Raw genomic sequence first — 57,671 nt, forward strand, 5'->3', positions numbered from 1 at the left:
TGCGCAGGAATGCGGATGTTTCGGCACCGGATCGGTTACATGTTCATCAAATAATGATGCGTGGAATCGAAATTTGTGTATTAGGTCAAGATCGGCGCCAAATTTCAAACCCGCTGACAACGCTGGTTCTGGCTCCTTTGGTCATTGCACCGCCGATCGTGGGGGTCCTGCTATGGAACCAAAACTGGAATTCATTTTTAGCGGTATTGGCTTTTGGATTGCTGTTGTTTTTAGGCTACGCAGCTGCGCCCAGTCTAATTCGCCGTTTCCGTCGCTAGTCCCGGTGGGAGACCCTGGTCTGCTGGAAGCAGAATTTGGGCAAGGTGTGGCTTTGTTGCACAAATTGGGTGATGGGTTCCCTGTGTGAATCCAGCGTGACAGCTGACGAGCATGAGCAGTTGGTCCCCTACGAAGTACAAGACCTGGAACTGGCCTTCGTACAACACGGCGCTGAAGCAGCGCGGATCGGGACCTCTCCACCTGCTGATCGATGCCACCGGGATCAAGGCCGAGGGTGAAGGAGAGTGGAACGCGCGCAAGCATGACGGGCCAAAGAAAGGGCCTGTGGCGCGAGCTTCATCTCGGCATGGACGAGGAAAAATTGGAGATCCGCGCGGTTTGCGTGACCACAAGCAATATCGGCGATGCGCTTATGCTGCCCGACCTGCTGGAACAAATCCCACCGGATCAAGCGATCGCCACGGTCACCGCTGATGGGGCTTATGACACGCGCAGATGCCACAACGTGATTGCCGCTCGGGGAGTCGCAGCTATCATCCCTCCGCGCAAGAATGCGCAGCTTTGGAAGCCAACGACGGCGGGCGCCATCGCGCGAAACAAAGCTGTGAGAGCGTGCAAATATCTTGGGCGGGCACTGTGGCGAAAACTGACCGGCTATCACGGCCGAAGCCGCGCAGAAAAGAAGCTGCACTGCGTCAAACTCCTCGGCCCAAGCCTCATGGCCCGAGACTTCAACCAGCAGGTTGCCGAGCTACAAGTCCCGATCGCGGTGCTCAACCGCTCTTGGCATACCAGTCACAGAGCCTGTAGGATAAGTCCGTCCGGGAAAAGGGAAAGTCCGCTCAAAACCCGTTTTGTGCAACAAAGCCATCATTAATAGAAAAAATGCAAATTATCCTCATACCTATACTTCAGTATATAATACTATACCAATAACTCATAACGTCATACTTTGGTCTAGGATATCTTATGATAAAGCAAATTTGTGGACGATCATAACGTATGAATTTTTCAGCTGCCAAAAACTTTGAAATCTTCTGCATAGTACAGAGCTCTTTGCCTCTTTACAAATCCAATTCTACTAGGCCAATAGGAGTTTTTTTCACATTTTTATATAAGTTAAAGTATGCAAATGAACGTTGAATTAAGGGGGTATAGAAATTTAATATTGGTAGCCCTATGCTTGCTGGCCATATTACTTGGGCTGATGATAAGTAAATTAGTTTCTGAATATCAGAATTCATTAATTATAGAAGATACGATCTTTACATCGCAGGATTACTTCCAGGTTAATGCTCAATTAGCAGACTTAGAGATAACTTTACTTAAAGAAACAAATAATAATAATTTATTAAAAGAAGAGATTTTATTGAAAATAGATACTCTCTTAAATAAACTTTTAGAGCTTGAAGGCAACCAATCGCAGATAATTTCAGGATATAATGAAAAAGTTCGGATTTTAATGAAGCCCATCGTTCAGTTCGTTGATGAAAAAATTTCGAATTTGGACAAGCTAGATGAAATATCAAGAAACGATCTTCTGTTTTTGCGTAACGTGGTAACGAAAATCAGGCCTAAAATTAGTAAAATTTCACTTCTAGTATGGCGTTTAGCATTTAGTCAATCGCAAGAGCAAAGATTAAATTTTTCAAGGCAACTTATTTGGACCGCCGGCGGTTTTGTTTTTTTATTAATGATGCTTGCTGGCTTATTGTTTTTATTAGATCGAATGCTGAGGTCTGCGATTAAGCGTACTTATGAACTTACTGCCTCCTCGAAACAATTAGCATTAACCGTGGCTGGCTCAATGGATGCTATTATCATAGCAGACGGTTTCAGTAGAATTATTGAATACAATACCTCGGCTCAGGGTGTCTTTGGGTGGTCTCGAGAGGAGATCATTGGGAGGACCATGGAAGAACTTTTCTTCCGTAAAGGTTTGAGGGATGCCTATAAAAATGCAGCGGATCAATCACTGGAGCAAAAAAAGGCAACTGATATTGAGGGTGTTCGAGTTGAGTTAACAGCTTGGAGAAAAAATGGTGAAGAGTTCCCCACTGAATTAAATATGACGTATGTTGAACGAAATAATGATGCGATCTTCATGGCGTATATTCGTGATATCAGTGATCGAAAGATTGCTGAAAAAAAATTAATTGAAGCGCGTGATCGTGCTGAACGCACAGACAAAGCAAAGTCACAATTTCTAGCAGTCATGAGTCATGAAATGCGTACACCTTTGGCTGGAATTGTTGGCGTAATGGACTTGCTTAAAGCTACCAAGCTCACAACAAAGCAGGATCATTATGTTCAGATTGCAACAAGTTCTAGTGAGATTTTGTTAGAACACATCAATGAAGCTCTAGATATTACGCGAATTGAAGACGGAGCTCTTAGATTATCCCCTCAAGAATTTGATTTGGATGATTTAGTTAGATCTTTGGTTGATGTACTCAAGCCACTAGCAAATGAAAAAGGGATAAAATTAGAGTTTCAAATTAATAAAAATATCAATACCTATTTTATGGGCGACAGACATCGGATTAGACAGGTTCTAACAAACCTAGTGGGTAATTCTATCAAATTTACGGAAACGGGAAGTATCAAAATTTTAATTAACTTTATTCAGGGATCAGGTTTTTCCGATTTAAAATTTAATATAATTGATACTGGCGTGGGAATTGCACCAATAAACCATGAAAGGATTTTTGATGATTTTGTCGCCATTTCCTCCGGTGATGCGCGTCAAACGCGGGGTGATGGATTGGGGCTCTCTATTTCTCGCAAAATTGCACGTAAAATGGGCGGTGATATTTTTGTGGAAAGTGACATTAATAAAGGTGCTAAATTTATATTGAGTTTACCTCTGATACCTGTTGCTAAGACTGATGTTGTCAAAACTAACGTAACAAATACTCTTATGGAAGTATCCAAAAACCTTTACGTTCTTGTTGTCGAGGATAGTATTACGAACATGGAAGTTCTTTGTGATATGCTTGAAGGAATGGGCCATACGGTGAGTAGAGCATGCGATGGTATGGAATCCTTAGATCAAGCTAAAAACCGAATATTTGATATCATTTTTATGGATATTAACATGCCAATTATGAATGGCATAGAAGCTGCAAAAATAATTCGTTTGGATGGAGGATTAAATTCAAAAACTTATATTGTTGGACTAACAGCGCACAGTAGTGATGAGTTTGGGGTAGACGCAGAACAAGCTGGAATGAATTGTTATTTTACAAAGCCAATCCGTTTAGCTGCTTTACGAGAGATTATTTCAAATTTTGCCTCAGTTTCTTCATTTGAACCTATTGGTGAGCTCTCACCAGTTCTCAAGGAATTATTCGAAACTCTTGGCATCGATAAAGCTTTGGGAGTTATTTGGATATTTTTCGAAGAGGTCGAAATGTTTATTAAACAATGTAATCAGGGTACATTTGAACAAGATTATAAAGCATTAGCAGCGGCTGCTCATAAGTTGAAAGGTGCCTCAGCTATGTTGGGGCAAGAATTGTTAGAAAAACAACTTACTTCATTAGAAATTGACGCTGACAATAATGCCATCAATAATTTAATTGATCGCATTCTAGTTCTTAAAAGTATCGCGAAACAATCAGAGGATATGTTGAGCAATTATGTTTCCTTGATAATAAAGTAGGTGCGCTGATGTAGTTGATATTTTTTATAGATTGCGACATTTTGTATGGAGTAATTCCTTCTGAAATCGTAATCATAGTAATTAATTATATATTTTTTGTGTACATTGTAAGGATAATGTTCTAAAATAATGTATTAGAAACTTTAATATTAATCGGGATAAGAGCGATGTCTCATTATTTGGAACTTTCTAAATTTTTCTGGCTGTCAATGAGTATCACCTATGCTTTTTATTTTTCTAAATTGTATACATATTTAACAATCCCTGAACTAAATGTTGAACTCAATAATGTTGATCAGATTATTATTACTATGAAACTTGCGACTGTTCGCCTTGGAATTGTGGCAATGGTTTTATCGGTATATCCTGTAATTTTATTTAGATTTTTTAAATATGCAAAGTACTTAACTGTTGCATTAACTGCATTGGCAGTCGCTATATATATTGATGATGTTTTTGTTTTGACAGATGTTATTCAATACCCAGATAGCGGTTTGATCCCTCTGATTGAATCATTTCGTCCAATTATGATTACTTGTCTACTTTGGATGAGCATCGAACTCACATTTCGTCCTGTGCCGGTGGGTTTATATTATGAAAAATAAAAATATAAATGATCTTGAATTATCTACCATACTGGGGACTGCTTCAGATGAATTTTCAAATGACAAGAATTATGTGGTTCAATCCTTTACTTTTCGACTAACATTAAGTTTTATAAATTTATACGCTCTTATACTTATTGCATTGTTCTTTATGGTAAAAGGTAACCTTGTACTGGGGATCAATAATAATTTTCTTGAAACAGGATTTTTATCAGTCTTAAACTCCAGGGCTTCGCTAATATTCCTGCTTTTGATATCTTTAAATATTTCAGCTTATTTTAATTTGGGGTTTAAGTATGTCTGTCTAACCATGATGGTCTACATGATTAACAGTGCAATTGACAATGCAGTACTATTTTCTTCGTTCATGCACTTAACTGACAGGCCATATATTTCAGTATTTAATGTCACTAGGCCTTTGTTCATTATTTCACTTTTCTGGGTTTTTATAATCCATAAAGATAAGAAAAAAATTACAAAAAATTTATATTATTAATTGATAACTTTTTATAAAATAGCTTATTCAAAATATGTGTTTGTCGAGAGTATGACGTTTTCAGTTGACGCTTGATCTATTTAGTAAGTCGCAACCTTAGGTGATTTAGAGTTTGCAACAACAGTTTCTGTTATGCCTGATCCAGATGACCCAAGTTGGATAAATTTCACATTCCCGTTGGAATTATAACCGTACCGTCCGATGGTGACGAAGGGTCTGGCCTTACCTTAACCGATATATCTCCCTGCGGGGGCGTAGTTGATTTTTATAGCAGCGTGGATATTGCGCCAATCACAGCAACAGTCGGTGCTACTTCCGATGATTCACTTGATTGAAGGATACTTGAGCCAGGTCAGCAAAGCGTTTAATGGGACTATGGAAACGATCGTTACAATGGCGATCTTACACCGGGTGATGCCCGTTTAATATGCTTCACCTCCGGTACTCTGATCAAGACCGATCAAGGCGAGCGCCCAATTGAAGGCCTCGTGGCTGGCGACATGGTGCTGACGGCAACCTCAACTACTATGGCCCCGCCGCCCGCATGAGCCTCAAGCACAATGAGGGCAAGCTCCTTGTGTCCTATATGGCTGGGAGCTGTTAGTCGGAAATTGATAAGACGTCTCGGGTCGTCTGGTGGGGTTTACAGTTGTTGGCCCACACCGAGAAGAACAACCGTTCCAACTAAGTGTTTCTCGCAGTCATACCATTGGCGGTACTGGCCAAGACTTACGTTCTCCTGGCGTCTTAAGGCTTAACCTATGAACACAAAGCTACATGCGCCTTTGGTTATCATGTGAGAGTCCGATGAGGGGTAGTAGATGCTGGATATGCCACTGATGGAAGGTATTTTTCGTTGACTGGCGTGGGTGGTTGTATGTTTTAACGCCGACACAAGTTTCTGAATTAAACAATAAAATCAAATCCAGACTAAGTGGCGGAGCGACAGTCCGTATATCTATAATTCCAGTAGCTTCAATTAGCGCAAATAACCATAAAATTATGCATATTTTATGGTTTCAATTTGCTTATGCCTTCCTCACAGTATTAATGTGTTCCAAGATTTTTGTGGGGGCGGGTGTGGAGGCTAATGGCAAAGAAGCTTACGATACAATATTTAAATTCACGACTTGAGGCAGGGCGTTATTATCACAGCTCGGGAACTGGCCTTCATATCTACGTTAGACCCAGTGGTTCGAAGAGCTGGTCTTAGAAGTTGCGCTTCGGCGGCAAACGGCAAACCTACAATGCTGCTGACCGCGCCATTAGGCACATTTTCAAATAAGGACATTACAATTTAATAGAACTCAATATTCAAGAGATTCACTTGCCCACAAACGATCTGAAACCCTGTCATGCGATCTCCGGCCATAGGTAACAAAACTGGCACAGTTAGGGGGACTACGAGAAATCTTTGTTGGCTAAGCGTAGATTAGATGGCGTGGGCCAAGCCACTGCATTGATAAAAATTAAATTAACCAAATTGCGCACAGGTAATTCAATCCCAGGTCTGGTGCGGATCGGGCAGAGGGATCGCAGACAGTAGCTCCCGCGTGTAGGGGGCTTGTGGTGCTTCAAACAACGACACTGTCGCACCTTCTTCTACGATTTCCCCAAGATGCAGCACCAATACCCGGTCACAGAGACGTCTTATCACTGATAGGTCGTGACTGATAAACGCCAATGTTAGCCCGAGATCGCGTACCAATTTTCCCAACAGATTGAGTACTTGCGCCTGCGACGACACATCCAGTCCCGACACAATCTCATCGGCCAGAATGAAATCAGGCCGCAGCGCAATGGCACGGGCAATCCCCACCCGTTGACGCTGCCCGCCAGACAATTCATGGGGGTATCGCTGTGCAAATTCACGCGGCAAACCAACCATATCCAGCGCTTCATCAATGCGGGTGGGTATGCCATCCAGCCTCTGAACCTGCAGTGGGGCCGCAATGATGCCCCCCACGCGCCGTCGCGGATTGAGCGATGACATCGGATCTTGAAAGATCATCTGAAACCGCTGACGCATCCCGCGCAGCTGGTCCTCGCTGAGGTGGGTAATGTCGGTGCCATCGAAACAGATGCTGCCGCCTGTGGGCGCTAACAACCGCAACATTGCGCGACCCAATGTGGATTTCCCTGATCCAGAGCCGCCGACGATGCCCAAAACAGCGCCTTTCGGCACGTCAAAGCTCAGACCTTTGAGGATCTCTATGCGGGGCGTTGCGCCGATTAATGGCTTATGGGCCATGTCCGGCAAAGATAATTTCAGATCACGCACCTTGTACATCATGATGCAGTCCTCAGGTCGTGTTCCATAACTTCACGCTCAACTTGATCAACCACAGTTTGTGGCACAGGGGTCAGGCTGCTTGTGGGATCGGTGTAGGTTGGCGTCGCGGCAAGTAGCGCGGCGGAATAGGGGTGGATGGGGCGCATAAAGAACCGCGGCATGTTCGCTTCTTCCACCACTTTCCCGGCATAAAGTACAGACAGAGTGTCACAGACCTTTGACATGACGCCAAGGTCATGGGTCACGAACAAAAGGGCGGTATCATGACGTGCCTGCATCTCGCTGATCAGGTGCAAGATCTGCTTTTGCACGGTCACATCCAACGCAGTTGTTGGTTCATCCGCGATGATCAATTTAGGTTCTGCTGCAAACGCCGATGCGATCAAAATACGTTGGCGCATGCCGCCTGACAGTTCGTGCGGATAGCTGCGCATGACGCGTGGGGCGTCGGGGATGTGCACTTCGTTTAGCAATTCCAGCGCGCGCTTTGCAGCGTCTTGGCGCTTCCATCCTAGGATGTCGACCAAACGTCGGGTGATCTGTGGTCCAATCCGCCGCGACGGGTTCAGCGCCGTCAGCGGGTCTTGCGGGATCAGGGCGGCCAATGCGCCAATACGGTTGCGGCGTTCAGCGGGCGGCAGGGTTTGCAGGTCAACCCCGTCCAGCCAGATCTGACCTGAGGTTATGTCCAACGCGCGGGGCAGGGTGCCCAACACGGCCTTGCCAATCATAGATTTACCCGCACCAGATTCGCCCATCAACCCGTGCACCTGGCCCGCTGCGACATTCAACGACACATCGCGCAAGATTGTCCCGCCTCCTTTCAGCCGTACCGTGAGGTTACGAATGGACAGATACCCGTTCATCTCAGTACCGGATCGAAGCGGTCTTTGAGCCCTTCGCCCAACTGGGAAAAACTGAGCACGGTGAGGAAAAGCGTGATCAACGGGAACACCAAAACCCACCATGCCTGATGCACCGATGTGCGCCCTTCAGAGATCATACCGCCCCATGTCGGGCTATCGGTTGAGATGGACAGGTTTACGAAGCTCAAGATCGCCTCAACAATGACGGCGATGCCCATTTCCAGCGTCAGCAGAACGACGATTGTTGGCAGGACGTTTGGCAGAATTTCGGTCAGCATGGTGCTGAACCGCGTCTGACCGGACACTTGCGCGCTGGCGACGTAGTCCATTGCACCCTGTGTCATCGCTTCAGCACGGATAACGCGGGCGAAACGGGTCCAGTCGATGATGACGATGGCGATGATGATCGACAACAGGCCTGTTCCCATGACGGCGATCAACAAAATGGCGAAAAGGACAGGGGGAAAGGCCATCCAAATGTCGACAAAACGGCTGATGATCCGGTCGGGCCAACCGCGGTAATAGCCCGCGATCAAGCCAAGTGTTGCGCCAACGAAGCAGGTTAACGTGCCCGCGACCAGAGCGACGATCAGGGCCAATCGCGCGCCATAGAGAATGCGGGAGAGCACGTCGCGGCCCAGAGAATCAGTGCCCAACAGGTATCCGGGTTCAGCACCGTCCATCCAAAAGGGCGGCATGCGGCCCAGGAATAAGTCTTGCATCAGCGGGTCTTTAGGCGCGAGCAGAGGCGCGCAGAGGGCGGCGAGGGCCAAAATTGTCAACCACCCACCGGAGAGCCACAGGCGCAGTCCTAAGGTGCGTTTTACGTCACCGCGCAGATCACGCATGGCGCAGCTTTGGGTTCAGCACGACATACAGCATGTCGACGACTAGATTAACGATAGTAAAGAGCAGCGCAAACAGGATCACGATGCCTTGGATCAGCGGCAAATCGCGATTGATCACGGCGTCGATGGCCATATTGCCGAGGCCTTCATAACTGAACAGCCGCTCGATGATCACCGTGCCGCCGATCAGAAAGGTAAATTGTACGCCGACCAATGTCAGCGTGGGCAGGATCGCGTTAGGCAGGGCCTCCCGCGCGATAACGTGGTTTTCACCGTAGCCTTTGGTGCGGGCGAGGGTGACATAATCAAGGTGCATCGTCTCCTTTAAAGACTGTTTTAAAAGCTGTGCGATGATCGCAGCAAGCGGGATTGCAAGTGCCAAGGCGGGCATGAACATATGACCGATCAGGTCGGCGATGACGTCGAAACGCAACCGCATTAATGCCTCAAATAGGAAGAAATTGGTTGTGAAATCAATGTTTATTGAGGGGGATACACGGCCAGAGATGTGAAAAATCGGCCAGAACACCCCAAAAAGTAAGATTAACACCAGCCCCCACAGGAAATCAGGGATCGACAGGGCCATGCCCGCGCTGACATCCACCGCTGCTTCGCCTTTGGTGTCGCGAAACCGGGTGCCAAGCAGGGCCATGGTGCCGCCTATGATCACCGCGATGGTGAGGGCGATGATTGACAGTTCTAAAGTGGCGGGCAGGCGGCCCAGCACCAAGTCAGATACTGGTTGGCGCAGGGAAATGGAGGTACCAAAATCGCCCTGCGTCACGTTGCCCAGCCAGATGACAAACTGCTGAAAGATCGATTTATCGAACCCGTATTGCGCTTGTAATCGGGCGATATCGGCGTCGGTGGCACCGGGGGGCAGCATCATCGCGATTGGGTTACCCGGCACCACACGGATCACCACAAACACAATTATCGCCACGCCAAAAAGCGTGATGGCCGTAGTCAGCAGACGGATCAGGATGATGCGCAGTAGGGTCATGGGAGGGCCAGTTAAAAAAAGATGGGGCCATGACAGCCCCGTCTAGTTACAGGAAGGTCGTGTTACGCCCGCGTCATCAGGTGTGGCAAAAGCGCGCCGGAGCGATGAGGCGTCACCTGCACACCAGAGGCGTGCAGGATCGGCTGGACGTATTGCAGAAGGGGAATTACTTCCGCGTTTTCAGCGATTTGGCGGTCAACTTCTTTCCAGCCTGCGATGCGTTTGTCCTCATCCGCTTCGCCCCAGAGGGGGAGGATCGAATTGAACCGTTCCTCGCCATCCCAGACGGAGTGAGGGGAGGGGCCGAACATCGCGAACCCGGTGGAGGTTGTCGGATCACCAACCGAATTGCCCCAGTTGTAGAAGGCGGCAGGTGCAAGTTGATCGGCAGCGCGCAGCTCAAAATGTTTGGCAATTTCGTAGACTTCGATTTCCGCCTCGATCCCGACACGGCGCCACAGGCCGACGATGGCCTGCACCATTTCAAAGTCCTTAGGTTTGAAGCCCTTGGTAGTTTGGATTTTGAATTTGACGGGATTATCAGGGCCATAGCCAGACGCGGCGAGCAGCTCTTTAGACTTCTCTGGGTTAAACTCAACGGTGATGCTGTCGTCGTAGGCGATGTAATCGGGCGTTTGCAGCGTATCGATGGGCACGCCGTAACCAGACAGCAAGCGGTCCACGATTAGTTGCTTGTCAATAGCATGGGCCGCAGCCATGCGCACGTTGGGATCGGTCATGACTTCGATGTCATTCAGGAAAATCATGCCGATATCTGAGATGGGCGATGCCGTGCCGTCCAGCCCGTCTTTGGCTTTCAGGCGGTCGAATTCCTCGTAAGGAATCTCAAGCGTAACGTGGGAATTGCCCGATTCCACCTCGGCCACACGGCTTGCCGCGTCAGTCACGAATTTGATTGTTACGGTTTTGAATTCTGGTGCGCCGCCCCAGTAGTTTTCGTTGGCTTTCAGGCGGACAAAGGCGTTGCGTTCGAATTTCTCGACCATGTAGGGGCCGGTACCGATGGGGGCAGCCTCAAAACCTTCCGCGCCCACTTTCTCGTAGTATTTCTTGGGCATGACATAGCCGGTGAGGAAGGACATCCATTTGAAGAATGTCGGCTCAAACTCAGGCATATCTGCGGTGACGCGGTTGCCGTTGGCTTTGATGTTGGTGATTTTGCCCCAGATGAATTGGATGGGGGAGCCTGTGTCCGGGTTGGCGACGCGGGCCAGCGACCATGCGACATCTTCTGCAGTCAGCGGATCGCCGTTGTGCCACGTTACACCTTCGCGGACGTCCATCCAAATGGCGGAATTGTCGTCGTTCCAGCCATAATTTGTAATAATGCCGGAGCCGAAGGACAGATCAGGGTTTTGTGGGATGTAGAGGTCAAACACCGACTGGTAGAACCCTTGGATTGTAGGGTTTACCGCTGACAAGCCAACGGTCGGATCCCAGCTGGGCAGGTTGACGTTATAGGCGATGACCAATTCGTCAATATTCGCGAATGCGGGCAGGCCAACGGTTGCAAATGCCGCTGCTGCCACGGAGGTTTTAAGAAGGCTTCTTCTGGATAGTTTCATGTGAGTTCTCCCTTACTCGTGTCTGTTTTTCTTATCAGTTAAGCGTTCAATTTCCGGCAAGCTTTTTGGCAAGCAGGGTGCCGGGCCCTGCCCCTGTGCCGCCACCGGGCCAGACAGCGGCGCCGGTGTGATACAGGTTTCTGATCGGTGTGGTCCCATCCGCGTATCCGCGCGCGGGACGGTTCATGAAATGCTGGTGTAGATGGTGGCTGCCGCAGACCTGATCGCCGCCGATGAGGTTGGGATTATCGGCCTCCAGCATTTCAGGCGTGACGGTGTGCTGGCCGAGGATTTTGGCACGCGTGCCGGGGGCGTAGCGCTCAATGATGTCAAGGGCGCGATTGGCGAAGGGTTCAGCGGCATCGCTCCAGTTGGTCGCGGTGATTTCGCCCTTGGCGTCGCCTTTGATCTGGCTGGGGGCCATGCGGACTTGCAGCCAGAGAATGTGCTTACCATCAGGCGCGCGGGAGGGGTCGACTACGGTCGGTTGCCCGCAGACAATCACCGGTTCATCAGGTAAAAGACCCGCTTTGGCTTGGGTATAGGTGCGCGCCATCTGGTCCATCGACGGGGCGAGGTGAACATAGGCGAAGCGTTTCAATTCAGGCGCGGACCAGTCGGGCAAGGCGTCCATGGCCAGGTGGATCATCATCGTGCCGGGGGCGTGCTGGAATTTCCGCATTGAAGTATCATGGCGTTGGTCGCCGGACCCGTTCGTCAGTTTCAACAGGGCAGAGGGGGAAACATTGGCGATGACGGCTTTGTTAGCATCCACCAGCATACCATCGTCGAGGATGATGCCAAACGCGCGACCAGCGGCGTGGTTAATGCCGATCACGTTGGAGTTGCAATGGACCGCACCGCCGCGCGATTCAATCATTTTAACCATGGCCGTGGTCATCGTATCCGCACCGCCCGCGCCCAGCACCAAGCCAAAAGCTTGGCCTGCCATAGCCTCTAGGTATGGGAACACCGCGCCGCCTGCGACGTCGGGGGCAAAATCAAGGTGCATGCCCCATGCGGCGAGGGTGGCTTTGACGTGGTCGCTTTCAAACGTCTGGTCGAGCCAAACACGCGGAGACGTCATCAAAAACCGTGCAAGGTCAAGGGTCCCGCCGCTGCCGCGCTTCCGCCATGTCTTCCAGCCTAAGGATGAAAATGCAAATAAATTCATGGGGGAGCCGAGGATAGAGAGGATCGCCTCGGCTTCTGATGGGAAATTGACGGTCAGGTCTTTCCACGCCTTTGCGTCGGCGTCAGAAAAGCTGCGTACACGTGCCGTTGTGAGTGCGGGATCGTTGGAAATGCCCAACCAGCGGCCATCCGGAAAAACCGATGCAAAGGGATTCGCCGATGGCGAAAAACTCAATCCGTGGCCCGCCAATTCAGCAGCGTGTTGTGTGTAAAAAGCTGAGCCGGCAAACAGCGACAAGTTCATCGCGGCCCAGTCGTGGCGGAAGCCGGGCAGAGTGTATTCCCCCGTTTTTACTCCCCCTCCGACAGTGGCGTTCTGTTCATAGACAATCACCTTCCATCCGCGCGCCGCAAGATGGCAGGCGCAGGCCAATGAGTTATGCCCCGCTCCGATGATGACGGCGTCTGGATTGGTGGTCATTCAACTATGTCCATTTCTAAGATAAGATAATTGCAAATGCATTTAGTCTTGTCTAGCATTGTTTCATTAACTTAACCGCGAACCATACCGCGGACTTCAGGGAGAGAACGACATGAGTGCAACAGATGTTGTAAGTGGCCTTGGCGCGATGCTGGCTTCTGGTGGGGTAGAAGTGGTGGATTGCACCGGGGTTTTGGGGCCGGAAACGCCGATCATCCAACTGCCGCCGGATTTTGCCAAGGCGACGCCCAAGGTCGAAATTCACAAGATCTCTGAGTACGACAATGACGGGCCGTTTTTTGCGTGGAACTGGATGGTGCTGGGCGAACATTCCGGCACGCACTTCGACGCGCCACACCATTGGATCACGGGCAAGGACCACGCCGACGGGTACACCGACAATCTGGATGTGCAGCGTTTGGTCGCCCCGGTGAATGTGATTGATTGTTCGGCTGAAACGGCGGCGAATGAGGATTTCTTGCTGACGGCTGATGGTGTGAAAGCGTGGGAAGCGGAGCATGGCGAGATTGGTGCTGGCGAATGGGTTGTCATGCGCACGGATTGGGACAGTCGGGTGGATGATGAGGCTAAGTTCCTGAATGCAGATGATACGGGGCCACATTCGCCGGGGCCGACGCCGGATTGCATTGAGTATCTGTTGCACAAGAAAATCGTTGGGTGGGGCACGCAGTGTATCGGCACCGATGCGGGTCAGGCTGGCGGGATGGAGCCGCCGTACCCTGCGCACAACCTGCTGCACCGGGACAATTGTTTTGGTTTGGCATCGCTGACTAACCTGTCGAAATTGCCACCCAAGGGCGCGATCCTGATTGCGGCACCTTTGAAGATCAAGAATGGCACCGGCTCTCCCATCCGCGCTTTGGCGCTTGTGCCGAAGGGCTAAGCTTTGGCGCAGGTGGATCACCTAATCATCGGGACGGGCATCAATGCGTTGGTCGCCGCCGCGATGCTGTCGCGCAAGGGCGATCGCGTGCTGATGATCGAACGAGAGGACCGGATCGGGGGGTGCATGTATACCTCCGATCAGGTGACGCTGCCGGGGTATCATCATGACGTGATGGCCGCGACTTTTGTGTTATTCATGACCGGGCCCGCGCAGGAGGCGTTGGGCGATGATCTGGGCAAGCACGGGTTTGAGTATTGCCATTCCCCTCATCCCACGGCGGTTTTGCGCCCCGATGGAACGGCATTGGTGTTGACCATGGACCGGGCGACGAATGTAGCAGCGTTTAATGCGCGGGGATCTGGCGATGGGGATCAGCATGGCCGCGATGTGAGTGCAGTTGAGGCGGATGCGCCGTTTTTGTTTGCGCTGTTGGGGCAGCCTTTGTGGTCTCGCGGGACGGTCGTCTTGTTGGCAAAACAGGCTTGGAAACGCGGGTTAGGGTCGCTTAAGGCGTGGTTTGGCGAGGCGTTGGAGCCTGCGCGCGGGTGGCTTGAAACGCGGTATTCCAGTGCGGATGTCCAGGCGATTTGGGCACCCTGGGTTTTGCATGTCGGGCTGACGCCGGAGGCTAGTTATTCTGGGCAGATGGCGCGGGTCATTGCATTTGCGTTGGAAGCTGCGGGCGCGCCTGTTGTCAAAGGCGGTGCAGGGCAGGCGGCGGCGGCGTTTCGGTCGTTGATTGAATCTCACGGGGGTGAGATCTGGACGGGGGTTGAAGCCACGCGTGTGATCCTTGAAGACGGTAAGGCTGTTGGGGTGAAGACGGCGGGTGGTGAGGAACTGCACGCGAGGAATGTCATCGCTAGCACCGCGCCGGGGCAGCTTTATGATGGGTTGTTGGCGGATGCTAATTTTCCCAAACCGGTCAAGAAATTTCGCCATGGGCGGGGGAATTTTCAGCTACATTTTGCGTTGGATGGTCCGATTGAATGGGCCGTTGAGGGTTTGGACGATGTGGCGCTGATCCATCTGGCGGATGGGGTCGATTCTGTCTCTAAATCAAGCAACGAAGCCGAACGGGGCATGTTGCCCGTGACTCCGACGATCTGCGTGGGGCAACCGCACCGGATGGATCCTTCGCGCTGTCCTGAGGGAAAGGCGTTGTTGTGGTTGCAGATCCCAGATGCGCCGACGTTGATCAAAGGCGATGCGGCGGGAGAGTTTGAAAGCGGGCCGGAGTGGACGGAAGCGACGCGGGAGGCTTTTGCGGATCGGATTGAAGCGATCTTGTCGAAACACATCCGCAACTGGGACAAGATCAAGCTGAAACGCCGCGCCTATTCGCCAGCTGATCTGGCGCAGATAAATGTGAACCTTGTGGGTGGCGATCCCTATGGTGGGGCTTGCACCTTGGATCAATTCTTTGTCTGGCGACCGCATGCTGGGCAGGCGAACAACGGCACGGCGATCCCGAATTTGCACCACATCGGCGCTTCGACCCATCCCGGACCAGGGCTGGGTGGCGGATCGGGGTTCAATCTGGCGAAGGGATTGGGCGCATGAACAAGCCGGACATAACGACACTGCCGCGACTGGGCGAAATCGGGCTAGAGAACTTTGCGCCCTATCTGATGAACCGGATCATAGGGCGGTATAATGCTGCGCTCTCCTCGGAGATGGCCGTGCTCGGGTTGACCACGCCGCAGATGCGGTCGCTTGCGGTTTTATCGGTGATTGATGGCATCTTAATCCGGGAATTGGCAGTTTATGCGGTGGTGCAGCAATCGACCCTAAGCCGGGCGCTAGACACGTTAGATCAAAGTGGAATGATCCGGCGGGAGTCGGATGGGAAGGACAGCCGCGCGACGCGGGTGTTCATCACCGACAGTGGGCGTGAGGCCGGTGACCGGATGTGGCCGCATATGGCGGGGGCGGCGGATGCGATGTTTACAGGGGTCGATATCGCGGAGAAACGCGCCTTTGTCGGGACGCTGCAGACCATCCTGCGCAACATCCGCAAACACGATTTTTAAAAACCGCTATGCGTTGAAAGGAACTGACATGACGCGTTTCATGATGACATTGACTGTGGGTATTCTGACGGTAAGCACAGCACTGGTGGCGGGATTGCCGGGGATGCGCGGTGTTGATCACATTGGCCTGACCGTGCCCGACATGACCGAAGCAGAGACGTTTTTTGTTGACGTGCAGCGGTGTGAAAAGACGATGTCGTTTGGCCCCTTTCACGATGATGAGGGCACATTTATGCAGGACTTGCTGGAAGTGGACCCCCGCGCAGTGAATGAGCAGATTACCCTGATGCGGTGGGGATTCAGTTCTAACACAGAGCTTTTTGAGTATAATACGCCTGATCAGAAGACCGTTGCGATGCATAACAGCAACATCGGTGGCCATCACATCGCGAACTATGTGGATGATATAAGCGCCGACGCTGCGTATCTCAAAGACAAGAGCTTGCGGTCACTAATGGGGCCGCTTACGATCAATGAAGGGCCCGCAGCAGGTCAATCGATCATGTACTTCTTTGCGCCTTGGGGTTTGCAAATGGAAGAGGTGTCCTACCCCGATGGCATAGCGTATGAAAAGGACGGTAGCACAGTGTTGTGGGCGTCACACGCTCCTTCAAAGTAGATTTCTTCGGGAGAGAAAAAACATGGCAGAACGCTCGTTCAAGGCTGAAGTAAAGCATCTTCGCAAGGGTGATGGGGATGTGTTCACCGGGGAAGGAATTCTCGCGTTGACCAAGGCGTTGTTGGAGAACGGCGTGGGGTATGTGGGCGGCTATCAGGGCGCGCCAATTTCGCATCTGATGGATGTGCTGGCCGATGCCGAAGAGTTGATGGATGAGCTAGGTGTGCGGTTTACGGCGAATGCGTCGGAGGCGGCGGCAGCGGCGATGTTGGCAGCAAGCGTGCATTATCCGATCCGGGGGGCGGTGACGTTTAAGGGCCCAGTTGGGGTCAATGTCGCCTCAGATGCGTTGGCGAACCTGTGTTCGTCGGGTGTGAACGGTGGGGCGTTGATTATCGTGGGGGAGGACTACGGCGAAGGGTCCTCCATCATGCAGGAACGCAGCCACGGGTTCGCGATGAAATCGCAGTTTTGGATGCTAGACCCGCGACCTAATTTGCCGTCGATCACCAAGGCGGTGAAGGATGGGTTTGAGTTGTCGGAGGCGAGCAATACACCCGTGATGTTGATGGTGCGCATTCGGTCGTGCCACGTGACGGGTAGTTTTGCGACCAAGGACAACGTCCCGCCGCCGCTGACGGTGAAGGAGGCCATTGCCAAGCCGCAGTCGGATTTCAAACGTGTGGTGTTGCCGCCCTGGAGCTATATTCACGAGCAGGATAAGATCGCGAAACGCTGGCCTGCAGCTGAGAAATTCATCATGGAAAAGGGACTGAATGAGGTGTTTGGACCGGACAAAGCCAAGCTGGGCATCGTGGTGCAGGGGGGGATGTACAACGGTTTGATCCGATCTTTGCAGCGTCTTGGGCTGGCGGATGTATTTGGGCATACGGAGGTGCCGATCTATTGTCTGAACGTGACATATCCGCTTGTTAGTGACGAATTTCACGCCTTCTGCGCGGGTAAAGAGCATGTGTTGGTGGTTGAAGAAGGCCAGCCGGAGCATATAGAACAGCACCTTGCGTCGTTCCTGTACCGGGGCGGTAAAACGCTGAAGCTGTATGGCAAGGACGTGTTGCCGATGGCGGGGGAATATACGGGCCAGGTGATGTTGGATGGGGTCACGGCGTTCTTGCGGCAAGCGGCACCTGACATATTGATGGGGCAGGTGCGTGCACCAAATCAGGAGCAGCCAGCGATCCTGGATTTGTCCAAGACGGTGCCCATTAGGCCTCCCGGTTTTTGTACGGGCTGTCCTGAAAGGCCGATCTTTGCGGGCATGAAATTGGTTGAGCAGGAGTTGGGGAAATCCCAGATCACCGCCGACATCGGCTGTCACTTGTTCGGGTCGCTGCCACCGTTTGAGATGGGCGGGGCGACGATGGGATACGGGTTAGGCCCGGCAGCGAATGCGGCGTTTGATGGGGGCGGTGAGCGGCGCGCGATTTCGATCCTTGGGGACGGTGGGTTTTGGCACAATGGGCTGACGTCTTCGATCGGGAACATGGTATTTAACAAATCGGACAACGTTGCGATTATTGTCGATAACTATTATTCCGCAGCCACCGGGGGGCAGGAGATACTATCGAGCCGCGCAAATAACAACACCAAGATGACGCAGAATCCCATCGGCGCGGCGCTTAAGGGTGTGGGGGTCGAATGGGTTCGCCAGATTGACCATACCTATGATGTGGCAAAGGTGCGTGACACTTTAAAAGAGGCTCTAACAACTGACTTTAAGGGGCCAAAGGTGATTGTCGCCTCGTCTGAATGTATGCTGAACAAGCAGCGGCGGGAGAAGCCGATCCGCAACAAAGCGATCAAGGATGGGCGGCGTGTGGACGTGCCGCGCTTTGGCGTGGATAGTGATGTTTGCACCGGGGATCACGCGTGCATCCGGCTGTCGGGATGTCCGTCGCTGTCGTTGAAACGGCTGGATGATCCGCTGCGCGATGATCCGATTGCGCATATTGATCAGACCTGTGTGGGGTGCGGGAACTGCGGGGAAGTGGCGGATGCTGCTGTGCTGTGCCCTTCGTTTTATCGCGCTGATGTGGTGCATAATCCGAGCGGGTTTGAACGGTTACGCGCGGGTGCGCGCGATAAGGTGATCACCTGGTTACAGAGACGGCGGGATGCCAAGCGGTTGCGGCTTGAGGGATCGCCCACATGAATTTTGTCATGCCCGAAAAGACTCCCGACGCGCGGGTGGGACAGATTATCAAGCTGGCGGTGATGGCTGTCGGTGGGCAGGGTGGCGGCGTGCTGACCGCGTGGATCGAGAGCCTTGCGCGAGCGCAGGGATACGAGTGTCAGGCGACCTCCGTGGCGGGTGTGGCGCAGCGGACCGGGTCGACGATTTATTATGTTGAGATGACGCCGGCCTCGGACCAGATGCCTATCTTTGCGCTGGCCCCGTCGGGCGGTGACGTGGATGTGTTGATCGCGTCTGAGATGATGGAAGTGGGCCGCGCGATCATGCGGGGGTTTGTGACGCCGGACCGGACGGTGTTGATCGGATCGACGCACCGAGCGTTGGCCGTGTCTGAAAAGATGACCCCTGGCGACGGGATTGCGGACGCAGATGAGGTGCGTGCGGCGGCTGCGATTGCGGCGCAAGAGTTGATCCTCGCGGATATGGAAACGCTGGCAGTGGGGCAGGGATCTGTGATCTCTGCCAGTTTGTTTGGGGCTTTGGCAGGGTCAGGTGCGTTGCCGTTTGAGCGTGCGGCATTTGAAGAAGCCATTCGCGCGGGCGGCAAGGGAGTTGACCCGTCGTTGCGTGCGTTTGCGGTGGGGTTTGATGCGGCGCGTGAGGGTATTACAGAGGCCGAAACGCCATTGCTAGAGCCGCAACCGACAATGCTTGGCCCCAAGGTGGAGATGGACAAATGGCAGGGTTTGCTGACTCGCGTTATCGCTTTGCCCGACCCGGTTCAGCAAATGGCACAGGCGGGTTTGACCAAGGCCGTTGATTTTCAGGATTGCGCGTATGGTGGAACCTATCTTGATCGTCTTGAGGGTGTGATTGCCCGCGATGATGCGGACCATGACTGGCTGTTTAGTACGACGGCGGCGAAGTACATCGCCAACGCGATGGCCTATGATGACATCATCCGGGTGGCAGATTTGAAAACGCGCGCGCCCCGTTTGGCGAGGATAAAAGATGAGATGGGCGCAAGGGACGCGAACCTTGTGGAGCTGACGGAGTTTTTCCATCCCCGCGCTGAAGAAGTGGCGAGCCTGATGCCAGCCAAAATGGGCGCGAAATGGGAATCGAATCCCAAGCGGATGGCGCTGCTGAACCGGTTGTTCAACAAGGGGCGCCGGTTGCGGACCCATACGCTGCGGTCGTTTTTGATGCTGCATTTCTTAGGTGGATTGAAGCGTTACCGACTGCGCACCCGCCGGCATAAGGTGGAAGTTGCACATCTGGAGCGATGGTTGGCGGATAGTCTTAAACAGCTTGAGAGAGACTATTTTCTGAGTGTTGAATTGCTGAAAAACCGGCGGCTGGTGAAAGGATATTCTGACACCCATGTGCGTGGTTTGACCAAATTCAGCACCGTGATGAACGCCGCCGCGCTGCTGGATGGGCGCGATGATGCGGCGGACTGGATGAACCGGCTGCGTGAGGCAGCTTTGCAAGACCCTGAAGGCAAGGCACTGGACGGGGCAATTGAAACTGTTAGGAGTTTTGTCTGAATCAACGTAGGTAATCCCATGTATGCGACCCGCGTAAATCCCAAAACAATGTATGATAGCCTAGCGTTTGGCTTTTCGCATGGCGCATTGTCAGAAGGCACCCGATTGCTGTATCTTGCGGGGCAAGTGGCCTGGGACCGCAAAGCCGCGTTGGTGGGCACCGGTGGTCTGGCCGCGCACTCTGGCGACAGGCGACCCGATACCACCACAGAAGCAGTGTCGAAACCAAGATGCATTGTGTGAAATTACTCGGTCAGCGCCTCTCAGTACGCGACTTAGATCGTTAGGTTGCGGAGATCCAAATCCGTGCTGCCATCCTAAACGGCTTCACAGCGCTTGGCATACCAAGTACAGTCTCTGTAGGCTAAATCCGTCTGGGATAACGGGGAGATACGCCTCAGACCGATTTGTGCAACAAAGCCCTATTCAGTCGTCAATGATCCGTTTGGCTTGGAAACCGTTGTAATCTCATGCAAATCGACGGCCTCTTGTTTTAGGGACCGCCAGAGCCGTTCGATAAAAATATTGTCCATATAACGACCACAGCCATCCATCGAGATTTTGGCCTAAGCTTTGGTTGGGGTCGTGATCCAATTTGCACCCGTATATTGACTGCCCTGATCCGTATTCATGATCTCGGGCTTGCCATATTTGTCGGCTGCCAAAGAACAGACTTTGACCAGCGCAATCCGCTTTGATCCGGAAACAGCAAAATTAAGAGGGGAAATAAAGGGGAAATCGATTTCAATATGTAACTTGGAAACAATTACTTAAATAGAAGAACTGGCGGAGCGACAGGGATTCGAACCCTGGGAACCCTTTAGAGGCTCAACGGTTTTCGAAACCGTCCCGTTCGACCACTCCGGCATCGCTCCGCAGGGGTAGTTAAAAACAGCGTTAATCCCAGAGCATCAAGGCCGCAACTGCTTTTTGCACAACCTTTGATTTATTCAAATGAAAGTGACGCAGGTTTAATATGGCAGCGCATTGGCAAGATCCACAATCAGCTTTAGGATTGTTGAGCAGTCGTTATCTGAAGGTATCTATGTCCCATATTAGTATTGCAATTGCGAGCCTTTGTCTCGTGCTTCTTCCGGTTGCATCCTTTGCCAGTGAACGTACCGACAAACTGCTCACGACCATGGGGATGGAACGCATGATCGCGTTGATGCAACTTGAAGGTCAAAGTTATGCGGTCGAACTTGGCGACGAGATGCTGCCTGGCGGCTATTCGAACAGCTGGGGTGCGACGGTCGCGCGGATCTATGACACCGATGCGATGCAAACTGCGGTGAGACGCGGTTTTGCTGACGCATTGGCCGGTGTCGATATCAGCCCGCTCGAAGCGTTTTTTGAGACACCGGAAGTCACAACGATCATTAATCTCGAAATCTCCGCGCGCGAAGCCATGATGGACACATCGATTGAGGATGAAGCAAAGCAACAGTCGCGCGCTTATGAACGTGCAGGCGATGATGCATTCATTCGCGTGGACGAGTTTGTGAAAGCTGGAGATCTGCTAGAGGCGAACGTGGTTGGTGCGCTAAACTCCAACATGCAGTTCTATCGCGGTCTGGTGGATGGTGGCGCATTTCAGCTCAGCGAAGACCAAATTCTCGCCAATGTCTGGGAACAAGCAGAGGAAACCCGCTCTGAAACCCGCGATTGGCTCTATGCTTTCTTGATCATGGCTTACACGCCTTTGGCCCCCGGTCAATTAGAGGCTTATACAGAGCTCAGTAAAAGTCCTGAGGGCGCAGCCATGAATGCCGCGCTTTTTGAGGGGTTTGACATTATGTATTCCGGTATCAGCTACGCGCTGGGTCTAGCCGCTGCACGTGCAATGCAAATCGAGGATATTTAGCCGGGGATTTTCGTGAGAATTGCTTTAGCGGCCCCTGCAGGCGCATCGGTACGCCAAATCTCATCGCCAATGGCAAAAAAATCGGTAACGGGCGCAAAGGCCTGTAGTGCAGCGTCATCGATTGCGCCTTCGGCGACAATTGGCACTTCGATCACTTCGGACCACCACTGAAACAAATCATGCTCCGCACGCGCGCCATCACCAAGCGTATTTTCTCCGATCGGGCCGAAACTCACGTAGTCCGCACCTGCCTCACCGGCATTCATCCCGTCATGGCGTGAAGTGCCACAAAACGCACCGATAATAGCATCTTCACCAAGCATTTTACGGGTCTTGGCCACACGCCGCGCGCCATCACCAAGATGAACGCCATCAAGTCCAAGCTTTTCGACCAACAAAATATGCTCGTCAATGACCAACGCGACATCCCGCGCTTGGGTCACTCCACTCAAAGTATCAGCCGCGCGACAAATATCATCCTCATCCTGGCTTGCCAAAGCAATTCTTACACAAGCCATGTCCACGCTGTCCAAAACTTCAGCTAAAAGCTTCGGAAACACATCCAAATCAAACGCGGGTGGGGTGATCAAATATAACTGTGGCTGCTCGATATCGGACATAGATTAAGCTCATTCGTTCGCTGATTTTGCACGCTATACAATGCTTCGTTGCCTTTGGCTACTTAACAGACAATTCACCCTAAAAAATTATTCACCAGCCACTTCTTCCTATTTCGATAAATCTCCTGGGAGAGCGCGAGAGGGCCGGCCCTCTCGTTCCCGAATCTCCAAAAACTTGAAACCTCTTAACTCTGGGCCTATTACATCAAAACTCGTTGACAGGAGCAAAAAAATGCCAACCGAACAGCCACAACCCTGCTTCGTTCTGGTGCGCCCGCAAATGGGTGAAAACATCGGTGCAGCATCGCGTGCTATGTGGAATTTTTCGTTGGATCGGATGCGTCTTGTGGCTCCGCGCGATGGGTGGCCGAACCCCAAAGCTGTAGCTATGGCCAGCGGTGCGGGGCGCTTGCTCGACGAAGCGCAGCTATTTCAAACAACGGCTGAGGCAGTTGAGGATTGCTCTTACGTGTTCGCCACAACTGCGCGGCAACGTGGGCTTACGAAACCGGCATTCTCACCCGAGGGTGCGATGAAGTTAGCGGCCGGAAAAATTGCGCAGGGCGAAAAAGTCGCGGTGCTGTTCGGACCAGAACGAGCAGGGATGGAGAACGATGATATTGCGCGCGCGAACGCGATGATCAATGTGCCTGTGAACCCTAAATTTGGCTCTCTCAATCTCGCGCAATGTGTGCTGTTGATCGGGTATGAATGGCAACGTCAGGTTGGCAATATCACCCATGAGCGCACGGAAATGGCCAAGACCGTTTGGGCCTCGCAGGGTGAAACCGAAACACTGGCCAAACACTACGAGGATCGCCTCGACGATGCGGGTTTCTTTTTCCCTCCCGAAAAAGTTGAAAGCATGCAAGTGAACCTGCGCAATATGTGGTCGCGCATGCCCCTGACGCGTGCCGATGTGCAGATGCTGCACGGCGTCCTGCGACAAATGGTGCGTTGGAAGAACAAAGGCTAAAACAAATCAAGGCGCGCCCTTGAAGGGTAGGGGTTTGGAGCCTACATCTTCGATCAACCAACCTCCCGCAAAAGAGGCAGAGAATGATCAAGAAACGCAGCATTTTCGAAGAGGTCGAAACGGTTGAAAAAGTCGCGCCTGTGACCGGCGTTATTGATGCAGGCAAGCGCGGAGCTCGCAAAGGCATACGACTTTGGCTGATAATTCTATTCGCGCTGGTCGCGCTGATGATCCATGTGGGTGGCCTTACCCGTCTCACAGACAGCGGCTTGTCGATCACCGAATGGAAACCCGTCACAGGTGCAATGCCCCCGATCTCGGAGGCCGCATGGCAAAGTGAATTCGACAAATACCGCGAGATTCCCGAGTACAAACTGCAAAACCAGGGCATGTCATTGGCAGAGTTCCAATTCATCTATTGGTGGGAATGGGGGCATCGTCAGTTGGGCCGTGTCGTTGGGCTTGTTTGGGCCATCGGGTTCTTTGGCTTCTTGCTAACTCGCAATGTTCCAACAGGCTGGACCGGACGCTTACTCGGCATTGGCGTTTTGGGAGGCATTCAAGGGGCCGTTGGCTGGTGGATGGTGTCGTCCGGGCTGACGGGAAAGATGCTTGACGTAGCATCCTACCGCCTTGCAACACATCTTGGTTTGGCGTTTATTATCCTCGGCTTCATCGCGTGGTTCGTGTTCGATCTAAAATGTGAAGAACGCCAATTGATTCAATGTCGCCGCCATCGTGAAATGCGGCTCTATACTCTTACAACTTGGCTGACAGCCCTAGCATTCGTGCAAATCCTGCTTGGAGCATTGGTCGCTGGCATTGACGCAGGGCGAACCTATACAGATTGGCCATTGATGTCGGGTAGCTTTATTCCACCGTTTCCGTTTGATCTAGACCCCATTTGGCGCAATTTCTTTGAAAACGCGGGGCTCGTGCAATTCATGCATCGAATGGCGGGCTACGCGCTGCTTATCTTTGGCCTGATCCTGTGGCGTACTTCGCGACGTTCCCCAAATTCAGGTACGCGGGGGGCGTTTACGGTGGTGCTTGCGATGATGACACTACAAATGCTGCTTGGCATATTTACCGTCCTTTACGGCGCTCCGCTTGAAATTGCGATCATTCACCAAGTTGGTGCCGTGGCGCTATGGGTCATAATCCTGCGCGCCCGTTTTTATGTTGGCTATCCCGCTCCAGACACGTTGCGAGGAGCAGCATCATGAGTGCATATGACGATCTAATGGCCTTCCAGAAAGAAACCGAATCTTTGGGTCAAATCATGGGCCGATTGGGATGGGACCAAGAAACCACAATGCCGCGTGGGGCCGCGCCGCAACGGGCCGAAGAAATGGCCGCGCTTGAGGGTGTTTTGCATGCGCGCCGCACAGATCCACGCATCAATGATTGGCTGTCCAAAGCCCACACGCCAAGCGAAGTAAGTAAGGCCCAGCTAAGATTGATCACTCGCTCGTATGAGCGCGCCTCCAAGGTGCCTGCAGATCTTGCACAACGCTTGGCTAAACTGACGTCGGCGAGCCAAGGAATCTGGGCACAGGCGCGCGCCGATGAGGATGTGAATACCTTCTTGCCTACCTTGAAAGAGGTTGTCGCGCTGAAACGCGAAGAGGGTGCTGCATTGGCGGCAGGTGGCGACGTATATGACGCAATGCTGCAAGACTATGAGCCGGGCGCAAGTGCAGAAAGCCTCAGCGCGATGTTCGCGGCCCTGCGTCCGCGTCTTAGCACACTACGTAACAAAGTAATGGCGTCAGAGCAGCCTGCCGATCTCGAATTTGACTTTGACGAGGGCAAGCAAATGAAGCTGACGCGCAAGCTTGCCACGACTTTCGGCTACGACATTAGCCATGGGCGAGTCGACAAGGCGGTGCATCCGTTCTCCTCCGGCTCTGGCCTTGATGTGCGTATAACCACGCGCACCAGACTGCGCGATCCGTTCAATTGCCTCTATTCCACGATCCACGAGGTCGGCCATGCGTGCTATGAGCAGGGGATCAGCAATGATTATCTGCTCACGCCGCTTGGTAAGGGTGTGTCCATGGGCGTGCATGAAAGCCAAAGCCGGATCTATGAAAACCAACTTGGTCGCTCCCGTGCATTCTGTGGTTGGCTATATGGTCAGATGCGCGACACGTTTGGCGATTTTGGCGTGGCGAATGAAGACACGTTCTACCGCACCGTCAATAAATTGCGCCAAGGCTACATCCGCACGGAAGCGGATGAGGTACAGTATAACCTGCACGTGCTGCTGCGCTTCGATCTAGAACGCGCTTTGATCTCTGGCGATCTCGCTGTGGGTGATCTGGAAGCCGCTTGGAACGATCGTTTCGCGTCAGATTTCGGCTTTGCAGTGGATAAGCCATCGAACGGAGTTTTGCAGGATGTGCATTGGTCCGTTGGCCTGTTTGGCTACTTTGCAACCTATAGCTTGGGCAATGTGTATGCGGGCTGCCTTAATGAATCGATGCGGGCGGATTTGCCAAATCTGGACGACGCATTAGAGCAGGGGGATCCGTCCCAAGCAACGGATTGGCTGAATGAAGCCTTGCAACGCCACGGTGGATTGCGTGAACCGCGCGCAACGATTGCACATGCCTGTTCAGGCGTTGTGCCAAGTGAAGGGCCATTGTTAAACTACTTAGAACGTAAGTTTTCTAATTTTTGAGGATCCATGCGTGCAGAACAACAAAAGTTTTGACAAAAAACCAGAGAGAAAGGCGGCATACAGGTTTTTGGTCAAAAAGAGAGTTGGATGTATTACTTTTTATCGCGCGCCGCTTTTTCGTCTTTGGTCAACGTCTGGTTCCACACGTTCTTGGAAATCCCAAGCTCGGGCTTCATTGGCTTAGTTACGCCTTTCTTGACCTCGCCACCCTTCTTCAGAAACGCCTGAATAAGCGCGTCATCGGTGTTGTTTTTAGGTACTTGTTTCATCTAAGTTCCTTTTACTCAACTCTCCGCTGCCTTCTCCTAGCTCATCATCGCCTTGATCTGCAATCCAGGCTACGGAGACGACGCTTTCGTTTTTGCCCGTGTTAAACACTTTCACACCGCCAGCTGAACGTGAACGGAAGGAAATTCCCTCAACAGGCACGCGGATTGATTGGCCCTTCGAGGTAGCGAGCATGATTTGATCGTCCAGCTCTACAGGGAAGGAAGCCACGACTTCACCGCCGCGCATCGCCTTGTCCATCGCCGTGACGCCCATGCCGCCGCGCCCGCGTAGAGGGTAATCATGAGAAGAGGACAATTTGCCCGCACCGCCACTGGTGATGGTCAGGATAAGGTTTTCAATCGCGGACATTTCTGCGTAGCGTTCTTGGGTTATCTGACTGTTTGCGTCACCCTCTTCCTCATCGGGCAGCTCCGCATCATCCGCGAGACCAGCCATAGCACGACGCATCTTGAGGTAGGCCGCGCGCTCGTCTGAGGTTGCTTCGAAGCGGCGAATGACCGACATCGACACAACCGTGTCTTTGCCTTGCAGCTTGATCCCGCGCACACCCGTTGAGGCGCGCGAGTTGAAAACACGCACGTCCGTTGCGCGGAATCGAATGGCACGGCCGGAGTTCGTAACCAGCATCACGTCGTCATCATTGCTGGCTATGCGTACATCAATCAGCGTAGTGCCTTCATGCTCGCCCTCGAACTTCATCGCGATCTTTCCGTTGCGCATGACGTTGGTGAAATCGGATAGCTTGTTGCGACGCACTGTGCCCGCAGATGTCGCAAAGACCACTTGCAGATCGTCCCAATCTTTTTCATCGCGATCCACTGGCATAATAGCCGCAATAGAGACACCTGTTGGGATCGGCAGGATATTCACAATCGCCTTGCCCTTGGCGGTACGTCCCCCAAGAGGGAGGCGCCATGTTTTGAGTTTGTAGCTCATCCCGTCTGTCGTGAAGAACAAGAGCTGCGTGTGTGTATTGGCGACGAACAACGTGGTAATCACGTCCTCATCTTTGGTCTGCATACCAGCAACACCCTTGCCACCACGACGCTGTGCGCGGAAATCGATGAGCGGTGTACGTTTGATGTAGCCGCCGGAAGTGATGGTGACGACCATATCTTCGCGCTCAATCAGGTCTTCGTCTTCCATGTCGCCGGACCAATCAACGATCTCTGTGCGTCGGGGCACTGCGAATTTTTCGCGCACTTCGGATAGCTCGTCGCGGATGATCGCCATAATACGATCCCGTGAGCCAAGAATCTCGAGGTATTCCCGGATCTTGCTCGCGAGCAGCTTCAGCTCATCCGTAACTTCCTTGACGCCAATCTGGGTCAAACGCTGTAGACGCAGTTCAAGTATGGCGCGGGCCTGTGTTTCAGACAGGTTATAGGTGCCGTCGTCGTTCATCTTATGGGTCGGATCATCGATTAGGTTGATGTATTCCGCGATCTCCATTGCAGGCCAACGGCGCGTCATCAGCTTTTCGCGTGCTTCACCGGCATCTGCAGAAGAGCGTATCGTTGCGACGACTTCGTCTACATTGGTAACGGCAACAGCGAGGCCACAGAGAATATGGCTCCGCTCACGTGCTTTACGTAGCTCATAGGCGGTACGCCTTGCAACAACATCTTCTCGGAAGTCTATGAAACTAGTGAGAAATCTACGAAGTGTCAAAGTTTCAGGACGACCACCGTTCAGCGCGAGCATGTTGCAGCCGAAATAGGTTTGCATCGAGGTGAAACGGAACAATTGGTTCAGCACGACCTCTGGGGTCGCATCGCGTTTCAGCTCCACCACGACACGCACACCATTGCGGTCGCTTTCGTCCTGAACATGAGTGACGCCTTCGATCTTTTTCTCGCGCACTTGCTCCGCGATTTTTTCGATCATCGTGGACTTGTTCACCTGATAAGGAATCTCGTCTATAACGATGGCGTAGCGGTCTTTGCGGATTTCTTCGACGCGGGTCTTTGAGCGGATCACAACAGAGCCACGACCCTCAAGATAGGCTTTACGCGCGCCAGAGCGGCCAAGCATCAAGCCGCCTGTGGGGAAGTCAGGACCAGGCACATACTCGATCAGTTCTTCCGTCGTGAGATCAGGATTTTCAATCAATGCAAGCGTCGCTGTAACCACTTCGCCAAGGTTGTGCGGCGGAATATTTGTGGCCATGCCGACGGCAATACCGCCAGCACCATTGACCAACATGTTCGGATAGCGAGCTGGAAGGACTGTCGGTTCTCGGTCTTTCCCGTCGTAGTTATCCTGAAAATCTACCGTTTCCTTGCCTATATCGGATAAAAGGAATGCAGCGGGTTTGTCCATGCGGACTTCAGTGTATCGCATGGCAGCGGCGTTATCACCGTCCATAGAACCGAAGTTACCCTGACCATCAAGCAAAGGCAGCGACATCGAGAAGTCTTGCGCCATACGCACCAGTGCATCGTAGATAGCACTATCACCGTGGGGGTGATATTTACCCATCACGTCTCCAACGGCACGGGCGGACTTGCGATAACTCTTCTCATGGGTGTTGCCCGCTTCATGCATTGCATAGAGGATGCGGCGGTGCACAGGTTTTAGGCCATCGCGTAGGTCGGGAATCGCTCTGCTGACGATCACAGACATAGCATAATCAAGATAGGAGGTTTTCATCTCCTGAGTGATCGAAATGGATGGGCCTGTGTATGCCGAAACAGAAGACGGCTTTTCGTCTGCGTTTTCAGGAATTTCTGGTGTGTCGTTCACGTGAACTTTCCCGCCTTATCACTGCTAACTCATTTTGGCTGAGCCGCTATATAATGTTAGTTCATGAGTATCAGAAACATGATGTGGGGTGCAATGGGGAGGGTGTCTAAAAGTGTTCAAGCGGGTTCATTTTGGAGTATTTCGTTCCCTTAATCGTAACACCCAGCTTCAGGCCGGCTTGGCCGAAAATAATGCTGATAACGGGGGCAGAATTCGTGGTGGTCGAGGTGTTGAAATTTTGACCGTCATCAAGGATCGCCGCTTCTACGTCTGCGCCAAGTTCCCAGCCGTCACTCGCGCGAAAATTGGTGAGCGCGTCCTCTGTCATAAAGAATAACACATGTGCGTATTGGTTGGCACCGAGCTGCACACCCCAGTTTGCCTTGATCGTGTTGTAATACTCAACAGATACGCCGCCAACGCGCAAAGCACCGCGTCCAAAGCCGCCACCAAATCCAAGACCCGCCTCTGTTATTAAAGGCATAACCAACATGCCCGCAGAGCGCGCGGCCAAGGATCGCGTTTTGCCGTAGGTCGCAAACATTTCTGCAAGGGTGGAATCCACTCGGGCGTCCAAGCGGACGGTAGCCGTGTTGCCGTTGATGCGGTCGCAGCCACTCAGCGCCACTACACTGCCAGCCAATCCAGAAAGCGCGAACGCGCGACGAGAAAATGACGTCATGGGGAATCCTGATTTTTGCCTCATCGTCCCAGCTCTTGCGGCTGGAGTTACCAGGACGCTAGCGAATGAGTGAGCAAAAGTCATGTCACAGTTAAGTGCGCAAGCAAAAATTAGTTTAGATTGTTACCCATTTGCCAGAATTTCAGCAACGCGCGGCGCGAAATAACTTAAAACACCATCGCAACCAGCACGTTTAAAGCACATCAGGCTTTCCATCATCACGCGTTCGCCATCGATCCAGCCGTTTTGCGCTGCCGCTTCGATCATCGCATATTCACCGCTGACTTGGTAGGCGTAGGTTGGCACACCAAAGCTGTCTTTCACGCGGCGGCAAATATCGAGGTAGGGCATGCCAGGCTTGACCATCACCATATCCGCGCCTTCTTGAAGGTCACGCTGGATCAGGCGGATCGCTTCGTCAGAGTTGGCAGGGTTCATTTGGTAGGTTTTCTTGTCACCCTGCAAAGCTCCAGACGCACCAATCGCATCACGGAATGGGCCATAGTAAGCGGAGAGATATTTTGCTGCATAGCTCAAGATCATCACGTCTTGATGCCCTTCGACCTCCAAGGCACTACGCATCGCGCCGATGCGACCATCCATCATATCGGACGGGCCAATGATATCGGCACCAGCCTCGGCCTGCGCGAGGGTCATTTTTACAAGCGCCTCGATCGTGCGATCGTTGACGATGATGCCATCTTCGACAAATCCATCGTGGCCGTTGATGTTATAAGGATCGAGCGCCACATCGGTCATCACCGCAATATCAGGGGCGGCGTCCTTGATGGCACGGGTTGCTTGATTGCTGAGGTTGTTAGGGTTCCAGGCCTCTGCGCAGTCTTCTGTTTTGAGGCTGTTATCGGTGTATGGAAACAGGCAAATCGCGGGAATACCAAGGCTTTGCGCGTATTTAGCCGCCACTGCAATCTTGTCCACTGAACGACGCATTACACCTGGCATAGAGCCAATCGGCTCTTCGATTCCTTTGCCATCGCGCACAAAGATGGGCCAGATCAAATCAGTAGGACTCAGGAGGTTTTCTTGCGTGAGCCCGCGCAAGGCCGATGTGCGGCGTGCCCTACGAAAACGGGCTGCGGGAAAGGCGGCGACGGTCGGGGTCATCAGGCTTGGCATGGGCGTCCTATTTGAAACTATTGCTCGCACAAGACTTGCCACGCACATCGCCTCAGAACAAGGCTGGGAATTACATAAAAGGCGAGCTATAGGGCACTAACACATGCTTAGCCCCGCGAGAGTTGTTTTGGAACTGACAGACGCCCTTTTTGAACTCATTGATATGCGTTCGTTTTCAAACCTTTGGTTCTGGATTGCGTTTGCTGTGATGTGGTCAACTGCCTCGCATTGGGTGCTGGGCGTACCGTATAATTTGGTGATGCGCGCGCGGCGTGACGGGGGCAGGGCTGTTGCGGATGTGAAAGATATGGTGCGCATCAATGTGGAACGCTTGCTCTATATCGGGCGCAGGTCTGGTCTCTGGCTTGCGGGGTGGACCTGTTTCTTGCTGACGGGGCTTGGATTGCTCGGGTTTGTCTATTGGATAGAGCTTGCGCAAGCCTTGTTCTTGCTGCTGTTGCCAATGACCTTCGTCGGTTTAATGAGCCTGAACACTGCGCGTGTTATCCGCGATACTAAGGCTTCGGGTGAAATGCTTTATAAACGTTTGTGCCGACATAGAGTGCTCGTTCAGATCATTGGAATGGTGTCTATCTTCGTGACTGCTATGTGGGGCATGTACACCAATCTTGCGCTTGGTCCTTTTGGGTTTTGACGTGGACGGCTCAAGGACAAAATTTCCTTTATGAAACCTGCTTCCCATACGACCGTTTCGGGCGCGCCCGAAGGTTTTGACGCGCAGCTGATCTTGCGCGAGATAGAGGCCAGCGATGGCCCTGTGTGCCATATTGCGCGCGACGACAAACGCTTGGTGGCAATGCAGGCCGCGTTGCGTTTCTTTGCGCCAGACATGCCCGTGGTCGTTTTTCCTGGTTGGGATTGCTTGCCTTATGATCGGGTCTCGCCCAACGCGGATATTTCTTCGGTGCGCATGGCAACACTGGCAGCGCTCGTGCATGGAATGCCAAAACGTTTTGTCTTACTCACAACTTTGGGGGCCGCCACACAGCGGATTCCAGCGCGTAAGATCCTGCGCGAAGCCGCGTTTTCTGCACAGGTGGGTGGCCGCGTTGATGAAAAAGCATTGCGTAATTTTTTAGTACGTATGGGATTTGTGCAAAGTCCAACAGTGATGGAACCGGGTGATTATGCAGTGCGTGGCGGGATCATTGATATCTTTCCTCCGGGCGAACAGGGCCCGATCCGGCTTGATCTGTTTGGCGACATCTTGGATGGCGCACGTCGGTTTGATCCTGCGACCCAGCGCACCACAGAAAAGTTGGAGTTGATCGAACTCGCTCCTGTCTCCGAGGTGATTTTGGATGATGAGGCGATCACGCGGTTTCGCCAGAATTATCGCATCGAGTTTGGCGCTGCCGGCACGGATGATCCGCTCTATGAGGCGGTCAGTGCTGGGCGAAAACATCAAGGTGTTGAGCACTGGATGCCTTTCTTTCACGAAGAACTTGAAACGCTCTTCGACTATCTGCCTAAGGCAAGCATTACCTGTGACGATGCCCTGACGCCTGCGCGCATTGCACGTTGGGAAAGCGTGGCAGATCAATATGAAACCCGCAAAATCGCGATGTCTGCGAAAAAACGTATGGATTCAGTCTATAAGCCTGCACCTGCTGAGTTGCTTTATCTCGATGAAGAAGCGTGGGACGCTGTGATGGCGGATCGCCGTGTGATCCAATTTAGCGCCTTGCCGCAAGCTGTGGGGCTTGGGATGACTGATGTATCTGGGCGGATCGGGCGGAACTTTGCGCCAGAGCGTCAACAAGAAAGCATCAGCCTTTTCTCGGCTTTGGCCGCGCATATTAAATTAAAGATGACCCAAGGACCGGTCGTCATCGCATCTTACTCAGAAGGTGCACGTGAACGCCTTATAGGTTTGATCGAAGACGAAGGCCTAGCGGAGACTATCGCCGTGCGCGATGCGAAGGGCGTTGGGAAACGCGGATTGCATTTGGCTGTGTGGGCGCTTGAGCATGGGTTTGAAACACCGGATATGACGGTGATTTCAGAGCAGGATGTTCTTGGGGATCGCCTTATCCGGGGTGCGAAAAAGCGCAAGAAGGCGGCGAATTTCCTGACGGAAACCCAGAGCCTCAACCCCGGTGATTTGGTCGTGCATGTAGATCACGGAATTGGGCGCTATCAGGGGCTTGAGGTGATCACTGCCGCAGGGGCTGCGCATGAGTGTATCCTGCTTGACTATGCGGAAAATGCGCGATTGTATCTGCCTGTCGAAAATATTGAATTGCTTAGCAAATATGGTCATGAAGAAGGTCTTTTAGACCGTCTTGGTAGCGGGGCGTGGCAGAGCAAAAAGGCCAAGCTGAAGGAACGCATTCGCGAGATGGCCGACAAGCTTATTCGCGTTGCGGCCGAACGTGCGCTGCGCCGTGCACCGATCATGGAGCCACCCCCCGGCATGTGGGACGCTTTCTCTGCGCGCTTCCCCTATCAAGAGACCGACGATCAGTTGGGTGCGATTGGCGATGTGCTGGCTGATATGGGCTCTGGTCAACCCATGGACCGCCTTGTGTGCGGTGATGTTGGCTTTGGTAAAACCGAGATCGCGATGCGTGCCGCGTTTATTGCTGCGATGTCCGGCGTTCAGGTGGCTATCATTGCGCCGACCACCTTGCTGGCGCGCCAACACTACAAGAGCTTTGCCGAGCGATTTCGTGGTTTTCCCATTGAAGTTAGACCCTTATCACGTTTCGTGACGACTAAGGACGCCGAAAAAACCCGCAACTGCATGGCCGATGGCACTGTTGATATTGTCGTCGGCACCCATGCGTTACTCGCTAAAAATACCAAGTTTAACAATCTTGGTTTGCTGATCATTGATGAAGAGCAGCATTTTGGCGTTGGTCATAAAGAGCGTCTCAAAGAGCTGCGCACTGATATTCATGTTCTTACGTTGACCGCGACGCCGATCCCCCGAACGCTGCAATTGAGCCTGTCTGGCGTGCGCGATCTTTCGATCATCGGCACGCCGCCCGTCGATCGCTTGGCCATCCGCACTTATGTCAGCGAATTTGATGCGGTCACGCTGCGCGAGGCGCTTTTGCGCGAGCATTATCGCGGGGGGCAGTCCTTTTATGTCGTGCCAAGGATTTCAGATCTACCCGAGATTGAGGCGTTCCTGAGAGAGCAACTGCCCGAATTGTCCTATATGGTCGCGCATGGTCAGATGGCGGCAGGTGAACTTGATGATCGCATGAACGCATTTTATGACGGCAAATATGATGTGCTGCTGGCGACCACGATTGTGGAAAGCGGGCTTGATATCCCGACGGCTAACACGATGATCGTGCACCGCGCAGAAATGTTTGGTTTGGCGCAACTCTATCAGATCAGGGGCCGCGTGGGTCGTTCCAAAACGCGCGCCTATGCCTATTTGACAACAAAACCACGCACCAAATTGACCACAACCGCAGAGAAACGTTTGCGCGTTTTGGGATCACTCGACACGCTTGGAGCAGGGTTCACACTGGCCTCGCAGGATCTCGATATTCGTGGGGCTGGCAATTTGTTGGGTGAAGAGCAATCGGGCCAAATGCGTGATGTGGGGTATGAGTTGTACCAATCCATGTTGGAAGACGCGATTGCGCAGATCCGTTCAGGTGAGATGGATGGCCTGTCCGTCAATGATGATCAATGGGCGCCGCAGATCAATCTGGGCGTGCCCGTGTTGATCCCTGAGGACTATGTGCCTGATCTTGATGTGCGTTTGGGCCTCTATCGTCGCTTGTCATCGCTTACGACCAAAGTTGAATTGGAAGGTTTTGCCGCTGAATTGATTGACCGTTTTGGCAAACTGCCCAAAGCGGTGAATACGCTAATGTTGGTCGTGCGAATTAAAGCGATGTGTAAGAAAGCTGGAGTCGCGAAATTGGACGGCGGGCCAAAGGGTGCGACTGTACAGTTCCATAATGATAAGTTTGCGTCACCGGAAGGTTTGGTCAGCTTTATTCAAAGTCAAAAAGGTCAAGCCAAGGTCCGCGATAATAAGATTGTGGTGCTGCGCGATTGGAAGACGGATGTTGATAAGATCAAAGGCGCATTTGCGATTGCGCGCGATCTTGCGGAACATGCGGGTGCGATCAAACGTCGAGTGGGGTAGCGAATTTCTTGAAAATTCGTTTTGCCTCCGGTGAGGATGTTTCTGGAGATAGGAAGCGTTTAATTTTTGAACCATGCTTTGATTTGAGGCGCAAGCCAGGTCCAAAGCGTCGGTGCGCCCTTGGCGACTTTAGACCCAACTCGGCTCTCAATTGTTTCATAGGTCACGCCGTAGTCGGTCCAGCTGCCGCCATTGGATATCAGGTTCTGATTTGGCGGCTGAAAGCGATCGAGCGATTTTGCGAAGATCGCGTCCGGTGTTTGTGCTGCTTCGAATTCATTCCAAATAGCGCGCAGTTCTTCGTTTTGATCGTCCGGAAGTAGACCAAAAATGCGATCTGCGGCTTTAGCTTCCTTCACTTCCATGGCTGAAATATCGTGATCGCCAAATATCGGCGCGTCGCCTGCATCGATTTCGACCAGATCATGCAGCAAAAGCATTTTGATAACGCGATTGATATCAACGCTCTCTGGCGCATGTTCACCGAGGGTTAAAGCATAGAGCGCGATGTGCCAGCTGTGTTCGCCCGAGTTTTCATGACGTGACCCGTCGCAGAGTGTCGTCGCACGCAGGACTGATTTCAGCTTGTCCGCTTCGTTTAGAAACGCCATTTGCGCATCGAGACGTGTGTTCATTTACTGTCCAGCTTGGCTGCTGCGGCATTGATACGTGAATCGAGCAATTTGCATGCGCGTATGATTGACATACGCACACGGGCCGCTGTCCTAAAGGCTTCTGCAACTGTCGTTGAAAAACTTGCGAGGTTGTTGCCTATATCGACAATCAATTCCTCTTCCCCCAAAGCTGTCGCCGTTTCGATTGCATCAACAGCCAAGTCGTGGGCCAGTATGCCATTGATAGCACTCATATGGGCAGCTCCTTTAGCGTGTTGTCTCCGTTAGGCGGCGTTTCACATAGGTTGAGACGTTGCCAATCATTGTATCCATTTGATCTTCCTCGGAGAAGAAGTGGCCAGCGCCATCAAGCTCTTGGTGGGTGATTGTGATGCCTTTTTGCTCGTGCAACTTGTTGACAAGGCTTACCGTGTCCGCAGGTGGGGCTACGCGATCCGCAGTACCATTGATCACAAGACCAGAGGCCGGGCAGGGTGCGAGAAAGCTGAAGTCATACATATTCGCAGGCGGGCTGACAGAGATGAAGCCCGTGATTTCAGGGCGGCGCATCAAAAGCTGCATGCCAATCCAAGCGCCGAAAGAGAAACCCGCAACCCAGCAATGTTTGGAATTGTTGTTCATCGATTGCAAATAATCGAGCGCAGAGGCCGCATCAGACAATTCGCCAATACCTTGATCGTATTCGCCTTGCGAACGACCCACACCACGAAAGTTAAACCGCAGGACCGTAAAGCCCATGTTGTAGAACGCATAGTGCAGATTGTAGACGACCTTGTTGTTCATCGTCCCGCCAAATTGTGGATGGGGGTGCAGCACGATGGCGATCGGCGCGTCCTTTTCCTTTTGCGGGTGATAACGGCCCTCTAAGCGACCTTCGGGACCTGGGAAAATAACCTCGGGCATGTATCGTAAACTCCTGCGGTAAGTGCGTCTGACGTCATTCTTGACGAACACTTCATAGCACTTTAGAACCATTCTAAGTTGAGCAAGGCTCGACCTCCGTCACGCATCTAGGCAATGCCTGCGCGAAGGTCAATCTTTTCAGTGCGTTTACGTATGTGTAAGCGCGTAAAGTGAACTATATCGGGGCATTGTCATGAAGTTATCGACAAAGGGGCGCTATGCGATGGTTGCTTTGGCGGATATCGCACTTCAAAGCGGCGAAACGCTGGTAACTTTGGGTGATATTTCAAAACGTCAGAATATTTCGCTGCCCTACCTTGAGCAATTGTTCGTGAAACTGCGCCGTGCCAAGCTTGTTGAGTCTGTACGCGGGCCTGGGGGCGGATACCGTTTGGCGAATGTGCCCTCAGAAATCCGTGTGCTCGATGTGCTTGGTGCGGTCGATGAGACAGTGGATGCGATGCACAAGGGGGCCGGGGCCTCTGGTGGCAGTTCAGGCAGCCGTGCGCAATCGATGACCAATCGTTTGTGGGAAGGGTTGAGTGCGAATGTGTATGTATATCTGCATCAAACACGCCTATCAGATGTGGTGACCAATGGCCTCGCGCCTTGCCCCGCAGTGCCTACACTCTTTGATATCGTGGATGAATAGATGAGCCGGATCTATTTGGATCATAACGCGACGGCACCACTGCGCGCTGAGGCGAAGGCTGCGATGATCTCAGCGATGGAATCTGCCGGCAATCCGTCTTCTGTACATGCCGAGGGGCGCGCGGCGAAGTCGATAGTAGAAAATGCGCGTGCGCAAGTCGCCAGTGCCTTTGGTGCGGATGGTGCTGATATTGTCTTTACCTCTGGTGCCACGGAAGCTGCGGGTTTAGCCTGTTTCGGGCGTGATTTATCCAGTGCGATGGTTGAGCATGACGCGGTTTTGAGCTGGACCTCAGGTGGGTTGGGCGTTGATTCTAAGGGCGCCGTTAAAATTAACAACCCCGGCAAGAGTGCTTTGCAGTTAGCGAATTCTGAAACGGGCGTTGTGCAGGATCTTGTCGATGGAATTGCCGTCTCTGATATGACGCAGGCCTTTGGCAAGCAGCCTGTCGCGTTCAATTGGTCCGGCGCGGATATGGCGCTTATTTCGGCGCATAAACTTGGTGGGCCCAAAGGTATTGGTGCGCTGGTTCTAAAGCGCGGTTTTGATGTGCAAGCGCAAATCAAAGGTGGCGGTCAGGAAATGGGGCGGCGCTCTGGCACCGAAAACATAGTCGGTATCGCTGGTTTCGGGGCGGCCGCGGAGGCGGCGCAACGTGATTTAGAGCAGGGTGTTTGGAATAAAGTTGAGAAACTTAGAAACATTCTAGAAAGTGCTATTGCAGATCGCGCTAAACACACTATTTTTGTCGGGAAAGAAGCTGTGCGCCTGCCAAATACATCTTGCATTTTGACCCCGTCTTGGAAGGGCGAGACACAAGTCATGCAAATGGATCTGGCGGGATTTGCAATTTCGGCGGGCTCTGCCTGCTCAAGTGGAAAAGTCAAAGCCAGCGGTGTTTTGATGGCGATGGGATACACTGAGCCGGACGCAGCTTGCGCGATACGGGTCTCTTTGGGGCCTGAGACGACAGAACAACAGGTGCTGGCTTTCGCGGATGCGTGGCTGGCACAACATGAGAAATTTCGCGCACGTAACGCGTGAGTAAGTCTAAGAACTGGAGGCCGGCATGGCAGCACTGGATAATGGGACCGAGACTGGCGTCAAAGAGGGCGTAGATCAGGAAACCGTCAATGCGGTGCGCGAGGTTGGCGGAGCGTATAAGTACGGTTGGTCCACTGACATCGAAATGGAGTATGCGCCAAAGGGTCTCAATGAAGACATCGTGCGTTTGATTTCCTCGAAGAACGATGAGCCTGAGTGGATGCTGGAGTGGCGCCTTGAAGCCTATCGCCGTTGGTTGGCCAAAACAGAACCCGCTTGGGCGATGGTCGATTACCCTGAGATCGATTTTCAGGATCAGTACTATTACGCACGCCCCAAAAGTATGGCCGTGAAGCCAAAGTCCTTGGATGAGGTGGACCCGAAATTGCTCGCCACTTACGCTAAGCTTGGCATCCCGTTGAAAGAACAGATGATCCTTGCTGGTGTTGAAGGCGCAGAAGATATTGACGCGGAAGCCCCACGCAAAGTCGCTGTAGATGCGGTGTTTGACAGTGTATCAGTCGGCACAACCTTTCAGGACGAGCTGAAAAAGGCAGGCGTGATCTTCTGTTCCATCTCGGAAGCGATCAAAGAACATCCTGAATTGGTGAAAAAATATCTTGGCACAGTCGTGCCCGTCTCTGACAACTACTATGCGACGCTAAATTCAGCAGTCTTTTCCGACGGATCCTTTGTCTACATTCCGCCGGGCGTGCGCTGCCCGATGGAGCTGTCCACGTATTTTCGTATCAACGCGGAGAACACGGGCCAATTCGAGCGTACGTTGATCATCGCCGATAAGGGCAGCTATGTAAGCTACTTGGAAGGTTGCACCGCACCCATGCGCGATGAATCCCAGTTGCATGCTGCTGTGGTCGAAATCATCATCGAAGAAGATGCTGAAGTGAAATACTCCACCGTGCAAAACTGGTACCCGGGGGATGAAAACGGCAAGGGCGGTATTTACAACTTTGTGACCAAACGGGCGGATTGCCGTGGTGATCGGGCCAAAGTGATGTGGACGCAGGTCGAAACAGGCTCTGCGGTGACGTGGAAATACCCAAGCTGCATCCTGCGCGGCAACGAGAGCCAAGGTGAGTTTTATTCCATTGCCATCGCCAACAACATGCAACAGGCCGACACAGGCACTAAGATGATCCATCTTGGCAAAGACACCAAGTCGCGTATCGTTTCCAAGGGTATTTCAGCGGGTAAAGCGCAAAACACCTACCGTGGGCTTGTTTCCATGCACCCGAAAGCGAAGGACGCGCGCAATTTCACGCAGTGCGACAGTCTTCTGATCGGCGATCAATGTGGCGCGCATACTGTGCCTTATATCGAGGTTAAGAATAACTCCGCACGGGTCGAGCATGAGGCTACAACATCAAAAGTCGATGATGAGCAGTTGTTCTACTGCCGGCAGCGCGGCATTGGCGAAGAGGATGCGGTTGCATTGGTTGTGAACGGATTTTGCAAAGAGGTGTTGCAAGCGTTGCCAATGGAATTCGCGATGGAAGCGCAACAATTGGTGGCGATTTCGCTCGAAGGGTCTGTGGGCTAAAGCATGAGCAAACGCGCGGTCCTTTCAGCTGTGATCACCGGCGGTTTTTGCGCGGTATTTGCCGTGCTCTTTACAATGCTTGGCATGCTGATTTCATTGGTGCCGGGTGTGTTTATTGCGTTCGTGTTGGGTTTTCTTGGATCGCTTTGTGCTAGTTATGTGATGAGAGCGAGCAAGTGACTCAAGTCATTTCCATAGACCGTCCAGAGTTGACCATGCCAGACGGAGAAACTGCGCATTTACGTGCGGCTTACGGTGCGGCAGATACCATTTTGGAATTTGGAGTTGGTGGCTCGACTGTCATGGTGGCTGAAATGGTGGGAAAGACAATCACATCTGTTGAGACAGATCAGTTCCGGGTGGACTCCTTGAACGAGTGGTTTGAACACAACCCAGCGAGAAGTAAGCCCGATATCATTTGGGCAAACATTGGTCCGACCAAAGCATGGGGGCGCCCAAAGACCGAAAATCACTGGAAAGATTATGCAAAATATCCTTTAGAGATCTGGTCGTTAGAGGGCTTACCTGATCCAGATGTCGTGCTCGTTGACGGCCGTTTTCGCGCCGGATGCATACTCGCAACCGCATTTCAAACACGCAAACCTACGCGGGTCTTCGTCGATGATTATGAACATCGCCCAAGCTATCACGCAGTAGAAAAAATCGTAGGCGCACCGCGCCTGATAGGCCGCATGGCCGAATTTGAGATAACCGCGACGCCGATCCCAGCAAGTCACTTGCCCGAGATCATCACACTCATGCAGGACCCGTATTAGGGCCGCAAACTGAACTAAACGAGGACGCAAAAATGCTGAATATCAATAACTTGCACGTTTCTCTTGAAGAAGAAGACAAGCAAATCCTCAAGGGCGTCGATTTGACGGTTGAGGCTGGAAAAGTCCATGCGATCATGGGTCCAAACGGCTCTGGCAAGTCAACGCTGTCTTATGTGCTCTCTGGCAAGGAGGGTTATGAAGTGACCGAAGGAAGTGCGGATTTGCTGGGTGAAGATCTTCTTGAGATCGACCCTGAGGAACGCGCAGCGCTTGGTTTGTTTTTGGCATTTCAATACCCTGTAGAAATTCCCGGGGTAGGCAACATGACCTTCTTGAGAACAGCGGTAAATTCCCAGCGAAAAGCACGCGGTGAAGACGAAATGAGCGCATCCGAGTTCCTTAAAGTCGTGCGCGAGCGTGCGAAATCATTGAAGATCGACGCTGATATGTTGAAGCGTCCGGTCAATGTTGGCTTTTCTGGTGGCGAGAAAAAGCGCAACGAAATCCTTCAGATGGCAATGCTTGAGCCAAAGATGTGCATCTTGGACGAGACGGATTCTGGCTTGGATGTTGATGCCATGAAGCTGGTGGCTGAGGGCGTGAACGCGTTGCGAAACGAAGGCCGCGGATTCCTTGTGATTACGCACTATCAACGCCTGCTGGATCATATCAAACCGGACGTCGTTCACATCATGGCCAATGGTCGTATTGTGAAAACTGGTGGGCCGGAGCTGGCATTGGAAGTTGAGCAAAACGGCTACGCGGATATTTTGGCAGAGGTGGCGTAAATGGCCTTAGCACAAGTAAAGATAGAGGCGACAGAAGAGCGTTTGAACACGCTTGATATGCCGCAAGAGGGCTGGAGCACCGCTGCGCGTGAGGATGCTTTGATGCGTCTGCGCAGTATGGGTTTGCCGTCGCGGCGCGATGAGTATTGGAAGTACACCCGCCCAGACACATTGGTTCAGCCTACAGCGCCGGATGCAGCGGTGCTTCATACGGACGAGGTGCCTGTCTTTGACGCTTTGGGACGTTTGAAAATCGTCTTTGTCGACGGTGTTTTCAGCGCTGACGAATCTGATGACCTTACACTAGAAGGTGTCACGATTGAGCGTCTTGCGGGTGCGACAGCTGATATCCACTGGGCCAAGGGTCTTTACGGTGTTTTGGAAAACAACGGTCAAAACCCTGTTGAACGTCCGCTTGCTGCGTTAAACACGGCTTATGCTACTGATGGCGTGTTGATCCATGTAACTGGTACGCCGAGTAAGCCTATTAATCTGATTTACCGTCATATTTCAAATTCTTCTGATGCGATCCTTCACCATGTTCTCAAGATTGACAAGGGTGCGGAAGTGACCATTTTAGAGAACGGTCCCGCGGCAGCACGCTTCAACAAGTGTATGGAGATCGACGTCGCAGATGGCGCGAAGTTCCACCATGTGCGTGCACAAGGCCGCGATCATGAGCGCCGCGCGGCGACGCATATTTTCGCACGCCTCGGAACTGAATCCAGCTTCAAGAGCTTCACGCTCACTGCGAATGGCGTGATGACGCGCAATGAGTGCGTGATCGAGCTGACGGGCGATGATGCACATGCAACTGTTGCAGGTGCCGCGCTTGGAGACGGCGACTTTCATCATGACGATACGGTTTTCATTACTCATGATGCGGTGAATTGTGAAAGCCGTCAGGTCTTTAAGAAGGTCCTTCGCAATGGCGCGACGGGTGTTTTCCAAGGTAAAATCCTAGTGAAATCTGGTGCACAAAAGACCGATGGTTATCAGATCAGCCAATCGCTTTTGCTGGATGAAGATAGTCAATTTCTCGCTAAGCCAGAGTTGGAAATCTATGCCGATGATGTGGCTTGCTCACACGGGTCCACCTCTGGTGCGATTGATGAGGAGGCGCTGTTTTATCTGCGCTCGCGCGGGGTTCCCGTTGGTGAAGCGACAGATATGCTGACTTTGTCGTTCCTTGCGGAAGCGGTTGAGGAGATCGAACACAGCACGCTCGCGGAAGAAATTAACGAGCGCCTCGCGGCTTGGCTGGCGCGACGTCGCGGCTGATGTCTGTCACCACTGACATCGTGTCTACCTACAAAGGACCGCGCCTTGTTTTGGCGCGGCTTTTCGCCATGGGTGAACGCGAAGCCTTTGCTTTGATTGTTATTATTGGTGCCTGCATCGTCGCTTTCGTCTCGCGTTGGCCCGGTCTTGCGCGCCAGGCCCATGAAAGTGGTGCAGAGCTTAACGCCTTGCTCGGTGGGGCCCTTATGGCGTGGATCATGGCACCTTTGCTGTTCTACGCAATCGCAGCCATCGCTCATATCCTAGCGATGATCGTTGGTGGTAAAGGCACTTGGTATCGCGCGCGCCTTGCTTTGTTCTGGGCGCTACTTGCGGCCAGCCCATTGCAATTGCTGTGGGGTTTGGTGGAAGGCTTCATCGGTAAAGGACTCGAGTGGCAAATCGTTGGTGTCGTTTGGTTTGCGGTGTTCGTCTGGTTCTGGATTGCAGGCATGTTTGAAGCCGAAAGGGCGGATTGATGTTGAATGCATTTATAAATCTGACGATGGGCACGCTGTCGCAACCACGTGAAGCGGCGGCTGAAATCCTTTCGATCAGACCCAACCGCTCCGTGATGTGGATCGCCTTGGTGCTCGCCGTGCTGCTCAACACGATGGTGTATCAGATTTCGCTTTTCGCTTCACCACCGCAGGTTGCGCTACCGGTCATTTTTTCTTCGCCAATCATCTTTGCGATCTTGATCGGCTCTGGCTTAGCTTTAAGTATCTATTCAATCACGTATGCAGGCCGGATTATTGGCGGGTGCGCGGTATTGGATGATGTCATGGCTTTGCTGATCTGGCTGCAATTCTTGCGCTTTGCAGTGCAATTGGCGGCCTTTTTGTTGATGCCGATCATTCCGGGCATTGCGGGTCTTTTGGTCCTATGTGCAACGCTTTACGGGATGTGGTTGTTGTTACAATTCGTCGATGTGGCGCATGGATTTGAAAACCTGTTCACCAGCTTCTGTGCACTCATTCTATCCGGCCTTGGTATTATGCTAGGCCTTGCGATCTTGCTGTCCTTGCTGGGCGTGCAAAATATGGGACTGACACCTTATGTTTGATGTAGAGACGGTCCGCGCCGATTTTCCAATTCTGTCGCGTGAGGTGAATGGCAAGCCGTTGATCTATCTCGACAGCGGTGCGTCCGCGCAAAAGCCGCAGGTTGTGATCGACGCAATCACGCGCGCTTACGCGGAAGAATACGCGAATGTGCATCGAGGGTTGCACTATCTCAGCAATCTCGCAACGGACAAATATGAAGCCGTGCGCACCACGATTGCCAAATTCCTGAACGTCGCTGATCCGGAGCAGATCGTGTTCAATTCGGGGACGACCGAGGGGATCAACAGTGTCGCTTACGGTTGGGCTATGCCTAATCTGCAAGCGGGGGATGAAATCATCCTCTCCGTGATGGAGCATCATGCTAATATTGTGCCATGGCATTTTCTGCGCGAACGGCAGGGAGCAGTGATCAAATGGGTGGATGTTGACGCTAATGGCGATCTTGATCCACAGGCCGTGATTGATGCTATGGGACCGCGCACCAAACTGGTGGCTGTCACGCATATGTCGAATGTTCTCGGTACTGTGGTGGATGTGAAAACGATCACCGAGGCCGCGCATGAGCGGGGGGTTGCAGTCCTTGTAGATGGCTCGCAAGCGGCGGTCCATATGCCGGTTAACGTTGATGATATCGGCTGTGATTTCTACGCGATCACGGGTCATAAACTATACGGACCATCCGGTTCTGGCGCGATATTCATGAAGCGTGGACGCATGGCAGAGATGCGTCCCTTTATTGGCGGCGGTGATATGATCCGCGAAGTCAGCAAAGACGCAGTCAGCTACAATGATCCACCGATGATGTTCGAAGCCGGCACGCCGGGTATCGTGCAAATGATCGGTCTGGGCGTTGCACTGGATTATATGATGTGCCTTGGTATGGAGGCGATTGCCGCCCATGAGGTGGATCTGCGCGATTATGCGCAGAGCAAACTTCGTGGTCTCAACTGGATCAATGTGCAGGGTAATTCCGCGAGCAAAGGCGCGATCTTCAGCTTCACCATGGAAGGTGCCGCGCATGCGCATGATATCTCCACCATCCTCGACAAAAAGGGCGTTGCGGTCCGCGCCGGCCAACATTGTGCGGGTCCGCTGATGGAGTTTTTGGATGAAACTGCGACCTGCCGCGCGTCATTTGCGATGTACAACACGCGCGCAGATGTGGATGCACTGGTCGATGCGTTGGAATTGGCGCACGACCTGTTCGGCTAGCGCTATTCTTTAACCATGAATCCGCCAGGCATCAGGGATGAGCTGGTTTTACCATGAAAGATGCCAATGGCTTCGGTGCCACCAATTTTGCCACGTAACGTGCCGGAAATATCGCGATAGTTCACAGTGCCAGCGAGGTTTTAATCGTCGAATCTGCCATTCACTGTGAGTATATCGTCGTCGGATGTTCCGCTCAGCGTATTGCCCTCAAAATCCGCTTCAAGCGTGATCGCACCGCCACCTTTACGCGCAAAGCCTGTCAGGCGCCCATTATCGAGATCTATTCCCGTGACCCTAGCGGCCTCGTATGTGCCTGTTAGCGTTGCGCCTCCGCCCTAAGGGAGGGTCGGAACGCGCGTGCTGGGAAGCAAACCTGCGCGCGCGACGAACCCTTCGCCGCCATCCACATCGATTTCATAAGCATAGCCGTCACCGTCTGAATTCACGTCAGAGCCATTGATGCGTTGCGTCAGTGTAGTTCCGATGATCTGCGCGGATGAAGCCCCCAACGTTACGGCCGTCGCAAAAGAGCTAGTCGTATAATCTTCTGCGTCTCTGACACAGCCTGCGGTGGCAATGAGGCAGGCAAAAGTCGCAAATAAGGTTGGTCGTACGAGGTTTTTCATAGATAGCTCCGCTCTTACCCTCGTTACTAGGCAAAAAGTTTGTTGCTTACAGGTGAGGAATACGTACACAGGCTTAAGGTGTAAGCTGGAACAAATTAATATTTTCAAAATATTGTTTCAGAGGGTTTGGCATGATCGGTACACTTGTTTCACTGGATTTTGACGTTGCGGGGCAGGGGCGGCAAAGTTATACCGCCCCAAAGACGCACCCATAGCTCAGCTGGATAGAGCGCTGCCCTCCGAAGGCAGAGGCCAGAGGTTCGAATCCTCTTGGGTGCGCCAATTTTCCCCTCGTTACTATCTTCCGCGAAGCTCCATGTGCGGAACACCGTTAGAGGTCTTCGCATGTGTCACACCATCGGCGTTCAGCACTACATTCACCTGTTTGCGAAATGAGCTGAATGCGCTGGATGTCACAACATCAACGGCCTCATCAAACACGACGGTGACATACCAAAAGCCACCGTTTGCAGCGCGAACCGCTTTGAGCTTTCCTTGGAACATATGCCCAAGGTAAGTGCCGGCTACAGGTTGGCCAACTGACCAGCCGCGCGGGGCGTTGGACTTGGAAGCGGCGCTAAGGGTGTTCCAGTCAGGGTAACCCCATTGCTTTGCCACCGCTTCCAGCGACATGCTTTGCGTGATGGGTTTTTGTTTTTCCGCCATCGTCCCACGCAATCGTTTTGCTTGCACTTTGAGTTGGTCGGAACTGGGCACTGACGTGCCATTTTCGATCGGTTTCATTGGTTTGGTCCCATTTGAATTATGGGTCACGGCGTATTGGGGGTGTTCGCATTGCCGCCCGCTTGTGACCATAAGTCAAAAGGAGGGCTCAATCGTTGTGCTGCATTTACCAAAAGGTCACCCTCGCGAACGGCAGGACACAGCGATCCTCTCGTCGATCTAGGTGGGCGTGGAGGGTTTGTCTACCCCATCGCTTAACCAAATGTAGGATAACAGTGCCGATCCGAAGGCAGGAAGCATGAAAAAGAACGTGCAAGAAAAAAAATAAACTGAGATGTAGCGGCAAGCTAACTGGCTTGGCAACGTGGCTTGAGCGTTGCAAATGGTGCCTGAGTTCCTCAATCGCAGGTTGATCGAGACGTGTAGTCTTGGACGTCTTGTCGCTAGGATCTTGGTTGGATCTGTTGGCAACACTTCGAATTTGAGCGTCGAGAAAGTGCAGCATTTCGTCCAACTCACTTTGGAAGTCATCCATAACGGCGCTGGTTATCGCTTGATCAAGCTCATTCCATAGAATTGTATTTGTAGAAACAGGATCACTGAATTGCATGACAAGCGTGCGTGCCAGTTTCGCGCTATTGATATGTAGGGGAAGCGTTTTTCTGGGTACAGGGCCGACGCGAGGCAGACAATCTTTGATGAAAACTCCGTTAGTGCGCGGTCATAGAGCGCAATGCGCACGTTGGCGAAGTCCAGAAATACAAGATCATCACAATCCCAAGTCACAGACCGTGTGCCAACACGCTGTGCAATCTTGCTTCGCAATATTTGATCCGCAATATCGTCAATATCCAACGTCGCGCTCTCTTTGATCAAGATCGCTGCAAGTGTCGAATTTTGTCCGAATGCTATTGTCACTAAGCCTTTGTTGTTACCTGTGAATATATTGTAAATGAAAATGGCCGGAATATGACATTGCGTTTTTTTTTGACTATTTACCTGATTAAGGTTGTTCCAAAGTGAAGGGAGCCGGAACTTACCGAGGCCTTCCTAATTCATCGAAATAATGCATTAACCGTCTATTTGAGCACCCATGATCGCGATCGCTTTTTGATAGACGCCAGCCGCATTCCATTGCTTGATAACTTTGAAATTCGTCTAACCTTCCTCAAAGCCAGTGCCTGGTTTCCAACCTTTTTCGCGTAGAAAATTGGCCGTCGATGCAAGTGCGTCCGCTTCTGTGTAGAAATTGACAAGTCCGTCGCGGTTCGCATCGATGCCGTATTTCAGTGCGTTGCCCGGTAGGAATTGTGTGTGGCCAAGTTCGCCCTGTTTCGCACCCTTGGTGTTGCCGTCGATCGCGCCTTTGTCGACAAGTTTCAGCGCACCAATCGCGTTTGGCACAACGACTGCGGAGCGGCGACAGTCATAGGCGAGGGTAGTGATCGCGGACACGATCCTACTATCACCCATAAAGCGCCCAAATCCTGTCTCCATGCCGTGAATGGCAATTATCACACCAGCCGGCACGCCGTAATGGCGCTCAAGTGCTTGAAAGAACGATGCGTTCTTGGCTTTACGTTTAAGACCTTGTGACACAATTGTAGGTGCGCCGCGCACTTTCATGAATTTATAAAGGCTGTACTTAAAGCTTTTTTGATTGCGATCTGCTGCAATCGTTTTTGAGGCATATTAGCTGCTTGCGAAAGCCTGAGGGCCGCGTTGACCGACACCTGCGCGTTTTGCTTCTGGCGCAAACGCTGCTTTCCACGTATTAAATCCCGAGGATGTGTTGCCGCATTTTGCCGCTTGAACCGCAAAGGTGCTGCTTGCAAAAATGGCGGCCGTTACCGCCGCTTTGAATAAATGTCCCATAAAATTCTTCCAAACCACGCGAATATCGGTGCCATGTTACCGCCGCGTGATTTAGCACCAATGAGAAAAATTCATATGTATTGAAACGCAAGCACAGTTGCGAGCATCACAACAAGCGCAAGGCGATGCAAAAGGCAATTGGAATGGTGTTGCCAGCAGAACTTTGCCTTGTGATGTGCGGCATGTTTCACGCTGATCTGTGCAATGTGGCGCGCGAACTCAAACTGGCCGCGTTGCCAACCTTCGAACGTGTTTTTTTATGTCGCTGTAGTTAATTGCCTTGCGGCTGTAACGCTAAAGCCACCGCTTTAAAGCAACATCCGGTTGTGCAAGACGCGTTCAATTTCTCGCTGGTCAATTTGATAGGCCGCGCCACGTGGCGACATGGAACTCATATCTGGGGATATATATCATTGTTACCGCTTTTATTGCTGCTCGTGACCTAAGGTTAACGCAGCAATTGGGGCGAGGTTTGTTTCCAAAATGGAATTTTCTGGTCGAAATATGATCGATTGTGTCGGCTTTGCCTAAATTAGGAATCAAAAAGAGCGTCCGTTTAGGACGCTCTCTCTGTGTCTTTAAGTCAATTTAGCAGGAGTAGTACATGCCATACTCAACAGGGTGTGGTGTGTGCTCGTACAATTCAACTTCTTCCATTTTCAGAGCTACATAGCCTTCGATCTGATCTTTGGTGAAGACATCGCCCGCCAATAGGAAGTCGCCGTTTGCCTGAAGTTCGTCCAGCGCTTCACGCAAGGAACCACAAACTGTTGGGATGTCCGCTAGCTCTTCCGCAGGAAGGTCATAGAGGTTCTTGTCCATTGCTTCGCCCGGATCGATCTTGTTCTTGATGCCATCAAGACCTGCCATCAGAAGTGCTGCGAAGCACAGATATGGGTTGGCTGATGGATCAGGGAAACGTGCCTCGACGCGCTTTGCTTTCGGGCTTTCTGTCCATGGGATACGAACACAACCAGACCGGTTACGTGCAGAATATGCGCGCAGAACAGGTGCTTCAAAGCCCGGGATCAAACGTTTGTAGCTGTTTGTGGAAGGGTTGGTGAAGGCGTTCAACGCTTTGGCGTGCTTCAAGATGCCGCCGATGAAGTAAAGCGCTTCTTGCGACAGGTCAGCATATTTATCGCCAGCGAACAAAGGCTTGCCGTCTTTCCAGATCGACATGTTAACGTGCATACCCGTGCCGTTGTCACCGTAGATCGGCTTTGGCATGAATGTCGCAGATTTGCCGTAAGCGTGCGCCACGTTGTGGATCACATACTTGTATTTCTGAAGTTCGTCAGCCTGCTTTGTAAGGCTGTCGAAGATCAAGCCAAGCTCGTGCTGGCAAGACGCAACTTCGTGGTGATGCTTATCGACCTTCATACCGAGGCGCTTCATCGTGGAGAGCATTTCGCCGCGTAGATCTTGCGCTTCGTCGATCGGGTTAACTGGGAAGTAACCACCTTTGACGCCAGGGCGGTGGCCCATATTGCCCATTTCGTATTCCGTGTCTGTGTTCCAAGCTGCGTCAGTTGCATCGACTTCGAAGGACACTTTGTTCATTGTGTTTGAGTAACGCACGTCGTCAAAGAGGAAGAATTCCGCCTCTGGGCCCATGTAAGCAACATCACCAATACCGGAGGCCACAAGATATGCTTCCGCCTTTTGCGCTGTGCCGCGTGGGTCACGCTCGTATGCTTCGCCTGTATCCGGTTCAACGATAGAGCAGTGGATGCACAGCGTTTTCTCAGCATAGAAGGGGTCGAGATACGTGGACGTGGTGTCTGGCATCAATTTCATGTCGGAGTTCTCGATGGATTTCCAACCTTCAATGGAGGAGCCGTCGAACATGAAGCCTTCTTCAAGGAAATCTTCGTCAACAAGGTCGCAGTCTACGGTCACGTGCTGCACTTTACCGCGCGTGTCGGTGAAACGGATGTCAACATAGGCGACATCTTCATCTTTGATTTGCTTTAGAACGGCTGCAATACTCATGCCATATGTCCTTATAGGTTAATGTTATTGGGATGTTTTACAACGCCTCTGAGCCGGTTTCACCGGTGCGGATGCGAATGGCTTGCTCGACGGGGCTTACGAAAATTTTGCCATCGCCGATTTTGTCTGTTTTTGCGGCACGAACAATAGCTTCGATTGCGGCGTCCACTTGATCGTCGTCGAGAACAACGTCAATTTTCACTTTAGGAAGGAAATCAACGACATATTCCGCGCCACGATACAGTTCAGTATGACCTTTTTGACGTCCGAATCCTTTGACCTCAATAACGCTCAGGCCTTGGACACCAACATCTTGCAGCGCTTCTTTGACTTCGTCGAGTTTGAAAGGTTTAATGATCGCTTCAATCTTTTTCATGCGGAATGCTCCAGTGCGCTTATACAGCTGCTGAAACCAGTTACCTAAGTTATGCACAATTGGATTGCCCGCTGTAGGCAGGAAAAGCCGCACTGCTATTTGAAACAAGGTTAAAAAATGAGTGGTTTGCACAATTATTAGGCGAAATAAAAACATTCTTGTATGCTGTCGAACGTCTAGTTCATGCGTCTTACTTTTACAGAGTTATTTGAGAGCCCACTTCAAGACCACCTGCATAAGTGACGTGCGGCTTGTCGAAAATGAATTTGACACGTCCAATTCTTGGTGAGTTAGGATTTTCACATATTCGCCATAGTGCAGATCTTGCGTGGCGATCAGGGCTTGTTTCGTTCCCAAAATCGCATCAGCGCGCCAATCTCGGATCAACAGTTTGATGCCGCAAGGCAGCACTATATCTTCGGATGGTCGTTTGCGCCCAAATGATACGGCTTTGATTTGCACCGCATCGCAAATTACGCGTTTTCGGTGCGCGCCAAGCAGCACAACCATATTTGCATCACGCGTTGTGATACGATCACAGGGGGCGATATCATGGGCAAGGAGCTCCCCATCCATTGTAAGTATAATTGTATTTGCGCAAAGACCTGCCAGCGCGAAATTTTCCTGCGCTTTTAGATCTTCCAATGCCTGCACCTAGTCCTCGCAACAGGCCATTTTTGGCTCCATTTGTGATGTCTTAACTCTGCTCTCACGGTCATTTTCGACCTTATTGAAGTCAAGGTAGCGGGTAACGCCGTGTGCATATAGTCTCTTGTGCAGCGGATGCGTATCGCAGCCACATCTTGAGATTTCGTAAAGCTGCATTTTTCCTCTCGCGTTCTGGAAATTGCTTTGCTAAGAGGCGTATAGTGCGGGTGTGGCGGAATTGGTAGACGCACCAGATTTAGGTTCTGGCGCCGCGAGGCGTGGGGGTTCGAGTCCCTTCACCCGCACCATTTTCATATCTCTTCCGAATCTACTTGATCCTGTCTTACTGCGCTCATAGTAAGGCCCAGATTTTGACCGCCGCGGACGCCTCTGCGGCCCCTACGACATGGATAAGGACGACATGCAGGTCACCGAAACATTGAACGAAGGTCTCAAGCGAGGCTACTCCATCACAATCGCGGCGGCAGAGCTCGAAGCGAAAGTAAACGAAAAGCTTGAAGAAGCGCGCCCAGAAGTCGAGATGAAAGGCTTCCGTAAGGGTAAAGTGCCAATGCCATTGCTGAAAAAACAATTCGGCCAGCGTATTCTTGGCGAAGCGATGCAGGAAGCTGTGGACGGCGCGATGTCCGAGCACTTTGAAAAATCGGGCGATCGTCCCGCGCTTCAGCCTGAGGTCACAATGGTTGACGGCGAGACGTGGAAAGAGGGCGACGATGTAAACGTCACAATGTCCTATGAAGCGCTGCCGGAAATCCCCGAAGTTGATCTGAGCAAGATCTCTCTTGAGCGTTTGGTTGCAAAGGCGGACGATGCCTCTGTAGAGGAAGCATTGGCGAACCTTGCAGAGACTGCGCAGGACTTCAATGATCGCAAGAAAGGCTCCAAAGCTAAAGATGGCGACCAAGTCACTATGGATTTCTTGGGTAAAGTTGACGGCGAGGCGTTCGAAGGCGGTGCTGGCGAAGATTTTCCACTCGTTTTGGGCTCCAACCAGTTCATCCCAGGCTTTGAAGAGCAGCTAGTTGGCGTGAAATCTGAGGAAATTAAGGACGTAGCTGTTACGTTCCCAGATCCTTACCAAGCCGAGCACCTTGCAGGCAAAGAAGCGATTTTCACATGCACAATCAAAGCTGTGAAAGAGCCAGTTGCAGCGGAAGTCAACGATGAGTTGGCGACGAAGTTTGGCGCGGAAGATTTGCCAGCGTTGAAGGCTCAGATCGCTGAGCGTCTCGAGGCGGAATACACAGGTGCTGCGCGCGCGGTTATGAAGCGCGGTTTGCTCGACAAGCTGGATGATGTCGTCTCCTTCGATTTGCCACCATCTTTGGTGACAGCGGAATCCGACCAGATCGCACATCAACTTTGGCATGAAGAGAACCCAGAGGTTGAAGGCCACGATCACCCAACGATCGAGGCGACGGATGAGCACAAGTCTTTGGCTGAGCGCCGTGTGCGCTTAGGTCTGTTGTTGGCTGAGTTGGGTCAGAAGGCTGAGGTTCAAGTGACCGACGCGGAGATGACGCAAGCGATGATGAACCAAGCTCGCCAGTATCCTGGTCAAGAACGTGAGTTCTTTGAATTCGTTCAACAAAACCAGCAGATGCAGCAGCAAATGCGCGCACCAATTTTTGAAGACAAAGTTGTGGATTACATTGTTGAGTTGGCGCAAGTCACCGACAAGGAGATCAGCAAAGACGATCTTCAAAAGGCTGTTGAGGCGCTTGAAGAGGAGTAAATTTCTCTCACATTGTAAAACAGAGAACCCCGTCTGAGTTGCAGGCGGGTTTTTTTTGTTTTGTGCGAAGTTGTGGCCCCGATTGGTCAAAAGCATATAAAAATGCAGGCCTCTACCTGTCAATCGAGACCCGCGAAACTGTCTATGACTGCCAGTTGAAGATTTGTGTGAGTGTGGCAACCAAAGTCAGCTCAACTGATTATCTTTCTGCTTCTGAGATCAATTTCAGCGTCGCATGAAGTTCTTCAGTACCGTCGGCCTCGCCGAGCTGTTCGTTCAGATAGGTTTGTAAAGCTTACATGGTTATTTTGGTATCGCCGTATTGCGCGATTACATGTTCTTCGTTGAGAATGACTAAACCCGTGATCCCAGCAAAGTTGCGCACAGTGGATATACGTGCTTCGATACAGTCCATTAGCGCAGCAATTGCCGTCACTTTGCCCACGGGTGTGGCTTTGCCAAGATAGTCGTATGGCGCATTGCAGGATCGCTTGAGGACCCGATTCATGATTGGATCGATAACCGCACCCGCTTCTCCAACACCAGCAGCACGAGCGTATTCAAACGCTCCGATCATCACTTAGCTTATAATATAAGAGATAGAGTTTCGAGTTTTGCCGGAGTGCAAAAAATTCGCGTCGACGCAAAACCGTGTTGCTTCCCAGATGAGCGGACTGCAAGGGGCAGGATCGCCTTGCCGTACCGTACTAAATACGTCTGCCAACATATTCAGGCCAGTGGTTTGCAAAAGTAGCATTGCGCTCGCGACCTGGCCATCATCGGTAATCGAGACGGTATGCGTTGGAAACAGATCGTCAAAGTGATCGCGTTCTTGTCCATCTGTGACCTCGACATCCCAACCAAGACGATCCCGAAAAAACGCGCGTTCGAAGTTAATATACTCGCCGAAGCAAGTCGGGGTAATGATCGACATACACACAGTCTATAATTATATACATTTCTTATTCCCCTTACCCTACATGCTTTGTTAACTATTTTGGACATGTCTATATTTGGGGGAATTCCGTAGCTTAGGCAAAAATACGTGGGTAATTACTGTTAATCGAACACTTGCCTTCGATCTTATTGTTTTCGCTAATGCAAGTCTGTCTACTTGGGATCGATAAAGCCCATCGAAATGCCTAGTACAACCGCCTGAGCAGTCGGAAGCGCACTTAGCTTAGTGCGAGCGGATCTTTGATGTACTTCATCGGTTTTCAACGAAATTGCCAAAATGTCACCAATATCTTGCTGAGATTTACCTGCCGCTGTCCATTGCAAAACTTCGACTTCACGTAGTGACAAAGTTGGGCGTCACATCACGCTAGCAAGCGAGTCTGAAGACTTAACTGCATCGTGCATTGTCACAGCGGCGGCTTGGAGCGTCGAAAATATGTTGGATTTGAGTGCCACCCAGCCGCTTTCTGTTGTGTCGTGCATCACACTTAGCAAACCGCATTCACCATAAGGTCCCCGGATAGGCACAGTTAACCCACGATCAGTGATCCCAAAATCGCGCACATTTACAAATACATCTTTTAAGCCAGCATTCCCTTTGAACTTGACCAGTCCAAAGGCGCAATAGAGCGCGCGGACACACCAATTTTCGGATCAATGTTTTGCAGACCATTGCCCATGTAGTGTTAAATCCAAGCGATTGGGGGAGTTAGCAAAGCCTTGAACAGTGTCTGACATTGTGTTGATCGCGCAATAGGAGGTATCTTAGAGCTCGAGCTGATCACAGAGCGTATTCCAACACTCTGTGAAATCAGCACCTTTTTTCGGCGTTTCCAAGAACGAAAAGGTCAATCTGAAACCCATTCAGACGTAATGAAGAAAAAATTCCTACGAATGGGTTAGCAACGCAATGATTGAAAGAAACAAATCTTAGGCGGAATTACTTTCAGTTTCTGATGTTTTGGCAAGGGTGCGCAAGAATGCCAGCACGGCCATCTGTTGCTCTTTCGGCAGCGTTTCAACTAGTGCGAGTATCTCGCTAACGTGGGTATCAGTCAGCGCGTTCATTGGTGCGCTTGGCCGCTCGCTGGATTTCTTGACCACAGCGTCGGACGATGCTGTCGCATCCAGCCCTTGGAAAAAGTAGGAAATGGGAACGCAAAGGGTCTCTGCGATCATAAGAAGACGGGACGCGCTTACGCGATTGGCACCTGATTCATATTTTTGAACCTGCTGGAAGCGGACACCAACCGCTTCGGCCAATTTGGTTTGAGAAATTTTCAATGCGATGCGACGGCCTTTTATTCGCGCACCAATTAAAACATCAATATTTGTCATCCTAATCACCTTTTCACCCAACACGCGAAGCACTACAATTGACGCAATTTCTAGTAGTGTCACATGGACTGAAATTGCTCAGGGTTGCAAGACGTTGTAGCTAATAGGGTTAAGGCGGGTATTGCTAACGGTGCTCGAAACGGTGGTATCTCGCCTAAACCACGCATGCGAGATTTGTACGAAACTCAACAAAAAAGGGCCACGAATGATTTTCGCAGCCCTCCGCTAATTAGTTAACCAATCAAAGCTTACGCTTAGTCAGCTTGCTCTGCATCTGCTTCTGGTGCAGCGGCCGGTGAGAGATCGTCGTCATCCATTGCCGCGGACCCTATATCATCGAACAGCTCAGCGATTTCGAAGTCTGCCGCAGCTTCTTCTTCTGCTGCAAGTTCCTGAATGGACTTACCAGCGGATTGAAGATCTGCTTCTTCGGTAGAACGTGCAACGTTCATGATGATTTCAGCATCAACCTCAGGGTGTAGTCGCACGGTTACCGCGTGAAGCCCAAGCTCTTTGATCGGAGCTTGCAAGACTACTTGCTTACGATCGACGGAGAATCCGCCGCCTGTTGCCGCATCAGCCGCATCACGTGTTGTAACGGAGCCGTAGAGATAGCCAGCGTCGGACGCTTGGCGAATCACAACAAATTTTTGTCCGTTAAGACGGGACGCCATGTCCTCGGCTTCTTTCTTGCTCTCCAAGTTGTTAGCTTCGAGTTGCGCTTTGCGCGCTTCAAAGCTGGCGATGTTCGCTTGAGATGCGGACAGGCCTTTGTTCTGTGGGAGCAGGAAGTTACGTGCGTAACCTGCTTTCACGTCTACAACATCGCCCATTTGGCCGAGCTTTGCGACGCGTTCAAGAAGAATAACTTTCATGATCGTTCTCCTTATTTCACAGCGTAGGGCAGAAGAGCGAGGAAGCGGGCGCGCTTGATGGCACGGGCCAATTCACGCTGCTTTTTCGCAGATACTGCAGTGATACGGGACGGCACGATTTTGCCACGCTCAGAGATGTAGCGCTGAAGTAAACGTGTGTCTTTGTAGTCGATTTTTGGTGCATTCTCGCCTGAGAAGGGGCACACTTTACGACGGCGAAAAAATGGTTTTGCAGCCATGGTTTAGGATCCTTTCTTCAGGTTAAATTAGCGACGCTCACGGCGTTCGCCGCGCTCTTCGCGTTTCTGCATTTGAACGGATGGCAATTCAGCATGCTCGTCCATTTTAATCGTCAGAACGCGCATGACATCTTCATGCAAACGCATCAAACGCTCCATCTCCTGCACGGCTGGTGCCGGTGCATCGGAACGCAAGAAGGCATAGTGGCCTTTGCGGTTCTTGTTAATCTTATACGCCATCGTTTTGACGCCCCAATATTCGTGATCAACTAGCTTGCCGCCATTGTCTGCGAGGACTGTGCCAAAGTGTTCGATAAGGCCTTCTGCTTGCGTGTTGGACAGGTCCTGACGCGCAATCATTACATGCTCATATAAAGGCATGTGTGCTCCATTCATGTATCGGCGCATTTCAAAGACCAGAGCAAAAAGCTTTCCGCGCCCCGGTCACGAGAGACTGCGCAGTGAAAACGTCCTGCGGAAAGCCTTTGTCGTTTAACTGGGTTAGAGGGGTCGCGCAAGTGTCCTGGACATTCGCTATGAAACTGTCCAAGGCGCGCCGTATTTCAGGCACAATGGTTAGCAAGATTATCCCTAGCGCAGAAACAAAATGGAAAACCCTATGTTAAATATTTCAGCGCAGATAATGTTGAAGCCGATCGCGGCAGAGTGTTAGCAAGCCGAGCTAAAAACGATCATTTCGGAGCGCACTGTGCGCCGTTTCTTTGGATTGATCTTTGGGTTTGCAGTTATCGGCCTTTGGTTTA

General features: G+C 51.8%; 53 protein-coding genes, 3 tRNA genes and 6 pseudogenes. 33 read left to right on the plus strand and 29 right to left on the minus strand.

The window, feature by feature from the left end:
• The 5 genes and pseudogenes from QZ280_RS11200 to QZ280_RS11220 all read left to right on the plus strand — a co-directional run.
• A pseudogene (locus tag QZ280_RS11200) lies at positions 1–278 on the plus strand (hypothetical protein); the annotation flags it as partial.
• Between the two features lie 112 nt (positions 279–390).
• Positions 391–1,055, plus strand: a pseudogene (locus QZ280_RS11205) (IS5 family transposase).
• 317 nt (positions 1,056–1,372) lie between these two features.
• Positions 1,373–3,904, plus strand: a complete 2,532-nt coding sequence (locus tag QZ280_RS11210; RefSeq protein ID WP_293444127.1) for an ATP-binding protein — start codon at positions 1,373–1,375, stop codon at positions 3,902–3,904.
• A 167-nt stretch (positions 3,905–4,071) separates the two neighbouring features.
• Complete coding sequence (locus QZ280_RS11215) at positions 4,072–4,509, plus strand: hypothetical protein (protein WP_293444130.1); 438 nt, start codon at positions 4,072–4,074, stop codon at positions 4,507–4,509.
• A gap of 945 nt (positions 4,510–5,454) precedes the next feature.
• Complete coding sequence (locus tag QZ280_RS11220) at positions 5,455–5,553, plus strand: hypothetical protein (RefSeq protein ID WP_293445156.1); 99 nt, start codon at positions 5,455–5,457, stop codon at positions 5,551–5,553.
• Between the two features lie 950 nt (positions 5,554–6,503).
• Here the strand turns inward: QZ280_RS11220 and QZ280_RS11225 are convergent.
• The 6 genes from QZ280_RS11225 to QZ280_RS11250 form a co-directional block, all read right to left on the minus strand.
• A complete protein-coding gene (locus QZ280_RS11225) occupies positions 6,504–7,298 on the minus strand; it encodes an ATP-binding cassette domain-containing protein (protein ID WP_293444133.1) in 795 nt (264 codons plus the stop codon).
• Positions 7,295–8,164, minus strand: coding sequence for an ABC transporter ATP-binding protein (locus tag QZ280_RS11230; protein ID WP_293444136.1), 870 nt, complete (start codon positions 8,162–8,164; stop codon positions 7,295–7,297). The genes QZ280_RS11225 and QZ280_RS11230 overlap by 4 nt, the downstream gene beginning before the upstream one ends.
• Positions 8,161–9,012 carry an ABC transporter permease gene (locus QZ280_RS11235; protein WP_293444139.1) on the minus strand — a complete coding sequence of 284 codons (852 nt, stop codon included), beginning with the start codon at positions 9,010–9,012 and terminating at the stop codon, positions 8,161–8,163. Before QZ280_RS11235 ends, QZ280_RS11230 begins: the two co-directional genes overlap by 4 nt.
• Complete coding sequence (locus tag QZ280_RS11240; protein ID WP_293444142.1) at positions 9,005–10,015, minus strand: ABC transporter permease; 1,011 nt, start codon at positions 10,013–10,015, stop codon at positions 9,005–9,007. The genes QZ280_RS11235 and QZ280_RS11240 overlap by 8 nt, the downstream gene beginning before the upstream one ends.
• 62 nt (positions 10,016–10,077) lie before the next feature.
• The gene (locus QZ280_RS11245; protein WP_293444145.1) at positions 10,078–11,601 is read right to left on the minus strand and encodes an ABC transporter substrate-binding protein; all 1,524 of its coding nucleotides are present in this window, start codon (positions 11,599–11,601) and stop codon (positions 10,078–10,080) included.
• 46 nt (positions 11,602–11,647) lie between these two features.
• Positions 11,648–13,216 (minus strand): NAD(P)/FAD-dependent oxidoreductase, encoded by a 1,569-nt coding sequence (locus tag QZ280_RS11250; RefSeq protein WP_293444148.1) that lies wholly within the window; start codon positions 13,214–13,216, stop codon positions 11,648–11,650.
• 112 nt (positions 13,217–13,328) lie between these two features.
• Between QZ280_RS11250 and QZ280_RS11255 the strand changes: the two genes are divergently transcribed.
• The 8 genes and pseudogenes from QZ280_RS11255 to QZ280_RS11290 all read left to right on the plus strand — a co-directional run.
• Positions 13,329–14,120, plus strand: coding sequence for a cyclase family protein (locus tag QZ280_RS11255; RefSeq protein ID WP_293444151.1), 792 nt, complete (start codon positions 13,329–13,331; stop codon positions 14,118–14,120).
• Positions 14,121–14,132: 12 nt separating this feature from the next.
• Positions 14,133–15,686: an NAD(P)/FAD-dependent oxidoreductase gene (locus QZ280_RS11260; protein WP_293445158.1), complete on the plus strand. Its 1,554-nt coding sequence runs from the start codon at positions 14,133–14,135 to the stop codon at positions 15,684–15,686.
• On the plus strand, positions 15,683–16,156 hold the full coding sequence (locus QZ280_RS11265; protein WP_293444154.1) for a MarR family transcriptional regulator: 474 nt from the start codon (positions 15,683–15,685) through the stop codon (positions 16,154–16,156). Before QZ280_RS11260 ends, QZ280_RS11265 begins: the two co-directional genes overlap by 4 nt.
• A 28-nt stretch (positions 16,157–16,184) precedes the next feature.
• Positions 16,185–16,775 carry a VOC family protein gene (locus tag QZ280_RS11270; protein WP_293444157.1) on the plus strand — a complete coding sequence of 197 codons (591 nt, stop codon included), beginning with the start codon at positions 16,185–16,187 and terminating at the stop codon, positions 16,773–16,775.
• 22 nt (positions 16,776–16,797) lie between these two features.
• Positions 16,798–18,948, plus strand: a complete 2,151-nt coding sequence (locus QZ280_RS11275; RefSeq protein ID WP_293444160.1) for an indolepyruvate ferredoxin oxidoreductase subunit alpha — start codon at positions 16,798–16,800, stop codon at positions 18,946–18,948.
• The gene (locus QZ280_RS11280) at positions 18,945–20,480 is read left to right on the plus strand and encodes an indolepyruvate oxidoreductase subunit beta family protein (RefSeq protein ID WP_293444163.1); all 1,536 of its coding nucleotides are present in this window, start codon (positions 18,945–18,947) and stop codon (positions 20,478–20,480) included. Before QZ280_RS11275 ends, QZ280_RS11280 begins: the two co-directional genes overlap by 4 nt.
• Before the next feature lie 18 nt (positions 20,481–20,498).
• The gene (locus QZ280_RS11285; RefSeq protein WP_293444166.1) at positions 20,499–20,723 is read left to right on the plus strand and encodes a hypothetical protein; all 225 of its coding nucleotides are present in this window, start codon (positions 20,499–20,501) and stop codon (positions 20,721–20,723) included.
• Positions 20,642–20,848 (plus strand): annotated as a pseudogene (locus QZ280_RS11290) (IS5/IS1182 family transposase); the annotation flags it as partial. The gene QZ280_RS11285 and the pseudogene QZ280_RS11290, both read left to right, overlap by 82 nt.
• 102 nt (positions 20,849–20,950) lie before the next feature.
• Here QZ280_RS11290 and QZ280_RS11295 read toward each other — a convergent pair.
• Positions 20,951–21,133, minus strand: a pseudogene (locus QZ280_RS11295) (IS3 family transposase); the annotation flags it as partial.
• 131 nt (positions 21,134–21,264) lie between these two features.
• A tRNA-Ser gene (locus QZ280_RS11300) sits at positions 21,265–21,355 on the minus strand.
• A 170-nt stretch (positions 21,356–21,525) separates the two neighbouring features.
• Between QZ280_RS11300 and QZ280_RS11305 the strand changes: the two genes are divergently transcribed.
• Positions 21,526–22,344, plus strand: a complete 819-nt coding sequence (locus tag QZ280_RS11305) for a hypothetical protein (protein ID WP_293444169.1) — start codon at positions 21,526–21,528, stop codon at positions 22,342–22,344.
• Here the strand turns inward: QZ280_RS11305 and QZ280_RS11310 are convergent.
• A complete protein-coding gene (locus tag QZ280_RS11310; protein ID WP_293444171.1) occupies positions 22,341–22,964 on the minus strand; it encodes a thiamine phosphate synthase in 624 nt (207 codons plus the stop codon). The genes QZ280_RS11305 and QZ280_RS11310 overlap by 4 nt on opposite strands.
• 232 nt (positions 22,965–23,196) lie before the next feature.
• Here QZ280_RS11310 and QZ280_RS11315 point away from each other — a divergent pair, with 232 nt between their 5' ends.
• The 3 genes from QZ280_RS11315 (at position 23,197) to QZ280_RS11325 (ending at position 26,626) form a co-directional block, all read left to right on the plus strand.
• Positions 23,197–23,940: an RNA methyltransferase gene (locus QZ280_RS11315; protein WP_293444174.1), complete on the plus strand. Its 744-nt coding sequence runs from the start codon at positions 23,197–23,199 to the stop codon at positions 23,938–23,940.
• A gap of 83 nt (positions 23,941–24,023) precedes the next feature.
• Positions 24,024–25,166 (plus strand): heme A synthase, encoded by a 1,143-nt coding sequence (gene ctaA / locus QZ280_RS11320; protein ID WP_293444176.1) that lies wholly within the window; start codon positions 24,024–24,026, stop codon positions 25,164–25,166.
• Positions 25,163–26,626, plus strand: a complete 1,464-nt coding sequence (locus QZ280_RS11325; RefSeq protein ID WP_293444179.1) for a carboxypeptidase M32 — start codon at positions 25,163–25,165, stop codon at positions 26,624–26,626. Before ctaA ends, QZ280_RS11325 begins: the two co-directional genes overlap by 4 nt.
• A 92-nt stretch (positions 26,627–26,718) precedes the next feature.
• Here the strand turns inward: QZ280_RS11325 and QZ280_RS11330 are convergent, their stop codons facing one another.
• From QZ280_RS11330 to hemB, 4 genes are all read right to left on the minus strand, one after another.
• Positions 26,719–26,895 carry a hypothetical protein gene (locus QZ280_RS11330; protein ID WP_293444181.1) on the minus strand — a complete coding sequence of 59 codons (177 nt, stop codon included), beginning with the start codon at positions 26,893–26,895 and terminating at the stop codon, positions 26,719–26,721.
• The gene (gyrA, locus tag QZ280_RS11335; protein ID WP_293444184.1) at positions 26,879–29,662 is read right to left on the minus strand and encodes a DNA gyrase subunit A; all 2,784 of its coding nucleotides are present in this window, start codon (positions 29,660–29,662) and stop codon (positions 26,879–26,881) included. The genes QZ280_RS11330 and gyrA overlap by 17 nt, the downstream gene beginning before the upstream one ends.
• 106 nt (positions 29,663–29,768) lie before the next feature.
• Entirely contained in the window at positions 29,769–30,344 is a 576-nt protein-coding gene (locus QZ280_RS11340; protein WP_293444186.1) for a YSC84-related protein, read from the minus strand.
• Between the two features lie 123 nt (positions 30,345–30,467).
• Positions 30,468–31,469 carry a porphobilinogen synthase gene (gene hemB, locus QZ280_RS11345; RefSeq protein ID WP_293445160.1) on the minus strand — a complete coding sequence of 334 codons (1,002 nt, stop codon included), beginning with the start codon at positions 31,467–31,469 and terminating at the stop codon, positions 30,468–30,470.
• 115 nt (positions 31,470–31,584) lie between these two features.
• Here hemB and QZ280_RS11350 point away from each other — a divergent pair, with 115 nt between their 5' ends.
• Both QZ280_RS11350 and mfd read left to right on the plus strand, forming a co-directional pair.
• Complete coding sequence (locus QZ280_RS11350; protein ID WP_293444189.1) at positions 31,585–32,136, plus strand: component of SufBCD complex; 552 nt, start codon at positions 31,585–31,587, stop codon at positions 32,134–32,136.
• A 30-nt stretch (positions 32,137–32,166) separates the two neighbouring features.
• Complete coding sequence (gene mfd, locus QZ280_RS11355; RefSeq protein ID WP_293444192.1) at positions 32,167–35,619, plus strand: transcription-repair coupling factor; 3,453 nt, start codon at positions 32,167–32,169, stop codon at positions 35,617–35,619.
• A gap of 59 nt (positions 35,620–35,678) precedes the next feature.
• Here mfd and QZ280_RS11360 read toward each other — a convergent pair whose 3' ends face one another.
• Genes QZ280_RS11360 through QZ280_RS11370 form a run of 3 tightly spaced genes read right to left on the minus strand, consistent with a single transcriptional unit; the run spans position 35,679 to position 37,157 of the window.
• Positions 35,679–36,254 carry an HD domain-containing protein gene (locus tag QZ280_RS11360; RefSeq protein ID WP_293444195.1) on the minus strand — a complete coding sequence of 192 codons (576 nt, stop codon included), beginning with the start codon at positions 36,252–36,254 and terminating at the stop codon, positions 35,679–35,681.
• Positions 36,251–36,487, minus strand: coding sequence for a hypothetical protein (locus QZ280_RS11365; RefSeq protein WP_293444198.1), 237 nt, complete (start codon positions 36,485–36,487; stop codon positions 36,251–36,253). Before QZ280_RS11365 ends, QZ280_RS11360 begins: the two co-directional genes overlap by 4 nt.
• Positions 36,488–36,500: 13 nt before the next feature.
• Positions 36,501–37,157: an alpha/beta hydrolase gene (locus tag QZ280_RS11370; RefSeq protein ID WP_293444201.1), complete on the minus strand. Its 657-nt coding sequence runs from the start codon at positions 37,155–37,157 to the stop codon at positions 36,501–36,503.
• A 193-nt stretch (positions 37,158–37,350) separates the two neighbouring features.
• Here QZ280_RS11370 and QZ280_RS11375 point away from each other — a divergent pair, with 193 nt between their 5' ends.
• From QZ280_RS11375 to QZ280_RS11420, 10 genes are read left to right on the plus strand one after another with little or no spacing between them, the layout of a single operon-like run.
• Entirely contained in the window at positions 37,351–37,809 is a 459-nt protein-coding gene (locus tag QZ280_RS11375; protein ID WP_293444204.1) for an Rrf2 family transcriptional regulator, read from the plus strand.
• Positions 37,810–38,853, plus strand: a complete 1,044-nt coding sequence (locus QZ280_RS11380) for an aminotransferase class V-fold PLP-dependent enzyme (protein ID WP_293444207.1) — start codon at positions 37,810–37,812, stop codon at positions 38,851–38,853. It begins immediately after the preceding gene.
• Between the two features lie 25 nt (positions 38,854–38,878).
• Complete coding sequence (gene sufB / locus QZ280_RS11385; protein ID WP_293444210.1) at positions 38,879–40,414, plus strand: Fe-S cluster assembly protein SufB; 1,536 nt, start codon at positions 38,879–38,881, stop codon at positions 40,412–40,414.
• Positions 40,415–40,417: 3 nt separating this feature from the next.
• Positions 40,418–40,594 carry a hypothetical protein gene (locus QZ280_RS11390; RefSeq protein WP_293444213.1) on the plus strand — a complete coding sequence of 59 codons (177 nt, stop codon included), beginning with the start codon at positions 40,418–40,420 and terminating at the stop codon, positions 40,592–40,594.
• Positions 40,591–41,190 carry a hypothetical protein gene (locus QZ280_RS11395; RefSeq protein WP_293444216.1) on the plus strand — a complete coding sequence of 200 codons (600 nt, stop codon included), beginning with the start codon at positions 40,591–40,593 and terminating at the stop codon, positions 41,188–41,190. The genes QZ280_RS11390 and QZ280_RS11395 overlap by 4 nt, the downstream gene beginning before the upstream one ends.
• Positions 41,191–41,222: 32 nt before the next feature.
• Complete coding sequence (gene sufC, locus QZ280_RS11400) at positions 41,223–41,978, plus strand: Fe-S cluster assembly ATPase SufC (RefSeq protein WP_293444219.1); 756 nt, start codon at positions 41,223–41,225, stop codon at positions 41,976–41,978.
• Positions 41,979–43,259 (plus strand): Fe-S cluster assembly protein SufD, encoded by a 1,281-nt coding sequence (gene sufD, locus QZ280_RS11405; RefSeq protein ID WP_293444222.1) that lies wholly within the window; start codon positions 41,979–41,981, stop codon positions 43,257–43,259.
• Positions 43,259–43,738 carry a YIP1 family protein gene (locus tag QZ280_RS11410; RefSeq protein ID WP_293444224.1) on the plus strand — a complete coding sequence of 160 codons (480 nt, stop codon included), beginning with the start codon at positions 43,259–43,261 and terminating at the stop codon, positions 43,736–43,738. The genes sufD and QZ280_RS11410 overlap by 1 nt, the downstream gene beginning before the upstream one ends.
• A complete protein-coding gene (locus QZ280_RS11415; protein WP_293444226.1) occupies positions 43,738–44,325 on the plus strand; it encodes a YIP1 family protein in 588 nt (195 codons plus the stop codon). The genes QZ280_RS11410 and QZ280_RS11415 overlap by 1 nt, the downstream gene beginning before the upstream one ends.
• The gene (locus tag QZ280_RS11420) at positions 44,318–45,538 is read left to right on the plus strand and encodes a cysteine desulfurase (protein WP_293444229.1); all 1,221 of its coding nucleotides are present in this window, start codon (positions 44,318–44,320) and stop codon (positions 45,536–45,538) included. Before QZ280_RS11415 ends, QZ280_RS11420 begins: the two co-directional genes overlap by 8 nt.
• A 335-nt stretch (positions 45,539–45,873) precedes the next feature.
• Here the strand turns inward: QZ280_RS11420 and QZ280_RS11425 are convergent, their stop codons facing one another.
• Entirely contained in the window at positions 45,874–46,164 is a 291-nt protein-coding gene (locus tag QZ280_RS11425; protein ID WP_293444231.1) for a hypothetical protein, read from the minus strand.
• A gap of 205 nt (positions 46,165–46,369) precedes the next feature.
• On the opposite strand from QZ280_RS11425, the gene QZ280_RS11430 reads away from it, so the two are divergent.
• Positions 46,370–46,446: transfer RNA gene (locus tag QZ280_RS11430), tRNA-Arg, on the plus strand.
• A 15-nt stretch (positions 46,447–46,461) separates the two neighbouring features.
• Here the strand turns inward: QZ280_RS11430 and QZ280_RS11435 are convergent.
• Positions 46,462–46,908, minus strand: coding sequence for a glyoxalase superfamily protein (locus QZ280_RS11435; protein WP_293444234.1), 447 nt, complete (start codon positions 46,906–46,908; stop codon positions 46,462–46,464).
• 322 nt (positions 46,909–47,230) lie between these two features.
• Here QZ280_RS11435 and QZ280_RS11440 point away from each other — a divergent pair, with 322 nt between their 5' ends.
• Entirely contained in the window at positions 47,231–47,422 is a 192-nt protein-coding gene (locus QZ280_RS11440) for a hypothetical protein (protein ID WP_293444237.1), read from the plus strand.
• Between the two features lie 497 nt (positions 47,423–47,919).
• On the opposite strand, the pseudogene QZ280_RS11445 reads toward QZ280_RS11440, so the two are convergent.
• The 4 genes and pseudogenes from QZ280_RS11445 to QZ280_RS11460 form a co-directional block, all read right to left on the minus strand.
• Positions 47,920–48,723: pseudogene (locus QZ280_RS11445) on the minus strand (lytic transglycosylase domain-containing protein).
• A gap of 588 nt (positions 48,724–49,311) precedes the next feature.
• A complete protein-coding gene (glnA, locus tag QZ280_RS11450; protein WP_293444239.1) occupies positions 49,312–50,718 on the minus strand; it encodes a type I glutamate--ammonia ligase in 1,407 nt (468 codons plus the stop codon).
• Positions 50,719–50,755: 37 nt separating this feature from the next.
• On the minus strand, positions 50,756–51,094 hold the full coding sequence (locus tag QZ280_RS11455) for a P-II family nitrogen regulator (RefSeq protein WP_293444242.1): 339 nt from the start codon (positions 51,092–51,094) through the stop codon (positions 50,756–50,758).
• 204 nt (positions 51,095–51,298) lie between these two features.
• Complete coding sequence (locus QZ280_RS11460; RefSeq protein ID WP_293444245.1) at positions 51,299–51,739, minus strand: Hint domain-containing protein; 441 nt, start codon at positions 51,737–51,739, stop codon at positions 51,299–51,301.
• A gap of 226 nt (positions 51,740–51,965) precedes the next feature.
• On the opposite strand from QZ280_RS11460, the gene QZ280_RS11465 reads away from it, so the two are divergent.
• A tRNA-Leu gene (locus tag QZ280_RS11465) sits at positions 51,966–52,050 on the plus strand.
• A 113-nt stretch (positions 52,051–52,163) separates the two neighbouring features.
• Positions 52,164–53,498, plus strand: a complete 1,335-nt coding sequence (gene tig / locus QZ280_RS11470) for a trigger factor (RefSeq protein ID WP_293445162.1) — start codon at positions 52,164–52,166, stop codon at positions 53,496–53,498.
• 295 nt (positions 53,499–53,793) lie between these two features.
• Here the strand turns inward: tig and QZ280_RS11475 are convergent.
• The 7 genes and pseudogenes from QZ280_RS11475 to rpsF all read right to left on the minus strand — a co-directional run bounded on the left by QZ280_RS11475 (position 53,794) and on the right by rpsF (position 57,288).
• Positions 53,794–54,432, minus strand: a pseudogene (locus QZ280_RS11475) (acyl-homoserine-lactone synthase).
• A gap of 176 nt (positions 54,433–54,608) precedes the next feature.
• Positions 54,609–54,803, minus strand: coding sequence for a helix-turn-helix transcriptional regulator (locus tag QZ280_RS11480; RefSeq protein WP_293444247.1), 195 nt, complete (start codon positions 54,801–54,803; stop codon positions 54,609–54,611).
• Between the two features lie 9 nt (positions 54,804–54,812).
• Positions 54,813–55,067 (minus strand): autoinducer binding domain-containing protein, encoded by a 255-nt coding sequence (locus tag QZ280_RS16390; protein WP_365734737.1) that lies wholly within the window; start codon positions 55,065–55,067, stop codon positions 54,813–54,815.
• A 318-nt stretch (positions 55,068–55,385) separates the two neighbouring features.
• Positions 55,386–55,817, minus strand: a complete 432-nt coding sequence (locus tag QZ280_RS11485) for a helix-turn-helix transcriptional regulator (RefSeq protein ID WP_293444250.1) — start codon at positions 55,815–55,817, stop codon at positions 55,386–55,388.
• Positions 55,818–56,047: 230 nt separating this feature from the next.
• Positions 56,048–56,668, minus strand: coding sequence for a 50S ribosomal protein L9 (rplI, locus tag QZ280_RS11490; RefSeq protein ID WP_293444253.1), 621 nt, complete (start codon positions 56,666–56,668; stop codon positions 56,048–56,050).
• A gap of 11 nt (positions 56,669–56,679) precedes the next feature.
• On the minus strand, positions 56,680–56,907 hold the full coding sequence (gene rpsR, locus QZ280_RS11495) for a 30S ribosomal protein S18 (protein ID WP_005608650.1): 228 nt from the start codon (positions 56,905–56,907) through the stop codon (positions 56,680–56,682).
• 27 nt (positions 56,908–56,934) lie between these two features.
• Positions 56,935–57,288 (minus strand): 30S ribosomal protein S6, encoded by a 354-nt coding sequence (gene rpsF, locus QZ280_RS11500; protein WP_293444355.1) that lies wholly within the window; start codon positions 57,286–57,288, stop codon positions 56,935–56,937.
• Positions 57,289–57,671 lie beyond the last annotated feature (383 nt).

The organism is Planktotalea sp. (genome assembly GCF_018607995.1).
GTDB lineage: Bacteria > Pseudomonadota > Alphaproteobacteria > Rhodobacterales > Rhodobacteraceae > Planktotalea.

Bases quoted from the DNA above. Each gene is read 5' to 3' on its own strand.
- QZ280_RS11210 (WP_293444127.1), top strand. From the start codon at position 1,373: ATGAACGTTGAATTAAGGGGGTATAGAAATTTAATATTGGTAGCCCTA.
- QZ280_RS11215 (WP_293444130.1), top strand. From the start codon at position 4,072: ATGTCTCATTATTTGGAACTTTCTAAATTTTTCTGGCTGTCAATGAGT.
- QZ280_RS11225 (WP_293444133.1), bottom strand. From the start codon at position 7,298: ATGATGTACAAGGTGCGTGATCTGAAATTATCTTTGCCGGACATGGCC.
- QZ280_RS11230 (WP_293444136.1), bottom strand. From the start codon at position 8,164: ATGAACGGGTATCTGTCCATTCGTAACCTCACGGTACGGCTGAAAGGA.
- QZ280_RS11235 (WP_293444139.1), bottom strand. From the start codon at position 9,012: ATGCGTGATCTGCGCGGTGACGTAAAACGCACCTTAGGACTGCGCCTG.
- QZ280_RS11240 (WP_293444142.1), bottom strand. From the start codon at position 10,015: ATGACCCTACTGCGCATCATCCTGATCCGTCTGCTGACTACGGCCATC.
- QZ280_RS11245 (WP_293444145.1), bottom strand. From the start codon at position 11,601: ATGAAACTATCCAGAAGAAGCCTTCTTAAAACCTCCGTGGCAGCAGCG.
- QZ280_RS11250 (WP_293444148.1), bottom strand. From the start codon at position 13,216: ATGACCACCAATCCAGACGCCGTCATCATCGGAGCGGGGCATAACTCA.
- QZ280_RS11255 (WP_293444151.1), top strand. From the start codon at position 13,329: ATGAGTGCAACAGATGTTGTAAGTGGCCTTGGCGCGATGCTGGCTTCT.
- QZ280_RS11265 (WP_293444154.1), top strand. From the start codon at position 15,683: ATGAACAAGCCGGACATAACGACACTGCCGCGACTGGGCGAAATCGGG.
- QZ280_RS11270 (WP_293444157.1), top strand. From the start codon at position 16,185: ATGACGCGTTTCATGATGACATTGACTGTGGGTATTCTGACGGTAAGC.
- QZ280_RS11275 (WP_293444160.1), top strand. From the start codon at position 16,798: ATGGCAGAACGCTCGTTCAAGGCTGAAGTAAAGCATCTTCGCAAGGGT.
- QZ280_RS11280 (WP_293444163.1), top strand. From the start codon at position 18,945: ATGAATTTTGTCATGCCCGAAAAGACTCCCGACGCGCGGGTGGGACAG.
- QZ280_RS11285 (WP_293444166.1), top strand. From the start codon at position 20,499: ATGTATGCGACCCGCGTAAATCCCAAAACAATGTATGATAGCCTAGCG.
- QZ280_RS11305 (WP_293444169.1), top strand. From the start codon at position 21,526: ATGTCCCATATTAGTATTGCAATTGCGAGCCTTTGTCTCGTGCTTCTT.
- QZ280_RS11310 (WP_293444171.1), bottom strand. From the start codon at position 22,964: ATGTCCGATATCGAGCAGCCACAGTTATATTTGATCACCCCACCCGCG.
- QZ280_RS11315 (WP_293444174.1), top strand. From the start codon at position 23,197: ATGCCAACCGAACAGCCACAACCCTGCTTCGTTCTGGTGCGCCCGCAA.
- ctaA (WP_293444176.1), top strand. From the start codon at position 24,024: ATGATCAAGAAACGCAGCATTTTCGAAGAGGTCGAAACGGTTGAAAAA.
- QZ280_RS11325 (WP_293444179.1), top strand. From the start codon at position 25,163: ATGAGTGCATATGACGATCTAATGGCCTTCCAGAAAGAAACCGAATCT.
- QZ280_RS11330 (WP_293444181.1), bottom strand. From the start codon at position 26,895: ATGAAACAAGTACCTAAAAACAACACCGATGACGCGCTTATTCAGGCG.
- QZ280_RS11340 (WP_293444186.1), bottom strand. From the start codon at position 30,344: ATGACGTCATTTTCTCGTCGCGCGTTCGCGCTTTCTGGATTGGCTGGC.
- hemB (WP_293445160.1), bottom strand. From the start codon at position 31,469: ATGACCCCGACCGTCGCCGCCTTTCCCGCAGCCCGTTTTCGTAGGGCA.
- QZ280_RS11350 (WP_293444189.1), top strand. From the start codon at position 31,585: ATGCTTAGCCCCGCGAGAGTTGTTTTGGAACTGACAGACGCCCTTTTT.
- mfd (WP_293444192.1), top strand. From the start codon at position 32,167: ATGAAACCTGCTTCCCATACGACCGTTTCGGGCGCGCCCGAAGGTTTT.
- QZ280_RS11360 (WP_293444195.1), bottom strand. From the start codon at position 36,254: ATGAACACACGTCTCGATGCGCAAATGGCGTTTCTAAACGAAGCGGAC.
- QZ280_RS11365 (WP_293444198.1), bottom strand. From the start codon at position 36,487: ATGAGTGCTATCAATGGCATACTGGCCCACGACTTGGCTGTTGATGCA.
- QZ280_RS11370 (WP_293444201.1), bottom strand. From the start codon at position 37,157: ATGCCCGAGGTTATTTTCCCAGGTCCCGAAGGTCGCTTAGAGGGCCGT.
- QZ280_RS11375 (WP_293444204.1), top strand. From the start codon at position 37,351: ATGAAGTTATCGACAAAGGGGCGCTATGCGATGGTTGCTTTGGCGGAT.
- QZ280_RS11380 (WP_293444207.1), top strand. From the start codon at position 37,810: ATGAGCCGGATCTATTTGGATCATAACGCGACGGCACCACTGCGCGCT.
- sufB (WP_293444210.1), top strand. From the start codon at position 38,879: ATGGCAGCACTGGATAATGGGACCGAGACTGGCGTCAAAGAGGGCGTA.
- QZ280_RS11390 (WP_293444213.1), top strand. From the start codon at position 40,418: ATGAGCAAACGCGCGGTCCTTTCAGCTGTGATCACCGGCGGTTTTTGC.
- sufC (WP_293444219.1), top strand. From the start codon at position 41,223: ATGCTGAATATCAATAACTTGCACGTTTCTCTTGAAGAAGAAGACAAG.
- sufD (WP_293444222.1), top strand. From the start codon at position 41,979: ATGGCCTTAGCACAAGTAAAGATAGAGGCGACAGAAGAGCGTTTGAAC.
- QZ280_RS11410 (WP_293444224.1), top strand. From the start codon at position 43,259: ATGTCTGTCACCACTGACATCGTGTCTACCTACAAAGGACCGCGCCTT.
- QZ280_RS11415 (WP_293444226.1), top strand. From the start codon at position 43,738: ATGTTGAATGCATTTATAAATCTGACGATGGGCACGCTGTCGCAACCA.
- QZ280_RS11420 (WP_293444229.1), top strand. From the start codon at position 44,318: ATGTTTGATGTAGAGACGGTCCGCGCCGATTTTCCAATTCTGTCGCGT.
- QZ280_RS11425 (WP_293444231.1), bottom strand. From the start codon at position 46,164: ATGAAAAACCTCGTACGACCAACCTTATTTGCGACTTTTGCCTGCCTC.
- QZ280_RS11435 (WP_293444234.1), bottom strand. From the start codon at position 46,908: ATGAAACCGATCGAAAATGGCACGTCAGTGCCCAGTTCCGACCAACTC.
- QZ280_RS11440 (WP_293444237.1), top strand. From the start codon at position 47,231: ATGGTGCCTGAGTTCCTCAATCGCAGGTTGATCGAGACGTGTAGTCTT.
- glnA (WP_293444239.1), bottom strand. From the start codon at position 50,718: ATGAGTATTGCAGCCGTTCTAAAGCAAATCAAAGATGAAGATGTCGCC.
- QZ280_RS11455 (WP_293444242.1), bottom strand. From the start codon at position 51,094: ATGAAAAAGATTGAAGCGATCATTAAACCTTTCAAACTCGACGAAGTC.
- tig (WP_293445162.1), top strand. From the start codon at position 52,164: ATGCAGGTCACCGAAACATTGAACGAAGGTCTCAAGCGAGGCTACTCC.
- rplI (WP_293444253.1), bottom strand. From the start codon at position 56,668: ATGAAAGTTATTCTTCTTGAACGCGTCGCAAAGCTCGGCCAAATGGGC.
- rpsR (WP_005608650.1), bottom strand. From the start codon at position 56,907: ATGGCTGCAAAACCATTTTTTCGCCGTCGTAAAGTGTGCCCCTTCTCA.
- rpsF (WP_293444355.1), bottom strand. From the start codon at position 57,288: ATGCCTTTATATGAGCATGTAATGATTGCGCGTCAGGACCTGTCCAAC.